This is a genomic window from Streptantibioticus parmotrematis, from assembly GCF_019890615.1.
GTDB classification, from domain to species: Bacteria; Actinomycetota; Actinomycetes; order Streptomycetales; family Streptomycetaceae; genus Streptantibioticus_D; species Streptantibioticus_D parmotrematis.
Genome location: NZ_JAINVZ010000012.1, coordinates 57,672 through 112,533 on the forward strand (window position 1 = coordinate 57,672; position 54,862 = coordinate 112,533).

The window sequence follows — 54,862 nt, forward strand, 5'->3', positions numbered from 1 at the left end:
CGCCTCACGCCAGGTCCCTACCCCTCCATGCCCAAACCCAGAAACGGAGACTCGCTATGTCCATCCTCAACAGGGCCGCAAAGGCCAGTGCCAACGCCCGCAACATCGCCTCTGACCTGCACAAGCAGGGGCGCGACCACTTCAACGACCCCACATGGCGGGAAGCCATGAAGGACGTCAACAGCGCCTTTGACGCCGCCTACGAAGCGGGCTACGACCACCAGGACATTGGTGACGCCGCCAGCCGGATCCGGTGAGCGTCGTGGCTGCTCGCCCGTCCACTCGCCGCGTGAGGAAGCCGAAGCCGGTCCCGTGCCCGGACTGCCAGGCCGGTCAGGTTCTGGAGCCCTTCCAGGTCGGCGGCCGCAAGAAGCGCACCAGCGACGACCGGCAGGGGGCCTTGTGCCTGACCTGCCTCGGTACCGGCGAAGCCCCGACCGACTGAAACCCGCTGGGACCGGGCGGCCGGAGAACACTTCCCGCCCGGCCCCGGCCGCTACCTCGAAGGAGGTGAAGACCGTGAGCCGCAAGATCCGCCCGGACGCTGTTCTTGTACAGGCCGTGATCGCTGGTGCGCTGTCCTTCGCCCACCTGCACGACATCGCTGAAGCGGCCGGACAGGACGGCTGGAAGGCCTGGGCCTACCCGATCAGCGTAGATCTGCTCCTGGTCGCCGCCTGGCACCGCATCCGCACCCTGCGCGCCGATCACCACGCCGCCCGGGCCGCCTGGTCCTGGTTCGGCACCGCGCTGATCGCCTCGCTCGGGGCGAACATCGCCACTGCCGGACTCCTCGACCTGCACGCCGTGCCGATCTGGCTCCGTATCCTCGTCGCCGGATGGCCCGCCCTCGCCTTCCTCGGCGGAACGCTCCTCGTTCACACTCCCGCCGACCCGGCGCCGCAGCCTTCACAGTCTGTGGACGAACGGGCCCTGCCGGAAGTCGAGTTGCGACGCGATGACGAACCCGAGCCCGCGCCCGAGCCTGTTGTGGTCCCGGCGCCTGAGCTTCCCGCCGCCGCTGCCGCACCGGTGACCGAAGGGCCGGTGGTTCCGCCCGCGCTGCTCGACCACGCCCGCAAGATCGCTGACGCCCACCGGGCTACGGCCGGTGAACCCCTCGACCGCGACGCCCTGCGAGCCCGCCTCGGCCTGCCCGCACCGATGGCCGACGCGATCGCCACGCACCTCCAACTCACCTGACCAGAAAGGAATGTTCGCCATGTCCGCCTACCGGCGCTTCCGCGATGTCCAGCGCATCGGCCCGGTCACCGTCGCCACCTTCTACGACGGCCGGGGCCGCGAGCGCCACACGGCCGCCTGCACCGCCCCGCGCTGCGACTTCTCCGCCGAGTACGCCAACCGCTCGGCCGCCGAACTCGCCGCCCGTACTCACCGCTGCTCGGCCTAGAAGGGGTTTCGTCATGAACGTTCCGCTCTGGCTCGCCCTGATCGTCGTGGGAGTCCTCGGGATCAAGCTCGTCCGCCCGCCGTGGTGGCTCGTGGCCGTGGTCCTGCTCGGCGGCTACCTCCTCGCCGACAGCTTCCTGTCCCCCGCGATCAACACCGCCCTCCACAAGTGATCATGAAACGAAGGGAGTTCCTGATGTTCACCCCGAAATACCCGGTCTCCGACACCCTCACCGCACTGCGCAACGCCACCCGCCCCAGCCAGGCCGCCCCGGTCTCGGCCGAGCACCACGACCCGGCCCCCGTCCCCCCGACGCGTCCGGCGATCAACCTCACGCCCGGCAGCACCCTCGCCCTGGTCGGTGGCGGCACGGCCGTGGTGTTGATCGTCGGTGCCGTGCTGGTCTCCATGCTCTTGGCGGTCGCGATCACCGGGGCTTCGGTCGCCGTGTGCGCGGTCGTCGTCCGTTCCCTCATGAACCACAACCACTGAAAGGACTTGTCATGGGCCTGTTCAACCGCAAGCCAACCAGCACCACCTCGGCCGACCCGGCCATGGCCGAACTCGGCCGCGAGTACGCCAACGCCCGCCGCCACGGCGACCGCAAGACCATGAACAAGATCCGCCGCGAGATCAACACCAGCGACAAGGACCTGTCGTCGTTCGCCGACGGCATCAACGCCTACGACGCGGTTCCGCCCGCCTACTCGCGCCGCAACCGCCGCTAGCGACACCCGGAGCGGCCTCGGTCGCCAAACTTCCGCCGCTCCGGGCGCCTTCCCACCCTCCAGATCCAACGGACCCGAAAGGCAAGTCCCATCATGCCCCAGCACACCCCTGCCCAAAATCGGCCCGTCTGCCAACACTGCGACGGCTTCGCCACCGTCACGATCACCACCGGCACCCGCAACCCGGACGGCTCCCGCCAGACTCTCACCGCCACCTGCGCCGCCTGCAACGGCCACGGCCACACCACCCCGGCCGCCACGCTCGCCCGGACGGGGCGGTGACCGCGATGAGCGATCTGACTCCCACCTCCGAGCGTCCCGGCCTGCACGTCAGTAAGCCGTCACCCTCCGCCCCCGCCACCGCATCTGCGGCCTGTCACTGCGGCGCCTCCGCGACCGCCACGGGCGACGCCCAGGTCAAAGCGCTCGTCGACGGCTACACCGCTCACCACGGGCCCGCCCACCAGCGGACGGGGCGCTGACCATGACCGACACCGCCACCATGGCGGGCCTGGACCCGGCCACCCTCGCCGACGTGCTGAGGGTCGCCGGGTCCCCGGGCTTCGACCGCATCCAAGACCAGATCCGCCGTACTGGCGGCTGCTCCGACCCGATCCACCTCCAGGGCGCCACCGTCACCCGGCACCGCGTCACCGGGCAGGTTCTCCACGCCTACTCGACCGACACCGAACCCGGTGGACGCCTGCGGATCGCGTGCGGCAACCGCCGTGCCTCCCGCTGCCCCGCCTGCGCCTGGACCTACGCGGGCGACACCTACCACCTCATCCGCGCCGGACTCGTCGGCGATCCTGACAAGGGCACCCCGCACACCATCCGCGACCACCCCCGTGTCTTCGCCACCCTCACCGCCCCCAGCTTCGGCCCCGTCCACAACCGGCCCGGAACCCGCCCCTGCCGCTGCGGCACCCACCACCCCGACGACGCAACCGAGTTGGGAACCCCACTCGACCCCACCACCTACGACTACGCGGGCGCGGTGCTGTGGAACAACCACGCCTCCGACCTGTGGCGCTACTTCACGATCTACCTCCGCCGCGAAATCGCCAAGCGCGCCGGCCTCACCCAGAAAGCCGCCCGCGAACAGTCCCGCCTAGCCTTCGGCAAGGTCGCCGAATACCAGAAGCGCGGCGCCGTGCACTTCCACGCAGTGATCCGCTTCGACGGACCCGAAGGACCCGACACCCCGCCCCCGCACTGGGCCACCGTCACACTGCTTACCGACGCTATCCACGCCGCCGCTGCCCGCGTTCAGGTCGATGTTCCGCCCGCTGGTGACCACCCCGCTCGCGTCCTCGGCTGGGGCACACAGCTCGACGTACGCCCCATCAAGGCCTTCGGAGACGGTGCCGAGATCACCGAACAGGCCGTGGCCTCCTACGTCGCCAAGTACGCCACCAAAGCCGCCGAAACCACCGGTACCGTAGACCGCCGCGTCGGCAACCGCGAAGCCCTCCTGCTACTCGGCGTGCCCGACCACCCCCGGCGCCTGATCGAGGCATGCCTCGACCTCCACGACGCCTACCCCGATCGCAAGCTCCGCGACTGGGCGCACATGCTCGGCTTCCGGGGCCATTTCTCCACCAAGTCTCGCGGCTATTCCACCACCCTCGGCGCCCTGCGCCAGGTCCGCGCCGACTACCGCGCCGCACAGCAACGCGAAGCCCTCGGCCTCCCCGACCCCGACGACGAGGCGACCACGCTCACCCTCACCCACTGGACTTACGCGGGCCACGGCCACACCCCCGGCGAATCCTGGCTCGCCGCCAACATCGCCCGGGAGCTCCAGGCCAACCGCGACACCGCACGCGAAGCCATGGCAGATCTACAGGACTGGGAGGAATCCGCAGCATGACCACGACCGTGATCCAACCGAAGTGGCACAGCACGGCGGACGTTGCGGCCATGCTCGGCTTCGGCCTGTCCAAGACCAAGATGCTGGTTCTCACCGGAGAGATCCGCTCGGTGAAGATCGGCCGCAACCGGCGCATCCTGCCGGAATGGGTGGACGACTACATCCAGCGTGTCACCTCCGCACCTGAGGGGGTGTCAGCATGAGCGGCAAGCGGGGCAACGGCGAAGGTTCGATCTACCCGTACAGGAACAGCTTCGCCGCGTACGTCTGGGTCGATACCCCAGAGGGCAAGCGCAAGCGGAAGTACGTGTACGGCAAGACCCGGGATGAGGTCCACGACAAGTGGATCAAGCTGCATGCCGAAGCCAAGAAGGGGCCGGTGGCCACTAGGCACCGCACTCTTGCGGTTTTCCTCGCGTACTGGCTCGGCGAGATCGTTAAGCCGAACTTGGCGCCACTGACGTACGTGTCGTACGAGGGTTCCGTGCGGCTCTACATCAACCCGCATCTCGGCTCCAAGCGGCTCGACAAGCTCACGGTTCGGGACGTGCGTGAATGGATCAACAAGCTCGCGGCCACGTGCCAGTGCTGCGCTCAAGGCAAAGATGCCAAGCGTCGGTCGGCGGCCCAACGCTGCTGCGCAGTCGGCGAGTGCTGCGAGGCTCACCCGTCTCGGCGCGTCGTCCAGGCGGCACGCGATGCCCTCCGGGCAGCTCTTACGCACGCGGTGACCGAAGAGGAGATCGGCAAGAACGTAGCCTCCTTGGTCAAGGTCCCCAAGCCTCGGCGGAAGAGGATCAAGCCTTGGTCAGTCGCCGAAGCGGGCCGGTTCCTGGCCGACTGCGCCGCTCGTGAAGATCACCTGTTCGCGGCCTGGATGCTCGTGCTCTGCCTCGGTCTGCGCCGGGGTGAGGTGCTGGGCCTGACCTGGAAGTCGGTCGATTTCGAGGCGGGCGAGATCTACGTGGACCACCAGATCCAGCGGGCCGGGCGCCAGATCTTGCACCGCGAGACCAAGACCGAGGAATCAGACGACTTCCTGCCGCTGCCCGCTCTGTGCGGGAAGGCGCTCAAGTTGCGTCGGGCGCAGCAGCTCGGGGACCGGAAGGCTGCCGGGGAGCTTTGGCAAGACACCGTTGGGCTGGTCTTCACCACGAAGTACGGAACACCGATCGAACCGGGCAACCTGACCCGCATGTTCGCCCTGAGGGCCCGCCGCGCTGGCGTCCGGGTCATCCCGCTGCGGAACACGCGGCACACGTGCAGTTCGCTCCTGGTCGCGCTCAAGGTGCACCCGAAGATCGCCCAACGCATCCTGAGGCACTCACAGATCGCCATGACGATGGAGGTCTACGCCGAGGCCAGTGAAGAGGAAGTGCGCGCCGCACTCGGCAAGCTGTCCGACGCCATGGGCGGTACCGGCTGACGCGGTTGCTGTACTTCGCTGCTATACAGCACGACAAAGCCCCCTCCGGAATGATCCCGAGGGGGCTTTGACCTGTGTGCACTCGGCAGGATTCGAACCTGCAACCTTCTGATCCGTAGTCAGATGCTCTATCCGTTGAGCTACGAGTGCTTGGCTTCTCGGCGGTTTTTCTTGCCGGTCGGCGTTGCGGGAACAACATTACATGAACGTCGCCGTGAGGCGAAATCCATTGGCTCCGACCCTTCTGACCTGCGGAAACGATGCATGGAGGGGTGCGGTGCACCGAAGGCGTGCGGGCGGCTTGTGGCGGGGGTCACTGCTTCCTGCCGGGAAACGCGAGAGCCCCCGTCCACCTGGACGGGGGCTCTTCTCGCTGCGGAGGCTCCGGGATTTGAACCCGGGATGGGCGGTTAACCCAAACCGCATTAGCAGTGCGGCGCCATAGACCAGACTAGGCGAAGCCTCCAGCACGCCCGCGCGTGCGGGGCGTGTGCAGATGATGGCACAGCCCACCGGGCTGTTACCAATCGCTGACCACCGTACAAGGCCGCCGACCCCTCCGGCAAAGCCATTGGCCGCACTGCGGCGCCCCCTGTCCCGGCCCGGTGCCCTCCCTCCGGTGATCCTCCGAACACCCTCTCGGCCGCGGGCGCCGCCCCGCCCTCGCCGAGACCCTGACACGCCCACGAACGGGTTACCTGCCGCGCGCTTACCCGCGCCGGGCGGTAGTGAGGGGGTGGCTCCCGTACGTCGCCCTTCCCGCGTTCGCCCCCGCCACCGGAGGTCTCCGTGAACGTCCGCTTCCTCACCCGCCGTCCCCGCCCCCGCGCCCGCCTCGGGCTCGCCCTCGCCGCCGGGCTCTCGCTCGCCGTCGTCGGGTCCGCGCCCGCCACCGCGTACGGGGTGATCGCCCCGCCGCGGTCCCACAAGGACGTCCTGACCGTCGCGTACGACGACGGCAACGGCGGCGTCAGCCACTACACCCTGCGCTGCCACCCCGCCGGCGGCAGCCACCGCAGGGCCACCGACGCCTGCCGCAGGCTCGACACGCTCGGCGGGCTCGTCGGGCCCACGCCGCGCGGGCAGATGTGTTCGATGCTCTACGGCGGCCCGCAGACCGCCCACGTCACCGGCGTCTGGCGCGGCATCCCGGTTGACCAGACGTACGACCGGGTCGACGGCTGCCAGACCAACCGCTGGCAGCGCATGGTGCCCGTACTGCCCGACACGCCGTTCGGCACGACGCCGGTCGGACCGCCCAAGGCCGCTCCCAAGGCCGCCCCCGAGACCGCTCCCCAGGCCGCCGCTCCCAAGGCCGCGACCCCGGTCACCGTCCGCACGCCCGTACGGTGACCGGGCGCGTCGTCACAGAACCTCTCCCCGGCACTCCGTCATCCGCCACCGGGCCCGGGAGTCCGCCCCGTACACTCCTGTAGGGACATGGCACTGTAGTGACATGCCACGGGGGGAACGGCAAGATGGGCCGGCGGCGGTAGCCGGACGCGACGGCTGACCCGCGCGCCGCCGGCCACAGTCTCAAAGCACGTGCGGTATCAGGGAGGACGCGTCTCGTGAGCAGCAGGCCATCCCGAGGCGCTGCTCGCCTCGCGGCAATACTCGATGCCCTCCCGGACGCGCTCCTGCTGGTCAACGCCAACGGCACGGTCGTCAACGCCAACGCGATAGCGCTGGAGACCTTCGAGGCGCCGGGCACCGCGCTCGTCGGGCGCGGACTGCTCGACCTGCTGCCCGCGTTCGACTCCAAGCGCATCCCGGGCTCGATGCGCCGCGCCGACCCCGAGGAGGGGCTGCGCACCAAGCCGACCCGGATGGTGGCGCGGCGCACCGACGGCACCGAGTTCCCGGTCGAGGTCACCAGCGCCAACCTGGAGGACGCCAGGACCCCGTACGCCGACAGCCACCACGCCCCGTACACCGGGGACGAACTGCTCATGCTGGTCGTACGGGACCTGACCGGCACGATGGACACCGAGGCCGAACTCGCCCGCCAGCAGCGGCAGACGGAGATGATCCTGCGCGCCGCCAGCGAGGGCGTGGTCGGCGTGGACACCGACGGCAAGGTCGTGCTGGTCAACCCGTCCGCCGCGCAGATCCTCGGCTTCCGCGCCAGCGACCTCGGCGGTCAGGAACTGCACCCGCTGATCCACCACTCGCGTGCCGACGGCTCCCCGCTGCCGTACGAGGAGACCCCGCTCGCCGACACCCTGCGTTCCGGGCGCAAGCACCGGGTGCGCGGGCAGGTGCTGTGGACCAAGGACGGCCGGGCGGTCCCGGTGGACCTGGTGACCGCGCCGGTGCGCGAGGGGGAGCAACTGGTCGGCGCGGTGATGTCGTTCACCGACCGCACCCGCGTCAACGCGCTCGCCGCCCGCCACGCCCAGCTGCGCGAGATGCTCGACTCCTCGCTGCGCGGGCCGCTGGACGAGCTGCGCGCCGAGCTGAGCGGGCTGGCCAACGACCCGGCCGGGCAGCTGTGGCCGGAGGCCAACCAGATCCTGCACCACCTGTCCGCCGGTTACGCGCGGATGACCTCGCTCATCGACAACGTGCTGGACTTCCAGCGCCTGGACACCGGCGCCGAGAAGCTGGAACGCGAACTCGTCGGTCTGGACGAGGTGGTGGCCGCCGGGGTCGAGGGCGCCATCGAACTGATCGGCCCGGGCCGGGCGCAGTACGCCGTGCACGCGCCGCCGGTCGAGGCCGTGGTCGACCCGGTCCGCCTCGCCCAGGCCATCTCCCATCTGATCGCCGACGTCGCGGGCGTGGACGCCTCGGGCCGCACGGCGGTCGTCAGCGGTGACTCCACGATCGTGGTCGCTGCGGCGCAACGCGGCGACGTCGTACGGATCGAGGTGCGCGGCCCGGCGTCCGGGGGCAGCGCGGTCCATCTGCCCATCACCCGCGGCATCGTGGAGCGGCACGGCGGCGTGCTCCAGACCCACGAGGTGCCGGGGCAGGGCGGCGGCAGCGCGTACGTGCTGGAGGTCCCGGCCGGGGACGCGGCCGGCGCGGGCGGTCGCAAGGCGTCCGGCTCCAGCGCGGCATCCGGTAAGCGGGCCGGTTCCGCGGACGACACCTCCGGGGGCCAGGGGTCGCGGCGCGACTCCGACAACGAGACCACCGTCATGCCGATGCCCTCGCAGCCCGCCCGGGGCACCCAGGGCAACGCCGGTGCGGCGCTTCCGGCCGGACGCACCCAGCCGCAGCCGCAGACGCAGCCGCAGCCGCAGTCCGAGGCGGCCGGGGCGGGCGCGCGCACCGCGCACGAGAACGCGGGCCGCACGCCGCGGCCGCGCCGTCCCGCCGACGAGAGCGACGGCGCGGGGGCACGGATCCCCGGCACGAACGGCACGAACGGCACGAACGGATCGGGCGAGGCGACCGCGCACGCACCGGGTTCCGCCCCGGCGCTGCCCGCTGCCGGGACGCGCGAGCAGCCGACCGGGCGGCGGCGCGCGCTGCGCAGGGCCGAGCCGGAGCAGGGACGCGAGGCGGCGCCGGACGGCACCGGCGGGCAGCCCACCGGCCGCCGGGCACGGCGTGCGCTGACGGACGGTCAGCAGCCGGAACTTCCCGCCCGTCCCGCCGCGCACGCCCTGCCGCCCGCCACGCGGCCGGAGGCCCAGGCGGTCGCCACGGCGGAGCCGGTCGCGACCGGCCCGCGGCAGCCGGGACCGCCCGAGCAGCAGCCCGTACTGCCGCACCAGCAGGCGGGCCCGCAGCCCGTTCCCGCCGAGCAGCCCGCTCCGCAGGGGCGGCGGGCGCGTCGCGCCGTCCCGTCCCAGCAGCAACCGCAGCAACCGCCACAGCAGCCGCAGGGCCAGGGCCAGTCGCCGCTTCCGCGGGAGCAGGCCGCGTTGCCGCCCGCGCCCGTCGCCCCCCAGCAGCCGACGGCGGCCGCGCCCGAACCGACCGGCCGCCGTGCCCGCCGCACCACCGCGACGACGAGCGAGGCGCAGGCTCCGGGCCAACAGGCACCGGCACCGGCCCCCGCCCCGGCGCAGACCCCCGCCCCGCAGCCTCCCGGCGCCATGCCGCCCGCCGTCGAGCACGGCACACTCGGGCAGCGTGGACAGCGCGGCGAGCGGGACGAGCGGGACGAACTCGGCGACCAGGGCAGCCCCGAGGCCGCCGGGCACGACGCCCACGACGCCCACGACGCCGACGCCATCAGCGTACGAACGCTGGGTCAGGGCACGCCGTTCGCGCAGCCCGGTCTCGCCTCCGCGTCGGTCCCGGCGGCATCCCAGCCCCGGCCCCAGTCGCCCGCCACGGGTTCCGGCCGGCGGCGCAAGCTGGCCAACCCCCAGCAGCACGAGACCGGTGCCCGCCAGCACCCGGGGGACACCGCGTCCCAGGGCGGTGGGACCGCGTCGGCCCAGGAGGCTCCGGCGGACCAGCCGCAGCCGCTGCCCGCGCAGGACGCACCGGCCCTCGGCAATCCCGCGTTCCAGGCGAGCGACAGCCAGGGCGAGGGGCAGGCGTTCGCCATAGGAGCACCGGCCGAGGGCGCCGAGGGCCCGGAGATGCTGGACGGTCCCGGCGGCGCGGTCGAGGTGACCGCCGCCCCGGCGACCGCCGCGCGCCCGGCGCCGCAGGACGAGGCGGAGGACGCCGTCGAGGGGCCGGCCGTGCCGCGGCGCCTGCTGGTCTGGCCGGAGCCGGACGTCTCCACCCGGCAGGCGCTCACCGACCGCGGGTACCGCCCGGTGACGGTGCGGTCGCGCGAGGAGGTCGACGCGCAGGTCGCCGAGTACCCGGCGGCGCTCTTCGTCGATCCGCTGACCGGGCCGATCACCCGTACCGCGTTGCAGTCGCTGCGGGCGGCGGCGGTGGCCGCCGAGGTGCCGGTCCTGGTGACCGCGGGGCTCGGCCAGGCCACCCGCGAGGCGGCGTACGGGGCCGATCCCGCGGTGCTGCTGAAGGCGCTGGCGCCGCGCGACAGCGACCAGCACCCGCCGCGCGTCCTGCTGGTCGAGAGCCACCAGGACATCGCGGCGGCGTTCACCGCGACGCTGGAGCGACGGGGCATGCAGGTCGCGCACGCGGCCGACGAGGAGGCCGCGGCGGCGCTGGCCGCCCGGTCCCGGCCGAACCTCGTGGTGATGGACCTGATGCTGATCAGGCGCCGCCGGGTGGGCATCGTGGACTGGCTGCGCGCCAACGGCCTGCTGACGCGTACACCGCTGGTGGTCTACACGTCGGTCGACATCGACGCGGCGGAGCTGCCGAGGCTCAGTTCGGGCGAGACGGTGCTGTTCCTCGCGGAACGCTCCACCAGCCCCGAGGTCCAGGGCCGCATCGTCGACCTGCTGAGCAAGATCGGCGCGGAGGCGTAGAACGGGCGGATGCCCGGCCGGTCGCGCGACCGGCCCGGGCGCGCCGAAAGCCCTGGGCGTCTACAACCGCGTGACGTCCAGGTCGCCTTCCGCGTACCGCTTGCGCAGCACCTTCTTGTCGAACTTGCCCACCGACGTCTTCGGCACCGACTCGATGACCGCCCAGCGCTCGGGGACCTGCCAGTGGGCGACGCGTTCGGCGAGGAACGCGCGCAGCTCGGTGTAGTCGGCGCTCGCGCCGGGCTTCAGGACCACGGTGGCCAGCGGCCGTTCGCCCCACTTGTCGTCGGGCACGGCGACGACCGCCGCCTCCGCCACCGCCGGGTGGGCCATGAGGTGGTTCTCCAGGTCGACCGACGAGATCCACTCGCCGCCCGACTTGATGACGTCCTTGGCGCGGTCGGTCAGCGTCAGGTAGCCGTCCGGCGTGATCGAGCCGACGTCGCCGGTGCGCAGCCAGCCGCCGTCGAACTTGTCCTCGGGCCGCAGCGGTTCCGCGTCCTTCCCGCCGAAGTACGCCGCCGCGATCCAGGGCCCGCGCACCTGAAGCTCACCGGTGGCCTCGCCGTCCCACGGCATGACCTCCCCGGCCGGTCCGACGAGCCGGGCCTCGACGGAGGCGGGGAAGCGGCCCTGCGTGACGCGGTACGTCCACGCCTCCTCGTCGGCCGCGTCCGCCGGGGGATGCGCGACGGTGCCGAGCGGTGACATCTCCGTCATGCCCCAGGCCTGCACGACGGTGACGCCGTGTTCCTCGTCGAACGCCCGCATCAGCGCGGGCGGGCAGGCGGAGCCGCCGATGACGACGCTGCGCAGGGACGAAACGTCCCGCTCGTGCTGGGCGAGTTCGGAGAGCAGGCCCTGCCAGATGGTGGGGACGGCGGCGGCGTGGGTGGGGCGTTCGGCCTCGATCATCTCGGCGATCGCGGCGGGCTGGAGGAAGCGGTCGGTCATCAGCAGGCTGACACCGCTCATCAGCGCGGCGTGCGGGATGCCCCACGCGTTGACGTGGAACATCGGCACGATCGGCAGCGACGTCTCGCGGTCGGTCAGGCCGAACGACTCGGCCATGTTGACCTGCATCGAGTGCAGGTAGACCGAGCGGTGGCTGAAGACCACGCCCTTGGGGTCGCCGGTGGTGCCGGAGGTGTAGCACATCGCGGCGGCCTGCCGTTCGTCCAGCTCCGGCCAGTCGTACGCGGTGGGCCGGCCGGCGAGCAGCATCTCGTAGTCGTGCACGGCCGGGCGGCAGCCGTCCAGCACGGAGGTGTCGCCGGGGCCGACGACCACGATGTGCTCGACGGTGCGCAGTTGCGGCAGCAGAGGCGCGAGCAGCGGCAGCAGGGTGCCGTTGACGAGGATCACCCGGTCCTGGGCGTGGTTGACGATCCAGGTGAGCTGGCCGGCGGGCAGCCGCAGGTTGAGGGTGTGCAGGACCGCGCCCATGCAGGGGATGGCGAAGTACGCCTCGAGGTGCTCGGCGTTGTTCCACATCAGGGTGCCGACCGGCTCGCCCTCGGCGACCGCCAGCTCCTCGCGCAGCGCGTGGGCGAGCCGCGCGGTCCTCGCGCCGACCTCGGCGAACGTGCGGCGGCGCGGGGCCCCCTCGCCGGTCCAGGTGGTGACCGTGGAGCGGCCGTGCACGGTGGAACCGTGGGCCAGGATCCGTGAGATCAGCAGCGGTACGTCCTGCATCGTGCTCAGCACCGGGGGCCTCCAAAGTCGCTGGCCTTACGCGAGGGTAACCCCGTGATTGTGCTGGCATACCGCCCGGTCTGTCACTAGCGCGCGGCGCGCGGCGCGCCCGGTCGCGGGAGGCGGACGCGGACGGCTCAGGCGGTCAGTCGGCTGCCGGCGGTCGGTTCAGGCGGCGATCGCGCCGGGCTCGTCGGCGGAGGTCAGGTCGTCACCCAGGTGCGGGTCGGTGCGCAGCTTGACCAGGGCGCGGGAGACCGCGCTCTTGACGGTGCCCACCGAGACGCCCATCAGCTCGGCGGTCTGCACCTCGGTCAGGTCCTCGTAGTACCGCAGGACGACCATCGCGCGCTGCCGGGCGGGCAGCCTGCGGATCGCGTTCCACAGGGCGTCGCGCTGGGCCTGCTGCTCGGCGGGGTCGGGCCCGGGGGCGACGTCCGGCTCCGGCAGCTCCTCGCAGGCGAACTCGTCCACCCGGCGTTTGCGCCACTGCGAGGTGCGGGTGTTGACCAGGGTGCGCCGTACGTAGCCGTCGAGCGCGCCGCGGTCGGCGATCCGGTCCCACGCCAGGTAGGTCTTGGCCAGCGCCGTCTGCAGCAGGTCCTCGGCGTCGCAGGGGTTGGCGGTCAGTGAACGGGCGGTGCGCAGCAGCACCGGTCCCCTCGCCCGGACGTAGGCGGTGAACTGCTGCTGCTGAGCGCTGGGGCACACAGGCGTGGTCATGTGCACAACCTATGAGCGCCGTACCCGCCCCGGGATCGCCCGCAGGTCCCGAAGCGGAGTCCCCCTCAAGTCGTACGAGCCGGGGTCCACCCACCTCCCGCAGGTGGACCCGGCTCAGGGTCGGGCCAGGGGAAAGGCCCCCCGGCGGCCCGCCCTCAGGGCACGATCGCGACGGGCGCGTCGATCAGGTCCTGGTCGACGTTGAGCGTGTACCCGCCGTACGTCTGCGAGGTGTTGCCGGTGTACTGGTGGATCCTGCGGTGCGGGCGCCAGTACCCGGCGGGCAGGGCGGGCTCCCCGTAGATGGTGGGTGCGACGTTCCAGTGCGCGAACCACATCACGTCCGGGACGTCCTGCGATCCCGCGGCCCGCGAGCCCTCGATCTGCTCGATGCCGGAGTCGGCGCTGCTGTAGAAGCCGGACAGGTAGCCGCGGTCGCGCAGGGTGTCGCTCCAGGCGGCGGTGAAGTCCAGCACCGGGTCGGTGCAGGACGCGGAGTCGGTGTCGTACGCCTCGACGTCCAGGTAGACCGGGCTCTCGGCGGCCATGCCCAGGGCGGTGGCGGCGCGCACCGCGTCCTCCGCCTGCTGGGTGCCCTCGATCCTGGCGTCGGCCGGGTCGATCGCGTACTGGCGCTTGCGGGCCGCGGTCACGCAGGGGGACTGCGAGCCGACGTAGATCGGGATGAGCTTCCAGCCCATCGCGCTGACCGACCTCACCCACGAGCGGGTCAGCCGGGGCTGGGCGCAGGAGCGGGCGTTGCCGCCGATGTAGACGCCGACGGCGCCGTAGGGGGAGGAGGAGCGCCAGGCGCGCATGGTGTCGAGGTCGGGGGCGGTGCAGGTGTCGAAGCCGTGGCCGCTGTAGACCTCGGCGCCGAACTCCCGGGGGTCGATGGTGATGGGCGGTCCGGCGTCCGCCGACTCGGCGGAGGCGGGGACCGCGCCGCCGCGGTATCCGCCGTACCCGTATCCGCCGGGCCCGCCGTAGCCGTGGAAGCCGCCCCAGTGTCTGGGGCCGGCGTGGCCCGGGCCGCGGAACCGGCCGCCGTAGAAGGATCCGGGGCCGTGGGGGCCGTCGTAGGAGACGGCGCGGGCCGCGGTGCCGCCGAACCAGCGGGCCCGGCGCGCCACGGCCGTGGCGGCCGGGCCGCCGGACAGCCACGGCGCGGGGCCGAAGCCGGTCCAGGCGGCCACCGGCGCACCGGAGTCCGGCGCGGCGTTGGTGTCGGTGCCGAGGTCCGGGGCGGTTCCGTGTGCCGGGATGGCGTTCGCGGCCGGGACGACGCCCGCGACCAGGCAGGCGACTCCCGCCAGTACGGCGAGCGCCAGTCGGATCATCCGGTTGTTATCGCGCATGCGGCGAGTGAAAGGTCCGGTACGCCGCATTCGACGGAGGCACGCCAGTCAACACGCCGGTTTCAGCCGTCTGCTCCGCCCATTCGGGTGCGGTAGCCAGTCATACGATCGTTCCGGCTCATGCTGGTTTGGTCTCTTTTGCCCTGTTCAATCTGTTCGGGGCGGTTCCGTCGACCTGTTCAGCCTGCCTGCCGGTGGCGGCGCCCCGGCCCTGGTAGACCTTGATCCACTCGATCCGTTCACGGGTGCGGCCCGCCGCTCGCCCCGCGTTGTCCACAGCCTGTGGACAAAGATCCACCCGTGGACAAACGGCCGGGCGGCGGCATCCGTGTGGATGCCGCCGCCCGGTGGGCAGCCCCCGCAGCCCGTGGTCCCCCCGTTTCCCCTCTGCCGGATCGCCGGGGGTCCCCGTTCCCCGTCGTCCCGGCGTCACCGCCGACTTCCCCTCCCCGGCGGTCCCTCCCCTTTTCGTGCGGTGCGCGCCGTTCAGCGCGCGGTCCCCCTCGGTGGGCGGGGTTCCCCGGCCCCGCCCACCGGTGCCGTCACCACAGGTGGGTGAAGTTGACCTTCACGTTGTTCTGGTCGATGTGGGTGAAGCCGGAGCCGTTCACGCTGGCGGTGTTGCTCTGGTTCGTGGCGCCGGCGCCCGTCGCGACCTGCTGGGTGCTGTTCACGCTCGCGATCGAGCCGTGGTCGGCGAAGGATCCGTTGTCCGCCACTGCCGTGCCGGTGAACAGTGCCGCCGCGAGGGGCAGCGCGGCCACGGCGGCGAGGACTCGGGCGGTTCGGATGCTGGTCATGTGCGTTCCTCCCAGGAACTGGAAGTCAGGGTGTACGCGGGGCGGTTGGCCTTCCGTCCCCGCTGGTTTCGCGGCGTCGCGGGATCAGACTTGCCCACGCCGTCCGGCGAAACCACCTTCCCCGGCCCATTTACCTCGCAAGCGTGACGATCTGTCGATAAACCCGTTTTCTCTTCCCTTTGCCCATGCCTGAGTCGCCGTCAGTCGCACCGGAGTGTGTCCAACAGCCTTGTGAACAGGGCTACTTGACCGGCCTGATGCTGTGCTCGACGGCCTGGATCGTGCCGGTGGAGACGGTGTGGGCACCACCGGTGTCGGTGTAGAGCACCCACACCACGGGCTGGTTGCGGGGGCCGGTCCACGCGACGGTGTACGCGGCACCGCTCGTCGCGCACTTCGCCGACTTCGGCGGGTCGGTGAGGGTCGCGGAGGACGCGTAGCCGTTGACACCGTAGGAATCGGCGAACGGCACCGACGCGTTGGAGGTCAGCGTGCCCTGCTTGCCCTGGGGCGCGCTCGGATCGGCGAAGCCGTAGTACGCCCACTGCCGGGCGTCGGTTCGCGCGAGGCCTTCGAGGTCGTGCGCGTTCTCGCGGGCGGACAGGCCCTTGGTGCCGGTCGCGGCGAGCGGGCTGCCGCCGCAGGTGTTCTCCCGGTACGCGGCGGTCGAGGTGATGCCGACCACCGGTTCGCCGTCGGCGTCGTCGGCGGTGTAGACCCAGGCGGAGTCCTTCACCGTCCAGTCGGGCGGCACGTCGAAGGCGACCTGGTGCTCCTCGCTGACCACCACGTGCCAGCCCGGGACGACCGGCTTGACGGCGAGCCCGCCGCTGTCGGGACCGGACGCCGCGCTCCGGCTCGGCGAAACCGACGCGGAGGCCGACGCCGTGGGCAGGGCGACCGGCTTGCGGCCGCCGCCCCGCGCGAGCCAGACGCCGCCCGCGACCGCCGCCAGCACGACCACCGCGGCGACCGCGGCGACAGCGCCGACGACCGGCTTCCGCCCGCGCCGGGCCGCGGCGTCGGGGGTGCCGGGCGCGGGGTCCCACGGCGCGGGGGCCTCGCCGAAACCGCCGTACGGCGGCCGGGGTGCGGGATCGCGCGGGGGCACGCCGGACTCGGGCGGTGGCTGTGAGGACATGGCCCGTGACCTTACGGTGCCGTACCCGCCGGGGTCCACGGCGTTCGGGCGGCCGGGGCACGGCCGCGATCAGGTCGTTATGACGCGCGAGTGGATACGGCCCGCTTTGCCGGGAGTTGAGATGCCCATGACCTCAACACGGCATACCGCAGCCCCTCGTCGCGCAGCGCTTGGTCTCACAGCGCTTCGTGGCGCTCCGCGCGGTCCAGGACGTCCACGAACCGCTGCCACTGCCGCGCGGACTCCTCACCGTCCGAGACGGTGAACTCCTCGGGCGACAGGAACGCGACGCGCTCACGGGTCTCAGGATCCAGGCTCTCCCATGCGGCCCTGGCCTGCTGTGACCGCTGAGCATTCGTTGCACTGCCAGTTTCCATTGTTCAGTTGCCTGCCATCCGCCGAGCCGCACATCGGACAGGTCACGTCTGCCTCCTGAGGGTGAATGATGACAGGGCATCGCGCCCGCCGGTAGGCCGATGGGGATATCCCGTTGATCTGTTCACGTGCGCCGGAGCGGTACGCGGGACCGTGCGCGCCGCCGCGCGCCGACCCGCGCGCCCGTCGCGCTCCGTGAGCGCCCTCCGGGCCGCTCCGGTTCCGCTCCGGGCCGCGCGGAAAGGCGCGGGGGAACGTACGCGGGAACGTGCCCGGGAAAACCTGGTGCGCAGCGGTCCCCGGGATGCCGTAGGATGGTGTTCACCGACGCGGGGTGGAGCAGCTCGGTAGCTCGCTGGGCTCATAACCCAGAGGTCGCAGGTTCAAATCCTGTCCCCGCTACGAAGATCAGGGGCCCGGCGCTTTCCAGCGCCGGGCCCCTGGCGTTTCCGCCCGCCACGAGACCCCGCTGCGGGCGGCACCCGCCATGAGCGCCGCCCGCCGTGCGGCCTTCCGCTACGAGGCCCCCGGCAGCCCCAGCACCTCGGCCAGCTCGCGCCAGCCCTCGCGCGGCAGCGCGGCGGGGTCGGCGTCGGCGGCCGGGATCACCTGGAGCGCGAGGTGGCCGGCGCCCGCGTCGAAGAACGCGTCGGTCCGCTCGCGTACGGCCTGCGGCCCGCCCCACGCGAACAGCGCGTCGACCAGGGCGTCGCTGCCGCCGTCCTCGAAGTCCCGCGCGGTGAAGCCCAGCCGCTCCAGGTTCGCGGTGTAGTTCGGCAGCGGGAGGTAGTACCCGAGGTGGGCGCGGGCGGCGGCCCTGGCGCGTACCGGATCGCCGTCCAGCACGACCTTCACCTCGGGCGCCAGCAGCGCGTCGGGGCCGAGCGCGGCCCGCGCCTTCGCGGTGTGCTCGGGGGTGACGAGGTACGGGTGCGCCCCGGCGGCGCGGTCGCTCGCCAGCTTCAGCATCTTCGGGCCCAGCGCGGCCAGCACCCGTTCGTTCGCGGGCACCCCGGCCGCGTCCAGCTCGTCGAGGTAGCGCACCATCGCCGAGTACGGCTTGCGGTACGCGTCGCCGGCCAGCGGCGCGTGGCTGACGCCCAGGCCGAGCAGGAAGCGCCCCGGGTACTTCGCGCTCAGCGCCGCGTGCGCGGCGGCGACCGAGCGGGCGTCGTGCTGCCAGATGCTGAGGATGCCGGTGGCCACGGTGAGCGTCGAGGTCACCTCGACCAACGCGGCGGCGTCCCCGACGGAGCTGCTGCCGCCCACCCACACCGCGTCGTAGCCGAGCCGTTCCAGGTCACGGACCCCCTCGGTGACCTCGGCGACCTTGGTGTCCGGCGTGTCGCCCTCGGTGCGCAGCACCGGGCTCCAGATCCCGTACCGGCCGATTCCCATCATGCTCCCCGTTCGTCGGTCTTCCGTTCCCGGGCAACCGGGTACCCCGAACCGTTATTCCTGCACAGAGTTCTCAGACAACTCACAGACTGGCGAAAGAATGCTCTTATCGGGACACCCGATGGTGTTCGTCATGCCTGCGATTCCCACCCCCGCGCCGGGCGGACGCACCGAGTTGCTCCGGCCCGACGGCTCTCCCGTCCGCGTCCTGGTCGTCGACGACGAGACGGCCCTGGCCGACCTGCTCTCCATGGCCCTGAAGTACGAGGGCTGGGAGGTGCGCACCGAGTCCGACGGTGCCGCCGCCCTGCGGGCCGCGCGTGATTTCAGGCCGGACGCCGTGGTGCTCGACATCATGCTGCCCGACGTCGACGGCCTGGAGGTGCTCTCCCGGCTGCGCCGCGACCTGTCGGACGTGCCGGTGCTCTTCCTGACCGCGAAGGACGCGGTGGAGGACCGCATAGCCGGGCTGACCGCGGGCGGTGACGACTACGTCACCAAGCCGTTCTCCCTGGAGGAGGTCGTGGCCCGGCTGCGCGGGCTGCTGCGCAGGTCCGGGGCGGCCGCGGTGCGCACCGAGTCGCTGCTGGTCGTCGGCGACCTCACGCTGGACGAGGACAGCCACGAGGTGAGCCGCGAGGGCAAGTCGATCCATCTGACGGCCACCGAGTTCGAACTCCTGCGGTACCTGATGCGCAACCCGCGCCGGGTGCTCAGCAAGGCGCAGATACTCGACCGCGTCTGGTCCTACGACTTCGGCGGCCAGGCCAACGTGGTCGAGCTGTACATCTCCTACCTGCGGCGCAAGATCGACGCGGGCCGCGCGCCGATGATCCACACCCGGCGCGGCGCCGGCTACCTGATCAAGCCCGCGGAAGTCGGCTGATCCGTGCCCGCCCCGCGCGGGCGCCGCTGGTCGCTGCGGGCCAGGCTGCTGGCGTCCTCCGTCGCGCTGATCGCCGTGGTCTGCGCGGTGGTCGGCGTCGTCACCACGGTCTCGCTGCGGCAGTACCTGTACGACCGGCTGGACGGCACGGTCCAGGACGTGGCGGCGCGGGCTGAGCATTCGCCGCCGCAGGCCATGCCGCCCGGCGCGCAGCCGCCCGGCGGCGGGCCGCTGGACTTCGTGGTGGGCGGAGGCCAGACCACCGGCACCGTCGGCGCGGTGTTCGACGCTCAGGGCCACGCGGTGCAGGGCGAGGTGAGCCGCCGCACGTCCGACCGGACCCACGCCATAGGCAGCGTGCCGCTGACCTCCGCCCAACTCGCCGCGTTCTCCGGCCTGAAGCAGGACGGGCACCCGCACACCCTGGACATCCCCGGCCTGGGCACGTACCGGGTCGACTACGTGGTCAGCCAGGACGGCCAGGCGCTCGCGGTCGGCCAGCCCGCGGCGGGCGTCGAGGCGACGGTGGACCGCCTGGTGATCGTCATCGTCCTGGTGACCGGTGCCGGGCTCGGCGCCGCGGGGCTCGCGGGCGCGGTGATGATCCGCTACGCCCTGCGTCCGCTGCGCCGGGTGGCGGGCACCGCGGCCCGGGTCTCCGAACTGCGCCTGGACCGGGGCGAGGTGGCGCCGCTGGAACGCGTCCCCGAAGCCGACACCGATTCGCGCACCGAGGTCGGCCAGGTCGGCGGGGCGCTCAACAGGCTGCTGGGGCACGTCGGTTCGGCGCTCGCGGCGCGGCAGGCGAGCGAGACGCGGGTGCGGCAGTTCGTCGCCGACGCCAGCCACGAACTGCGCACCCCGCTCGCCTCGATCCGCGGCTACGCGGAGCTGACCCGGCGCGGCACCGAGGAGATCGGCCCGTCCACCGGGCACGCGCTCGGCCGCATCGAGTCCGAGGCGGCCCGGATGACCACGCTGGTGGAGGACCTGCTGCTGCTCGCCCGGCTCGACGCGGGCCGCCCGCTCAGCCGCGAGCCGCTGGACGTCTCGCCGCTCGTGGTGGACGCGGTCAGCGACGCGCGCGCGGCCGGGCCGGAGCACCGCTGGCGGCTCGACCTGCCGGACGACCCGGTGGTGGTGCGCGGCGACGCCGCCCGGCTGCACCAGGTGCTGGCCAACCTGCTGGCCAACGCCCGTACCCACACCCTGCCCGGCACGACGGTCACCGCGCGCGTCGCCGCGTGGCCGGACGGCGTGCGGATCGAGGTCGAGGACACCGGCCCCGGCATCCCGCCCGACCTGCTGCGCGAGGTCTTCGAACGCTTCGCGCGCGGCGACGCCTCCCGCTCCCGTTCGGCGGGCGGCGGCAGCGGCCTGGGCCTGGCGATCGCGCGCGCGGTGGTGCAGGCGCACGGCGGCACCATCGAGGTGGCCAGCCAGCCGGATCGTACGGTCTTCCGCGTCACGCTGCCGCGTCCCGAGACGGCGGGCCCCCGGGACTCACAGGCGACACCCAGGCTCACCACACCCTCGTGACAGTCCCGGCGGGGAGCGTCGGTGGGCATGAGGACCCTGACGCTTCCGCCTTCCGGGGACCCGGCCGCGAGCGGCGGGCTGCCGGCCCGTGACGCCGTGCCGGTCGGCGACCCCCGCCGCACGACCGTGCTGGATGTCGTGATCCCCGTCTTCAACGAGGAGACCGACCTCGAACCCTGCGTGCGCCGCCTGCACGCCTACCTGGACTCCACGTTCCCGTACGGCTTCCGGATCACCGTCGCCGACAACGCGAGCACCGACCGCACGCCGCTGGTGGCGCTGGCGCTGGAGCGCGAGTTCCGGGAGGTCTCCGCCGTACGGCTGGACCGCAAGGGGCGCGGGCGGGCGCTGCGCGAGGTGTGGGCGGCGTCCGACGCGCCGGTGCTGGCGTACATGGACGTGGATCTGTCCACCGACCTCAAGGCGCTGCTGCCGCTGGTCGCCCCGCTGATCTCCGGCCACTCCGACCTGGCCATCGGATCGCGGCTGGCGGGCGGGTCGCGGGTGGTGCGCGGGCCCAGGCGGGAGCTGATCTCGCGGACCTACAACCTGATCCTGCGCGGCAGCCTGTCGGCCCACTTCTCCGACGCCCAGTGCGGTTTCAAGGCGATCCGCTCCGACGTGGCGCGGCTGCTGCTGCCGCTGGTCGAGGACACCGGCTGGTTCTTCGACACCGAGCTGCTGGTGCTGGCCGAGCGGGCGGGGCTGCGCATCCACGAGGTGCCCGTCGACTGGGTGGACGACCCCGACTCCAGCGTCGCCATCGTGCGCACCGCCACCGACGACCTCAAGGGCGTGTGGCGGGTCGGCCGGGCGCTGGCGAGCGGCGCGCTGCCGCTGGAGCGGCTTCGCAGGCCGTTCGGCGACGACCCGCGCGACCGCGTCGGGGGCGTGGCGCCGGGCATGGTGCGGCAGTTGGCGGGCTTCGCGGTGATCGGCGCGCTGTCCACGGTCGCCAACCTCGCGCTCTTCTGGCTCTTCCGGTTCGGCATGGGCGCCCAACTCGCCAACGCGCTGGCTCTGTTGCTGTGCACCCTCGCCAACACCGCGGCCAACCGCCGCTTCACCTTCGGGGTGCGCGGCAGGCGGCGGGCGATGCGGCAACAGGCGCAGGGCCTGGCGGTGTTCGGCGTCAGCCTGCTGATGACCTCGGGCTCGCTGGCCGCGCTGCGCGTCGCCGACGCCCACGCCTCGCACGGCGCCGAACTGGCCGTGCTGGTGGCCGCCAACCTCGCCGCCACCGTGGTGCGGTTCCTGCTGCTGCGGGTGTGGGTCTTCCCGGACCGCCGCGACGAGGAAGCGCAGGCCCCGACCCTGGAGCCCGTTCGATGACCGCCCTCACTCACCCCTTCGCCGCCCCCGCGCGGGCCGAGTCCGCAGGCGCGGCCGACCGGCCGCGGTGGGAGCGCCCCGCGTTCCTCGGGCTGCTGGCGGCGACCGCGCTGCTGTACCTGGTCGACCTCTCCTCCTCCGGCTGGGCCAACTCCTTCTACTCGGCCGCCGTCCAGGCGGGCAGCAGGAGCTGGAAGGCGTTCTTCTTCGGCTCCTCCGACGCCGCGAACTTCATCACCGTCGACAAGCCCCCGGCCTCGCTGTGGCCCATGGAGCTGTCGGTGCGGCTGTTCGGGCTCAACTCCTGGGCGATCCTGGTGCCGCAGGCGCTGATGGGCGTCGCCACCGTCGCCGTGCTGTACGCGGCGGTGCGACGGCGCTTCGGGGCCGCGGCCGGGCTGATCGCGGGCGGGGTGCTGGCGCTCACCCCGGTCGCGACGCTGATGTTCCGCTTCAACAACCCCGACGCGATGCTCGCGTTGCTGCTGGTCTGCGCGATCTACGCGACGCAGCGCGCGCTGGAGGCGGGACGCACCAAGTGGCTGGTGGCGGCGGGAGCGCTCATCGGTTTCGCGTTCCTGGTCAAGACGCTTCAGGCGTTCCTGGTGCTGCCCGCGCTGGCGCTGGTGTACGCGTTCCTCGCGCCGGTGCGGGTGCGCCGGAGGGTGTGGCAACTGGCGCTCGCCACCGCCGCGTTGGTGGTCGCGGGCGGCTGGTGGGTGGCGATCGTCCAGCTGACGCCCGCCGCCGACCGGCCGTACGTCGGCGGCTCGCAGCACAACAGCTTCCTCGAACTCACCTTCGGCTACAACGGGTTCGGCCGTCTCGACGGCTCCGAGACCGGAAGCGTCGGCGGTGGCGGCACCGGTGGCGGCGCGGGGCCGGGCGGTGGCAAGGGCTTCAGCATGTGGGGCTCGACCGGCATCACCCGGCTGTTCGGCTCCGACATGGGCGGCCAGATCTCGTGGTTGCTGCCCGCCGCGCTGATCCTGCTCGTCGCGGGTGTCGTGCTGACGTGGCGGGCGAAGCGCACCGACACCGAACGGCAGGCGTTCCTGCTGTGGGGCGGCGCGCTGCTCACCACGGCCGCGGTCTTCAGCTACATGGCCGGCATCTTCCACCCGTACTACAACATCGCGCTCGCCCCCTACATCGGCGCGGTCGTCGGCATGGGCGCGGTCACGCTGTGGCGGCGGCGCAGCTCGCCGTGGGCGGCGGGGACGCTGGCGCTGGCGGTCGCGGTGAGCGCGTGGTGGGCCTTCGAACTGCTGGGCCGCACCCCGGACTGGCTGCCGTGGCTGCGCTGGGCGGTGCTGCTGCTTGGCTTGGCGGCGGCGCTGGGGCTGGCGTTCACCGGGCGGATCGCGATGCGGGTGCTGACGGTGACGGCGGTGACGGGTGGTCTGGTGGCCGCGCTGGCGGGACCTGCGGCGTACGCGGTGGACACGGTGTCCACCGGCCACACGGGCTCCCTGCCGTCAGCCGGTCCCGCGCAGATGGGCGGCATGGGCTTCCCGGGCGGCGGCGCACGTGGCGCGCACGGTGGCAAGGGCGGCGCGGGCGGCTTCGGCGGCTTCCCGGGCGGCGGCGGTACGGGCAAGGCCCCCGGCGGCACGGGCACGGCGGTGCGGGGTGGCATGCCCGGCGGGTTCCCGGGCGGTGGCACCGGTGGCTTCCCGGGTGCGGGCGGCGGCCAGGGCGGGAAGGCCCCGTCCGGCGGCGGCGCGCTCAGCGGCAAGGGCGGCAAGGGCGGCAAGGGCCAGATGGGCGGCATGGGCGGCGCCATGGGCGGCCTGCTCGACGGCACCAAGGTCAGCTCGGCGGTCAAGTCGGCGCTGTCCAAGGACGCCTCCTCGTACACCTGGGTCGCGGCGACCGTCGGTTCGCAGAACCAGGCGAGCTACCAACTGGCCACCCAGGACCCGGTGATGGCGATCGGCGGCTTCAACGGTTCCGACCCGGCGCCGACGCTGGCCGAGTTCGAGAAGATGGTGAGCGAGCACAAGATCCACTACTTCATCGCGGGCGGCATGGGATCGGGCGGCACGGAGGGAGCCAAGTCCACCGGCGGCACGGGCGCCTTCGGCCAGGCGATGGGCGTCACCACCGACACCCCGTCGCAGATCACGGCCTGGGTGGAAGCCCACTACACCGCGAAGAAGGTCGGCGACACTACCCTGTACGACCTGACGGCACCCCGGGCCTCGTAAGGACCGAACGCAGTGTGACACCTGCGAAGGCCCCGCTCGCGCCTCCCGGGAAGGGCGGTGTGGGCGGGGCCTTCGTGGTGATCCGGCGGTCAGGCGACCCGGTGTTCCCACCGCAGAGGACTGTCACCGCGCCGGTGCGAGCGGGCGCCGGTGACGATCTGCTGTCCGCCGATCCAGTACGTGTGCGACCCTGGCGTGATGTGCAGCCGGACGGCACTGATGTCCGGCCGTCCGGATTTCTGCCACGCCGTCAGGGTCTCCTCCACGATGTCCCACAGGGCCACGGGCCCGCCTTGCCGCACCGTCCAGCCCGAGGCGTCGCCGTGCAGCTCGGCGAACGACTCCCGCTCGGTGTCGAACAGGTACGTCGTCGGCGCACCGCCGTCGACCGGTACGGTCTTGATCAACTGCACTCCGGGTAAAGCGAGTTGGACGAGGAAGGCGGGCGTCCACTCTTCCAGCGACTCCGGCGCGATCGGCGTCTGCCGTTCGCTGTCCGGGTACGCCGCGCGGGCCGACAGGTCGCCCGCCAGTGGCATGACCGCCTGAGAGCGGGCGGTCATGAAGGACGAGCGGCCGATGATCCGGCCTTCCGCGGTGCCGTCCGGCTGGACGGTGACCTTCGCCAAGCCGGTGCCTTACGTCCAGGTGCCGACGGTGGCCAGGATGCTCCCGCCGGGCTTGGTCTGCCGGACCCAGGTGTAGGGGATGCGGCGTACCGAGCAGGTCGCGATGACCCGTTCGTAGGGTGCCTGGTGCGGATGCCCGAGCAGGCCGTCACCGGTGGCCGTCCAGGCCGAGTAACCCACGGCCTCCAGTGCGGCGTCGGCGCGGGCTGCCACGCCAGGATCGACCTCCACGCTCGCCACGTTCTCGTCACCGAGGGCGTGGCACATCAGCGCGGTGGAGTAGCCGGTGCCGGTGCCGATTTCCAGCACTCGCACACCACGCTCGACATCGAGTGCCTCGATCATGCCGACCACGGTGGCGGGCAGCGTCGAGGACGAGGTGGGATACCCGGTGACCGGCCCGTGTGCCTGGTCGGCGGTGAGGTGCTCGTCGAGCTGGGTGACGAGGGACTGGTCGCTGTAGGCGAGCCGCGCCCAACCTTCCGGCCCCTCGCTCGCCGGCGTCGCCGGTCGCCACCGGCCGTCCTCGTCGGGCAGGAACACTCCGGGGCGCAGGAACTCCTCGCGGGGCACGTCCTCCACCGCGGCCCGCATGGCCGGGCTCGTCAGGTCGCCGCTCGCCGTCAGGCGGTCGGCCAGCGCGTGGCGGTACGCCGCGGTGTCGAGGGTCATGGTCCTCCCGTCGTCAGCAGGTCGGCGAAGGCCGCCGCCAGTTCCAGGCCCGTCTCTTTCTCCAGCCAACCCCACTGGCCGTTGGGATTCAGCTCAAGCCAGTGAAAATCGCCCTCGCGGTCGATGGCGAGGTCGAACGACCCGGACGCCAGGCCGAGCCGGTCGAGGTAGCCCAGCAGGGCCTTGACCAGCGCGTCCGGCAGGTCGACGACGCTGTAGGACAGGGCGTTGTAGTCCGCACGCCAGTCCAGCAGGTCGGAGTCGATCCGCACGGCGAACACCTGACGGCCGACCACGACCACCCGCAGATCGGCGACCTTGTCGACGCGTGCCTGGAACAGGTGGGGTACGACGGTCACGACTGCGACTGGCCGTCTTCGCCACCCGGGTCGCGCTCACCTACCCGCACGCGGTCCCCGCCGCCCAGCACCGCGTGGACTGCCTCCGCGGACGACACGGCGCCCGTCCCTGGGCGTGGCCCGCCGTCCCGTGAATCCCGGTCCCGTGAATCCCGCGAGTTCGTGCGGCGACGAGGCCTGACTTGCAGATCACGTACTCCAGTGGCGAGGCCCCGGCCGCGCGAGTCCTTGTTCGGTGACGGGACAGGCCGTCGGGAGAAAGGATGCCGTCATGTGCATCGGGGAGCTGATCAGGGAACTCCGTCAGGCCCGGGGTCTCTCGCAGAGCCGGTTGGCCGCCACCGTCAATGAACGCTTCGGGACGGCCCTTTCCCGGGAGTACGTGAGCAACTGGGAGTGTTCGAAACACAAGCCCGGCGCCTTCTACCTCAGGGCGCTGTCCGCTGTGCTCGATGCCCCATTAGCCGCTCTGGAAGAGGACGAAGTGAAGCGACGTACGTTCCTCACGGACGCCGCAGGAGCCGTCATCGCGCCTGTGGTCGCGTCCGATCTCCTGGCGTCGGGTTTCGCGGCCCGGCTGCGCGGAGGGCCTTCTCAGGATGCTTGGGAAGGCAAGCTGACCACTTACGGATCCGAGTACATGAGCCTCGGCGCGGCCGACATCCAGCGCCGCGTGTCCGCCGAACTGGTCGTCGTGCAGCAGCAGTTGGACACCCCGCACCTGTGGTCCGTGGCCGCCCGGCTCATGACCCTGTACGCCAAGACCTTTCCAGGCTCCGACGGGGCGAGGGCGGTCTCCTGGTACCGGATGGCCGCCCAGGCCGCGGACGAGTCCCACGACCGGGACACGCGAGTGTGGGTCCGGGGCCGGGCGGCGATCGCCCTGGGCTACGAGGGTGCGTCCTTGGGCGTGGCCGACGTTCTGGCGGATCAGGCGATGGCCATGGGGACGAAGCCGTCACTGGGGCTGCTCAACGCCATCATGGGGAAGGCCCATTCCGCGGCCCTGCGCGGGGACAGGGAAACGGCGTTGCGCCTCGACTCGGCGGGGCGCCGGGTATTCGACTCGGCGGCTTCCGAGGAACAGACGTCGGATTACGCCGTCCCGTGGTGGCGAATGAACGTATTCCGTTCTCTCTTGCTGGCCCGTCTGGGAGATGAGAGGGGGGCCATCAAGGCTCAGGAACAGGCCCGTTCGGAACTCCCGCCCTCTCTGCCGCGTTTCGCGACCCACCTGGAAATGCACCGCGGGCTCATGCTGGCCCGGGCCGGGGACAAGGCCGGCGGGGCCGCCTATGCCCGCGCTCAGCTCGACAAGCTGCCCCCCGAGAAGCACTCGCTCACCCTTCGCATGCTCATGAAGGAGATCTCGCATGCTCATGAAGGAGATCGAGGCGTGATCTGAGCACATGCTCGGCCGGTCTGTCACCCGGTACGACCTCCCGGCGCCCCGGTCCTCGTGAGCAGGGGGCGGACTTGGAGGTCGCGCAGGTAAGTCGCGCAGGTAAGGCGTGGGTTCACGGTCGGCGGTTGGGGCGTTCGTTCCAGCGGTTGGTCGCCCACGCTTGCCGGCTTTGCAGGTGACCCGCCGACCGCTCCCGGTCAGGACGAGGCGGTCGTCAGAGTCCGTAGCTCGGTGTCCGACAGTCGCAGGTCCTGCGCGGCGAAGAGCGCCGGCAGTTGCTCGACGGCGCGTGCGGAGGCGATCGGCGCGGTCACGGTCGGCTGCTGCCCGAGCCAGGCCAGCGCCACAGTGGCCATCTCCACCCCCCGCGCCGTCGCGATCTGCTCCAACGCGTCGAGCACCTTCACGCCGCGTTCCGTGTCCGCGTAACCACCGGCGAGTCCGGGGACATTGCGCACGTTCTCGACACTCTTCCCGGGACGGTACTTGCCGGTGAGGAAGCCGGAGGCCAGTGCGAAGTACGGAACGCAGGCCAGTCCTTCACGCTGCACGACCTCCCGCCGCGCACCCTCGTAGGTGTCGCGTGAGACGAGGTTGTACTGCGGTTGCAGAGCCACGTAGCGGGCCAGCCCTTCGCGATCGGAGAAGGCCAGCGACGCGGAGAGCCGTTCGGGGCTGATGTTGGAGGCCGCGATGGCACGCACCTTGCCGGCCTTCACGAGATCGTCGAGAGCCAGGATGATCTCGTCCACGGGGATGGACTCGTCCCGGTCGAAATGGGTGTAGTAGAGATCGATGTGGTCGGTGCGCAGTCGCCGCAGGGACTCCTCAACAGCGGCCTTGATGTTGGCGGGCGCGAGGCCCATGTACTCCGGGTGGTCACCGACCTTGGTGGCGACGACCACGTCGTCGCGATTGCGGCGGGCGGCGAGCCAGTCGCCGATGATGCTCTCGGACTGTCCCGGCTCGTTGCCGGCGAAGTAATTCATGTACGAGTCGGAGGTGTCGATGAAATTGCCGCCACCGGAAAGGTATGCGTCAAGCACCGCGAACGACTGGGTCTTGTCGGCGGTCCAGCCGAAGACGTTGCCTCCCAGGCAGAGCGGGGAAACGAGGAGGCCGGACGAGCCAAGGGCGCGAAGTTCAGTCACATCACGCCCAACGTGCGCTCGGTTGCCCGAAGTTCCTCCCTTGAAGGTGTCTCCCGTTTCTACGCGCCCACTTCAGGCGGGCGACCGTGAGGTACGGCGATGGGTCCCCGGGGAGCTGATGGGTCCCCGGGGAGCAAGCGTAGGCGACCCACCGCTGGAACGAACGCCCCGACCGCCGACCATGACCCCACGCCCTACCTGCGCGACCTCTTAAGCTCGAGGGCGGAACGTCGTCGTTGAGCGGAGGAGCGGGCGGGATCCGTACTGTCGGCGTGAGCAGCAGTCCGATGACCGTCGCACCGACCGGCTCGACCGCCCGGCCCCGAGGAGACACCGCCATGCCGACCGGCCCCCGCGCAGCCAAGCCGCAGGCCAGCTACTGGCTGAGCGATCGCGCGGGGGCCAAACGCCGCCGGGAGCCGGAGGCCGGTTCCGGCAACGGTGCCGGGCTCGACCTGGACCGCGTCGTGCGCGCCACCATCCGGCTGCTGGACGCCGAGGGCCTGGCCCGGTTCTCCATGCGGCGCCTGGCCGCCGCACTCGGGGTGACCCCGATGTCCGTCTACTGGTACGTCGACAACAAGGACGACCTGCTGGAGATCGCCCTCGACGAGATCAACGGCGAGATCCCGGTACCGCCGGACGACGCGACCACCACCGAACCGGAGGACTGGCGTGGGCAGTTGCGCGCCCTCGCCACCGGCTACCGCACCATGCTCGTCGCCCACCCCTGGGCGTCCCGGCTGATGGGCGAGTACCTCAACGCCGGGCCGAGGGCGACCGCGTTCGCCACCGCCGCGTACCGGGTGATCCGGCGCGCCGGGCTCCCGGAGGACCGGGCGCCCGGCGCGCTGGCCGCCGTCCACCAGTTCGCGTACGGCTTCGGCACCGTCGAGGGGCGGTGGGCCGAGCGCTGCCGTACCGCGGGCACCGACGAGGACGAGCTGCTGCGCGAGGTGTTCGACGCGACCCGCGACAAGCCGGAACTCGGCGGCCTGACGGGCCTGATCGCCCGCCACACCACCGGCCGCCGCGACGAACTGCGCGAGCGGGACTTCGCGTTCGCGCTGGACGTGCTCATCGCGGGCATCGACGCGCTGCGGGATTCCGCCGACGGCTGAGGTCCCTCAGGAGTCGGCGAGCCGCGCCGGGAAGCCGCCCGTCGCGACCGGGCCCCAGCGCTCCGGGGTGATCCGCAGCAGCGACTTGCCCTGCCGGAGCATGGCCGCCCGGTACTCGTCCCAGTCCGGGTGCTCGCCCGCGATCGCCCGGTAGTAGTCGACCAGCGGCTCGACCGACTCGGGCGGGTCGATCACCTCGGCCTGCCCGTCGACCTGCACCCACGGCCCGTTCCACTCGTCGGACAGCACGATCACCGTCACGCGCGGGTCGCGCCGGACGTTGTTGGCCTTCGCGCGGTCGGGGTACGTCGAGACGACCAGGCGGCCCGAGCCGTCGACGCCGCAGGTCACCGGTGAGCCCTGCGGGCGGCCGTCCGCACGGGTGGTGAGCACGATCGCGCGGTGCCGCTCGGCGAGGAACTCCAGCAACTGCTCACGGGTGACATGGTTGTTGGTGGCGATGTTGGGAGGCATGCCTGCCACCATACGAGCCGTGCCACGGGGAGCGAGGGCGGCGCGCGCCGCCCCCGTTCAGCCTGAGCGCGCGCCGCCGCCCCCGTTCAACGCGCCAGCGCGCCTTCCGCTCAACGCACCAGCGCCCGCCCCCCGTTCACGCCATCGGCAGCGAATCGCCCTGGACGGCCTGGATGTCCAGCTCGACCCGCAGCGTGGTGCCGATCGCCGCGATGCCCGCCTGGAGCACCTGGTTGTAGGTCATCGCGAAGTCCTCGCGCCGCAGCTCCGCCGTCGCGCGGAACGCCGCCCGCACTCCGCCCCACGGGTCGGGCCCGGTGCCCAGGTACGTCAGGTCCAGGTCGACCGGGCGGGTGTGCGAGCGCATGGTCAGCTCGCCGTGCACCGTCCAGCGGTCCGGGCCCGCCGGGGTGACCGGCCCGGTGCTGCGGTAGACGATCTGCGGGAACGTGTCCACGTCCAGGAAGTCCGGCGAGCGCAGGTGGTCGTCGCGCGTCTTGTTGCCGGTGTCGATGGTGGCCGTCTCGATCGCGGCGGTCACCGTCGACTCCTCGGCCCGCTCCGCGATCTCTATGCGACCGCTGAAGCCGGTGAAGTGCCCGCGCACGCTGGAGATCCCCAGGTGCTGGGCGACCGCGCCCACCGAGGAGTGCGCCGGGTCGACGGTCCACGGCCCCGGCGGCGGCAGTTCCACGCCACCGGACCTGGCCAGCACCAGGTTGCCCAGGTCCGCCCGCCCGGAGGCGCCGACGATCGCGGTGGACGCCGCGGGCTGATAGCCGACAGCCGTGACGATCACGGTGTACGCGCCGGGCGGCAGCGCGTCGCCGCGCACCGCGCCGTCGTCGTCCGCGGTCACCCGCAGCACCTGACTGCCCGTCATGTCGGTGACGGTCAGCACCGCGTGCCGCACCGCCCAGCCGTCCTTGGTCCGCACTCGGGCCCGCAGGCCGCCTTCACTGGTCATCCACCGCTCCCCATACGTTCGTCGGTCACGGGTTCCGGGCGGCGGCCTCGGCCGTCCCCTGCTCCGGCCACCGGCCGGAACCCGCGTCTCCCCCGATAACTGGCCCGCGCTTCTCCGCTGTACGCGCGGTCCAGTCGCTCTGGCAAGGCCCTCGGGCCCTGTGCACGGCGGTCAGGCTCTCCCAACGAGGCCCGGCCGCCCCGCGGTCACTCCTCCGGGTGGCCGAGCGCCAGGTCGAACCCGTCCGCGCCCCGGCCGTCCACCCGCAGCGGCGAGGCCGCCGGCGGGTACCCGGACGCGATCAGGGTGTACTCCCCGGCGTCCAGGTCGGTGAAGGCGTAGCGCCCGTCCTCACCGGTGGTGGCGGTGGCGACCACGTCGCCGCTCGCGTCCACCAGCGTGACCCGCGCGTCCGGCAGCGGCACCCGGTCCGCACCGGCGCGCACCGTGCCCTGGAGGCGGGAGCCGGAGGCGAGGTGGACCTCGATCCGGGTGACGCCCTGGGCGCCGACCTCGACCTGCTGGGCGACCGGGCGGTACCCGGAGCCGTTGACCGCCACCGTGAAGCTGCCCGCGGGCAGCTCGTCGAAGCCGAAGTCGCCCGCCGCGCCGGTCTTGCCGGTCGCCAGCACCTCGCCGCGCACGTCGGTGACGACCACCATCGCGCCCTCCACCGGCTGCCCGTCCGCCGCGGCGCGCACCGCGCCGGCCAGGCCGCTGCTGCCGGACAGCGTGATGTCGAAGCCCAGCGGCGTGTCACCGGCCACCACGGTCGAGGCCTGCGGACGGTGCCCGTCCGCCGCCGCTATCAGCACGTACGTGCCCGGCTCCGGCACCTGGAGCGAGTAGGAGCCGTCCGGCGCCGACTGCGCGCGGCCCAACTGCCGTCCCTGGAGCGAGATCAGCGTCAGGTGCGCCGATCCGACGCCCACGCCCTCGGGGCCGCGGACCGAGCCGTTGATGGTGCTGCCGTTCATGCAAACCTCCTGCGCCGGCGGGGTGGGGTCCGCCGGGTTGTACGCGGTGGCCGGCTGAGCCGGGGTTCCGGTGTGCTGCTGGAGTCCGTTGGCCGTCCGAAGCGGCACCTCCTTGATGAAGAGGACCAGCAGGAACGCGACGAAGGCGAACGGCGCCGCGTACAGGAAGACATCCGCGATGCCGTGCCCGTAGGAACTCTCGGTGATCGTACGGACCGGCGCGGGCAGCGTCTTGAGATCGGGCAGGTTCGCCTCGCCGCCGCCGGTGGACGGCAGGGGGATGCCCAGTGCCGCGAGGCCGTCGCGCATGTAGTGCGTGATGCGGTTGGACAGGGCCGCGCCCAGGGCGGCGACGCCGATCGCGCCGCCGAGGGTGCGGAAGAACGTCACCAGGGAGCTGGCCGAGCCCAGGTCCTTGGGCGCCACCTGGTTCTGCACGGCGAGCACGAGGTTCTGCATCATCAGGCCGATGCCGACGCCCAGCAGCGCGGTGTAGACCGCGACCTGCCAGTACGGGGTGTCGTACCGCATCAGCCCGAGCGTCGCCGCGCCGCCGGTGAGGATCACGCCACCGGCGACCAGGAACGCCTTCCAGCGCCCGGTGCGGGTGATGATCTGGCCGGAGAAGGTGGAGGCGACGAACAGACCGGCGACCATCGGGATGGTCATCACACCGGACATCGCCGCGGACTTGTCGCGGCCCAGCTGGAAGTACTGGGACAGGAAGTAGGTCCCGGCGAACATCGCGACGCCGACGAAGACGCTGGCCAGCGAGGTCAACGAGATGGTCGCGTTGCGGAACAGCCGCATCGGGATGATGGGTTCCGCGGCCTTCGACTCCACCAGCAGGAAGAGCAGCGCGAGCACGACCGAGCCGGGCACCATCACGCAGGTCTGCCAGGACATCCAGTCGTACTTGTCCCCGGCGAGCGTCACCCACACCATCAGCAGGCACACGGCGGCGGTCACGAGGAACGCGCCGGCCCAGTCGACCTTCACCTTCCGCCGGGTGACGGGCAGGTGGATGGTCTTCTGGAGCACCACCAGCGCGATCAGCGCGAACGGCACGACCACCAGGAAGCACCAGCGCCAGCCCAGCCAGCTGGTGTCGGTGATGACGCCGCCCACCAGCGGACCGCCGACCGTGGCGACCGCGAAGGTTGCGCCCAGGTAGCCGCTGTAGCGGCCGCGCTCGCGCGGGGCGATCATCGCGGCCATGATGACCTGCGACAACGCCGACAGGCCGCCGGCGCCGATGCCCTGGAGCACGCGGGCGGTGATGAGGGTGGCGGTGTTCTGCGACAGACCGGCGATGACCGAGGCGACGACGTAGAGCACCAGGGCGAGCTGGACCAGGAGCTTCTTGCTCACCAGGTCCGACATCTTGCCCCACAGCGGGGTGGTCGCGGTGACCGCGAGCAGCGCCGAGGTGATGATCCAGGTGTACGCCTCCTGGCCGCCGCCGATGTCCGAGAGGATCGTGGGCAGCGCGGTGGAGACGATCGTGGACGACAGGATCGCCACGAACAGCCCGAGCATCAGCCCGGACAGCGCCTCCATGATCTGCCGGTGCGACATCGCGGGCTGCTGCCCGTCGGGTCCCGGCGCGTGGTGGCCGGGGGAGCCCGGGGCGTGCTGGCCCGGGGACCCCGGGGCGTGCTGCCCGGGGCGCGCGGCGTGCGCGGGGGCGTGTCGGCGCACACCGGTCGGTGTGGTGGTGCTCATCGTCATCCTTCGTGGGGGCGGCCGCGCAGACCCGCTCGTGGCCCGCCGCCGTCGAAACTCGCGCGCAGTCGTGCCATGAGCGCGGCCAGCCGCCCCACCTCCTCGTCCGTCCAGTCCCCGAGGAACTCGGCGAACACCTCGGCGATGCGGTCCGACGCCTGGCGCAGGACGGCTTCACCGAGGGGGGTGAGGCGCAGCAGTCGCGATCTCCTGTCCTGTGGGTCGGGGTGCCGTTCGATCCAGCCGCGGGTGACCAGGTACGTGACGTGCCTGCTGGTGACCGACATGTCGACGTCCAGGCGGTCGGCCAGGTCGCTGGCGCGCATCTGGCCGTACCGGGCGAGCAGCGACAGCACGATGACCGCCGCCTGCGGGCACTCGGGGGGCAGGGCCCGTCCGACGCCGCGGCTGACGGCTCCCAGCGCACCGAGTTGCTGCACCAGCTCCGCGCACTGTTCCCGCGTCGCCATCAGCACCCCCGTGGTAGTTGCCTTAAGCAACCTTAACCACACTTAGTTGCAACAGGCAAATGAATCGGTGGGGGGAGTGGGTGAAGGGTTGATGGAGGCGGGGTCGGGGCGGGCCGGGGCGGGGCCGCCTCAACTCCCTTGCGCGGGAAGGGAAGCGGCCCCGCCGCACGGCCTCAGGCCGACGCGGCGTCCAGCGAGGCGACCTGCTCGGGGGTGAGTGTGAGGTCCGCCACAGCGGTCAGCGCGGGCAGCTGCGCGACCGTGCGCGCGCTGGCGATCGGCGCCACCACCGTGGGCCGGGTGGCCAGCCACGCCAGCGCCACCGTGGCGACCTCGGCGTCGTGCGCCGCGGCCACCTCGTCCAGCGCCGCCAGCACCCGCAGGTTGCGCTCGTCCTTCAGATAGGACTCCGCCTTCCCGGCCCGGGAGCTGTCCGACGCGGCCCCGGGCCGGTACTTGCCGGTCAGGAAGCCGGAGGCCAGCGCGTAGTACGGCAGGCAGCCGAGGCCGTGCTCCGCGGCCACCTCCATCAACGGGCCCTCGTACTCGCCGCGCTCCACCAGGTTGTAGTGCGGCTGGAGCGCGACGTAACGGGCCAGCCCCTCGCGTTCGGAGGCGGCCAGCGCCTCGGACAGCCGCTCGGCGCTGATGTTGGACGCCGCGATCTCGCGGACCTTGCCCTCCTTCACCAGGGCGTCCAGCGCCCCGAGGAACTCCTCCACCGGGACCGAGGGGTCGTCGCGGTGCGTGTAGTAGAGGTCGATGTGGTCGGTGCGCAGGCGGCGCAGCGACTGCTCGACGGCTCCCTTGATCTTCGTCGCGGACAGCCCGGGGAAGTCGGGATGCTGGCCGGCCTTGGTGGCGATGACCAGCCGGTCACGGTTGCCCCGGGAGGCCAGCCAGCGGCCGATGACCTCCTCCGACTCGCCGCCGGAGTTGCCCGGCACCCAGGCCGAGTACACGTCCGCGGTGTCGATGAAGTCGCCGCCCGCCGCCACGTAGGCGTCGAGCACCGCGAACGACTCCCGCTCGTCAGCGGTCCAGCCGAACACGTTGCCGCCCAGGCAGAGCGGGAAGACGTCGAGTTGCGAACTGCCGATACGTACCATGCCCTTGACCAGCACCCCCGGGGCGCCTGGTATTCCTCGGGGGCTCTTCGCTAGGGTCCTGCCTCATGGCTGACTACCAGACTCCCCCCGAGCAGAACCACGACCCGGCGGGCAGCACGCAGATGTTCCGCGCCTTCGTGGACGAGGGTGCGGCTCCGGCGCGGCAGCGGCCCGCCGCCGGCGCTCCGGCGACCACCTACGGTTCGTCGAACCGCGGCGGCTCGCGCACCGGCCTCATCGTGGCGGTCGTCGCCGCCATCGTGATCGTCGCGGCGATCGTCTACGCGATCGCGTAAGGCGGCTCGTTCCGTCGCGCGCGGTCGTACGCGCCCGCGCGGAAGGCCAGGCCGGGGGCGGGACGGCTCCTGGCCCGCTCGGGCGTGCGCGGGGCGCGCCGGGGGAGTTCAGGCGGGCGCGTGATGCGCGTCGGGCTCACCGACCGTGACAGCTCGCGCGTTCCGGACGCGTCGGACGACTGTCGCCGCCCGCCCGCATATCCGTTGTCATGCGGGCCGACCGGTGCCGCGCGTGACGCGGCCGCCGGGGCGGTGGGGGTGCGCGCCCGGCGGCCGGATGTCCGCGTTGCCTCTCCGCCCGTTACTCGGCGGTCAAACCCTCCCGCAGTTGCGCCAGCGTCCGCGTGAGCAGCCGGGAGACGTGCATCTGCGAGATGCCGACCTCCTCGCCGATCTGCGACTGCGTCATGTTGGCGAAGAACCGCAGCATGATGATCCGCCGCTCCCGGGGCGGGAGTTGGGCCAGCAGCGGCTTGAGCGACTCGCGGTACTCCACGCCCTCCAGCGCGGTGTCCTCGTAGCCCAGCCGGTCCGCGAGCGAGCCCTCGTGGGACTCGTCCTCCGGCGGCGGGGAGTCCAGGGAACTGGCGGTGTACGCGTTGCCCACCGCGAGGCCGTCCACCACGTCCTCCTCCGACACCCCGAGGGCGGCGGCGAGTTCGGAGACGGTGGGGGAACGGTCGAGGCGCTGCGACAGCTCGTCGCTGGTCTTGGTGAGCGCGAGCCGCAGTTCCTGGAGCCTGCGCGGCACCCGCACCGACCAGGAGGTGTCCCGGAAGAAGCGCTTGATCTCGCCGACCACCGTGGGCATCGCGAAGGTCGGGAACTCCACCCCGCGGTTGCAGTCGAACCGGTCGATCGCCTTGATCAGCCCGATCGTGCCGACCTGGACGATGTCCTCCATCGGCTCGTTGCGGCTGCGGAAGCGGGCGGCCGCGTAGCGCACCAGGGGGAGGTTGAGCTCGATGAGGGTGTCACGGACGTAGCCGCGCTCGGGGCTGTGGTCCGGCAGCTCGGCGAGCCGCAGGAACAGCGAACGCGACAGCGTGCGCGTGTTGATGGCCTCGCCGGTGTCCGCACCGGTGTCCACCGCGTGGCCGGCGCCGGCGTCCAGGCCGGTGCCGACGTCCAAGCCGTTGCCGACGTCCAGGCCGGTCCCGGTACCGCCGTCGGTGCTGTTGCCGGTGCCGGTGTCCACGCCGGTGTCCACACCGTTGCCGGTGTCGGCGGGCGCGTCGAACTGAAGCTCCTTCGGACTGCCCACTTCTACGGACATGCCACCCCCTCGAGGTCGCGGACGGGTCGCGCGTGACGTTCCTTCACCTGAATACCGTCAGGCCGGGCCGCCACAAACGCGGTATCCGCAGAATGTCACATGTCGGCAACACGCTGTAGCGCCAAGTCGACTTATTTGCACCGGAGATGGTGAACGGGTGTCGCTCCTGTGGGTTACGCCTCGATCTGGTTTGCGGATCTCAGGCGTGCGAAGCTGCGCGACAGCAACCGGGAGACGTGCATCTGCGACACCCCGAGTTCGGCACTGATCTGCGACTGCGTCAGATTGCCGAAGTACCGCAACAGGAGGATCCGGCGCTCGCGTTCGGGCAGTTGCACGAGCAGGTGGCGCACCAGCTCGCGGTGCTCCACGCCCGCGAGCTCCGGGTCCTCGTAGCCGAGGCGGTCCAGCAGCCCGGGCGCGCCGTCGCCCTCCTGGGCGGCCTCCAGCGAGGTCGCGTGGTAGGCCCGTCCCGCCTCCAGGCAGGCGAGCACCTCTTCCTCGGTGAGCTTCAGGCGCTCGGCGATCTCGCCGGTCGTCGGCGAACGGCCGTGCAGCACCGTCAGGTCCTCGATCGCCCCGCTGACCTGGACCCACAGCTCGTGCAGGCGGCGGGGGACGTGGACGGTGCGCACGTTGTCCCTGAAGTAACGTTTGATCTCGCCCACGACCGTCGGCATCGCGAAGGTCGGGAACTGCACCCCGCGCTGCGGATCGAACCGGTCGATGGCGTTGATCAGCCCGATCGTGCCGACCTGCACGACGTCTTCCATCGGCTCGTTGCGGCTGCGGAAGCGGGCGGCCGCGTAGCGCACCAGCGGCAGGTTGATCTCGATGAGCGCGGCGCGTACGCGGGCGTGCTCCGGCGTGCCCGGCTCCAGCCCCGACAACTCCTCGAACAGCACCTGCGTCAGCGCCCGCGCGTCGGCGGCCCGGCTGCGGCGCGCGGAGTCGGCGGGCGAGTCGGAGGCGCGCGGCGGGAAGGGGGTGGTCCTGGGCGGGGCGGAGCCACCGGACGCGGCGGGGGGGTGGGGCGCGTCCTCGGCGGTCGTGGCCGTCGCCGTCGTCGCCGTCGTGGCGGTCGTGGCCGGCGCGGCGTCCGTGTCCGCGGGCGGGGGCGTCGTGGACGGGGAGGGGGGCGTGGGGGGCGCGGAGGACTGCGCGGGCGCGGAAGGGAGCGCGAAACGGGCCGTCAACGACATACACCACCCCTCACCGATGGATCGGCTATCCGTCAAAAGCGGTCAAAGCGGTCATAGCATCACAAGACATGTGCACTGTGTGCAAGCACCGTAAAGCGCCGTGTTGACGGTCAGTTGACCAGAACGGAACCGGCACGGAACGCGTCGGGCCGCGAGGGGCGGGCGCGAAGCGCACGTGAGGCGCGCGACGGGCCCGTACGCGGGGCGTGCGCGTGCGGGCGGGGTGATGACCCTGGCGGGCGAACGCGGGAGGGGGCGGCGCGTGCCAACGGCCCCGTCCTGGGCAGGCCCGCTGTTCGGGCCTCGGTTCGCGGGCCGGCTGCGTCAGATCTCGTAGTCCGCGATCACCCACGTGGCGAACCCCTGCCACTGGGCGACGCCCGCCTGGTGGGCCGGGTGCTCCAGGTAGCGGACCAGCGCGTCGCGGTCGGCCACCGTGCAGTTGATGGCGTAGTCATAGGCGATCGGGCGGTCGGTGATGTTCCAGGCGCACTCCCAGGAGGCCAGCTCCGGGATCTGCCCGCTCAGCGCCTCGAAGGCCCGTACGCCCTCGACGACACGCTCGTCGTCGCGCGAGACGCCGTCGTTGAGCTTGAACAGGACGAGGTGACGGATCATCGCGTGCTCCCGGGAGACGTCAGGGGCGGGCTACTTCACCAGCTGGCTCATGAACTGCCCGATGCCTTTCGCGGCGCTGGATATGCCCTCGAAGCCTATCTGGACCAGCTGCGCCGCCCGTGCGGGGGAGGTGATGATCGTGTACAGGACGAAGACCACGACGATGTACATCACGATCTTCCTCGCCTGAGCCATGCCCGTCCGCCTCCCCGACCGTGTTCGAACTCCGGACCGCCCCCCGCGCTCCAGTGCGGTGAGTGAGTCTAACCACGGTGATGTCCGAGCCAAGGGATGGCGTTGCGTCGCGAAGGGGTGTGCACGCCGCGCGGGCTTCCCTACGACAAAACCGCCCGCGTCCTGAGGACGCGGGCGGTTCGATGGCGGTAGCGGTGGGATTTGAACCCACGGAGGAGTTGCCCCCTCACACGCTTTCGAGGCGTGCTCCTTAGGCCGCTCGGACACGCTACCGGGAGAGAGCTTAGCGGACGTCGGGCCCCGCACTGAAATCGGATACGGATCCGATACGGATCCGGTGCCCCGAGGCCCCTTCAGACCGCCCGCGGGCCGCGGAAGAACGCGGTCAGCTCGCGCGCGCACTCTGGTTCCAGGACGCCCGCGATCACCTCGGGGCGGTGGTTGAGGCGGCGGTCGCGGACGACGTCCCACAGGGAGCCGGCCGCGCCCGCCTTCTCGTCGCGGGCGCCGTAGACCACCCGGTCCAGCCGGGACAGCACGATCGCGCCCGCGCACATCGTGCACGGCTCCAGCGTGACGACGAGCGTGCAGCCGGTCAGCCGCCACTCGCCGACCGCGCGGGCCGCCTCGCGGATCGCCAGCATCTCGGCGTGCGCGGTCGGGTCGCCGGTCGCCTCGCGCTCGTTGTGGCCGCGCCCGACCACCGTGCCGTCGGGCGCCAGCACGACCGCGCCCACCGGCACGTCCCCGGTACGAGGGGCGAGCGCCGCCTCGTCCAGGGCGTGCCGCATGGCCGGCACCCACGGCTCGCGCAGCGGGTCGCCGGCCGGCCGGTCGTCGGGGCGGGACGGGTCAGGGTTCAGCGGACCGCCTCCAGCAGTTCGCCGCAGCCGAGGGCCTCCGCGATCTCGCCGAGCGCCTCACCGGGCACACCGTCCCCGCTGAGCGAGCGCAGGTCCTGCTCGCTCACCCCGAAGTCGGTCAGCAGCGTGGCCTCGCCGACCGGACCCGAGGGGATCGGCTCGATGTCCTGCGGAGCGTCGTCCTCCCCGGTCTCGCTCTCGCCGTCCTCGGTGCCGTCCAGGTCGAGGGCGTCGAGGTCCTCCAGTTCGTCGTCGGGGTCGCGCCCCAGCAGTTCGTCGGTGAGCAGGATCTCCCCGTACGAGCTGCGGGCCGCGGCGGAAGCGTCCGACACGTAGATGCGGGGGTCGTCCTCGCCGTCCACCCGGACGACGCCGAACCACGCGTCCTCCTGCTCGATCAGCACGAGCACCGTCTCTTCGTCGGTCGTCGCCTCGCGGGCCAGATCGGCCAGGTCGGCGAGGGTCTCCACATCGTCAAGCTCCGTGTCGCTCGCTTCCCACCCGTCCTCGGTGCGCGCGAGCAGTGCGGCGAAATACACCGTGACTCTCCCACTGGTCTTAGTGTTCCGGGACGGACGGGGATGCGCCCCGCCCACTCGGCATCGTGGCAGAAACCTAAGCTCTGCGGCGGCTCTTCCGCACTGCGTCGTGCCAGGCTGTGCACGTTTTTTCGGGTTTTTTGGGCTGGCGCACCGCCAGGAGTGCTACCGGTGCCGCCAACAGCGTTACGTACGGTGACGGGCGGAACGGTCCGGGAAGCGGACGGCCCGGCTCACGCGATCACCGCCGTCGCAGCGACCCCTCGCGGCGCGTGGCGAGGCTTCGGCCGGTCACCGAACGAGGTCGTGCGGGCGGGCCGTCGGCGATCCGCGGGTGGGCCGTCGGCGGCCGTGCGGGTGGGCCGGGGGCCTACGGGCCGGGCGCGGTCACCAGCGGAAGCAGTCCCGTCCTACCAGCGGAAGGTGCGCATCCGCATCTGCTCGCGCATCCGGGCGGCCCGGGCCCGCCGGGGCTGCACCCGCTCCCGCAGTTCCTTGGCCTCGTTCAGCTCGCGCAGGAAGAGGGCGCGCCTGCGGCGGCGCTCGGCGTCCCGTGCGGACTGGGTCGAGGACTCGTCGGACTGGGCTGGCCGCTCGGCCATGGCTACCACCTCTACGCACGGTTACGTTCGGCGTACGTTCACTCCTTCCCCCGCGCCGGCGGATGATGCGGGGCGGCCGGGCAGGGCCGTGGCGTGGCGGGGGCGGGCCGGGACCGGAGAACGGGCTCGGGACGGGGACCGGGAAACCTCCGTTAATGTCGGGGGCATGCGGATCCATGTCGTCGACCACCCGCTGGTGGCGCACAAACTCACGACGCTGCGCGACGAGCGCACCGACTCGCCCACCTTCCGGCGGCTCGCCGACGAGCTGGTCACCCTGCTCGCGTACGAGGCCACCCGCGACGTGCGCACCGAGCAGGTCGACATCACGACCCCGGTGCAGCGCACCACCGGCGTACGCCTGTCGCACCCGCGTCCGCTGGTCGTGCCGATCCTGCGGGCCGGTCTCGGCATGCTGGACGGCATGGTCAGGCTACTGCCGACCGCCGAGGTCGGCTTCCTGGGCATGGTCCGTGACGAGGACACGCTGAAGGCGTCCACGTACGCCACGCGCATGCCGGAGGACCTGTCCGGGCGGCAGGTCTACGTGCTCGACCCGATGCTGGCGACCGGCGGCACGCTGGTGGCCGCGATCAACACCCTGATCGAGCGCGGCGCCGACGACGTGACCGCGATCTGCCTGCTGGCGGCGCCGGAGGGCGTCGAGGTGATGGAACGCGAGCTGACCGGGGCACCGGTCACGGTCGTCACCGCGTCCGTCGACGAGCGGCTCAACGAGAACGGCTACATCGTCCCGGGCCTGGGCGACGCGGGCGACCGGATGTACGGGACCGCGGGCTAGCGGTTTCCCGAACGAACGAAGGCTGGGCCCGGCCGCCACGGTGATCGTGGTGACCGGGCCCGTCCGCGTTCAGGGGCGCGTTCAGGGGCGCGTTCAGGGGGAAGTGCGCGCCGTGCGCCCGTGCCGGGAGGTCAGCAGTCCTTCTTGCCGGAGGCGGAGGCCGCCGGGGCCGGGTGGCTGAGCGCGGCCAGGGCGGCGCCGGCGTTCTGCTGCGGGGTCAGCGAGCCGAAGCCCGAACCGATGATCAGATCGACGTTGGACGCCCCCGTGCGCGAGGGGTCCGTCTTCGTGCTGGAGCCCGACAGCTGCGTGCCCAGCACCTTGAGCGCCGACTGCGCCTGCGGGCCGCCGAGCAGTATGGCCGGGCCCGGCACCTTCTGGTTGTACTGCGCCGGGGCGTTGCCGACCTTGCCGATGACGAAGCCACGCTTCTTCAGCTCGTCGGCGGTCGACTTGGCGAGACCGGTGCGCGGTGTCGCGTTGTAGACGTTGACGGTGATGGTGGCCGGTTTGGGCAGCGGGACGTCCGCCGGGGCGCCGCCCGCGCGCGTGCTCACGTCGTGACCGCGCTTGGCGGAGCAGTGTCCGTCCTGGGCGGCGTCGTGCGAGGTGCCGCCGAAGACGTGGATGAGCTGCACCGTCCCCCAGCCGATCAGCCCGAGCACCACGACGGCGGAGACGACGGACAGCACGAGTCGTCGATGACCGCGGGGGCGCCGCATCCGCGGGTAGTGCTTGCCCGTGACGCGGTACTTCCCGCCCATGCCGGGGGGAGTGAGCATGCTCATAGCCGCAGCGTAGTGCGGTATCCGGCCAAGGCGTACTAGATGATCAACGAATGGCCTAGCGCCCGACCCGAAAGAGGCAACGAACACGCCGGTCGGCCCAGTTGGGGCAGGCGTGCGGGGGGCCGGGCGGGTAGGCGGCGGAGGCCGGGTGGGCAGGAGGCGGGGCCGGACGGGTGGACGGCGGGGCCGGGCGCCGCGCGGCTCAGTCCATCTCCAGTACGCGGGCGTGCAGCACCTGGCGCTGCTGGAGCGCGGCGCGGACCGCCCGGTGCAGGCCGTCCTCCAGGTAGAGGTCGCCCTGCCACTTCACGACGTGGGCGAACAGGTCTCCGTAGAACGTGGAGTCCTCGGCCAGCAGTGTCTCCAGGTCGAGCTGGCCCTTGGTGGTCACCAGCTGGTCGAGGCGTACCGGGCGCGGTGCGACGTCCGCCCATTCGCGGGTGCTCGTACGGCCGTGGTCGGGATACGGCCGACTGCTGCCGATGCGCTTGAAGATCACACGGAAAGCCTACCGGCCAAGCCTGTGCGGCCGCAGCCCAGCCGAAGGCCCCCGCCCACGATGGGGGACCCCTCGACACTCCTCTCAGCCCCCGTACGCGCCTGTAGAGCCCTTGACACCGTGGCGGAGGCCTTCGGCCGGGGCGTCGGATATGGCTGGAAATGGCAGGTGCGGGACTGGTTGTGGGAGGTGAGTGGGCGGAGGAAGCGGTGACCGGGGCCCGCGCCTGAGGGACCTCCGCGCCATGCGCGGGGGCGCGCCAAGATCCTCCGAAGCCCTGCCGAGGTCTCCCGGAACCTTCCTCGGAACCGGAACCGGAACCGGAACCGGAACCGGAACCGGAACCCGGAGCCCGCAGCCCTTCGAGCTCTCTGTCGCCTTCGTCACACTCACCATCCGGGCAGAGGTGGGTGGCCGGACGGCGGGGTGGTCCCGTCGAGAACGCTCCACGAGGCGCGCGAGGTCCCCGGAGCATGCGAAGACCCCCCACGTACCCGCCAGAGCCCACCTACCCTTGCTGCCTTCCGGCCCTGGGGGAGTTCAGCGAGATAGCGCCACGTGAGGGGCTGCGCCCAGCGTACCCGATCCCCGGCACCGGGATCGAGTTCGCAACCACCCCCCGCGGTCTTGTAATGTGTGCGGCGGAGGATTCGCCTAGTGGCCTAGGGCGCACGCTTGGAAAGCGTGTTGGGGGCAACCCCTCACGAGTTCGAATCTCGTATCCTCCGCACCCTGCCCGTCTGGGCAGACGAAGGTCCCGACCGGTTCGCCGATCGGGACCTTCGTCGTGTGGGCCTCAGTTCGAGGCCGTGGACACGATCGACACGTACTCGTCGGACGAACACGGCGTCACCGGCCGACCGTCGGTGCGTTCCAGGTCGTGAACCGGGACGCGGATTCGCTCAGACGTCGGTGCGCGCTGACGGATCCGGTGGCGCGGTCAGGCCGTGCGTCGAGTCGCGCGCAGGACGACGTCGTTGACGTGGTGGGTGCTGGCCGCGCCGGCGGGTCGTGGGCGGGTTTCGTGGGTTTCGACATGCCACGTGTCGGGGTCGAGCGCGGCGGCGATCTCGGCGATGCCGACGAAAGCCTCCGGGTCGTACATCCGGGTCTCGGTCGCCACGTCCACCGGGTCGCGCAGCGGGGTGAGGTCGTGGTGCACGATCAGGAGCGTGCCGCCGGGGGCGACCGCGGCGAGCAGGCTGCGCAGGCCGCGTTGGTCGGGCGTGCGCTTGAACGAGCCGTACTGCAGGGAGACCAGGTCGAAGGTCGCGGTGCCGAAGGGCTCGGGATCGTTGGCGTCGCCGCGTACGAGGTCGAGAGCGAGCCCGGCGCGTTCGGCCTCGGTGCGTACCCGGGCGAGCGCGTTGCCGGAGATGTCGGTCGCGGTCACCTTCCAGCCGCGCTCGGCCAGCCAGAGGGCGTCGGCGCCCTCGCCGGTTCCGACGTCGAGCGCCCGGCCCGGGGGCAGGGCGGTGACCTCGTGGACGAGCGTGCCGTTGGGCTTGCCGCTCCACGTTCGGTCGGGGCCCCCGTAGCGCTGGTCCCAGTCGGCTTCCTCGCCCGAGTGCCGGACGGCGGCGCGCAGGTCCTCCTCGGCGAGGCTGAAGGCGATCATGGCGCCGACCTGGCTGCCCTGGGCGGCCGACGGCAGCACCTGAAGGCTCGGGTCGGTGACGTTGCCGGCCGCGTAGATCCCCGGTACGGCGGTCTCGCCGCGCGGGTCGACCGCGAGGACGTCGCCGGCGCCGGTCGGGTGCGGGGTGGTGGTGAGCCCGACCCCGGCCAGCACGTCGGCGCGTGCCCGGAACCGCGAGCCGACCACGACGGCGTCGGCCTCCAGCACGCGGCCGTCGCCGAGTTCGACCCCGGACACCTCGCCGTCCGGCCCGGGGAGGACCCGGGCGACCTCGCTGCGCTCGACGATGACGCCGGAGGCGGCCAGGGCTTCCACGACCTCCTCGTCAAGGCCGGTCGGGTCGTGCAGCACGACGGTCAGCCGGTCCGTCAGGTGCCGGAACAGCGGGGTGGGGTGGAGTCCCAGGGGGTGCGTGACGATCTGCACCAGGCGTTGGGCGCGTACCTCGAAACCGTGGCAGAACGGACAGTGGATGACGCCGCGCCCCCATCCCCGCGCGACGCCGTCGATCGCGGGGAGCTCGTCGGACAGACCGGTCGCGGCGAGAACGCGGCGGGCCACCAGCACGTGCCCGCCGGTGAGATCCAGCCGGAACCGGCCGTCGTCGCGACGACGCACCCCCACGACGCGGCCGGAGAGCACCTCCCCGCCGTACGCGCGCACCTCCGCGCGCCCGATCTCCCTCAGCTCGCCGGGCGCGGCCCCCTCGCGCCCCAGGTAGCCGTGCATGTGCGCGGCCGGGGCGTTGCGGGGGGTGCCGTCGTCGACCACGACGACGCCGCGCCGCTGGCGGGAGAGTTGCAGGGCGGCGGCAAGACCGGCGGCCGAGCCGCCGATCACGGCGACGTCGCAGTGACGTTCCATGGTGGGGTGCTGGTGTGCGTGGCCGACGTGTCCGGTGGGCTCGGACGGGGCCGGAGGTCGGCTGGGTGCGGGGTGCTCGCTCATGGATCCGACGGTACTGCGCCGGGCGATATCGGCAAGGGGCCTTGCGCAATTCGCAAGACGTGTCCACCATGGACACATGAACGGAGTCGCCGACATCGAGGCCCTGGCGCGGTCGCGTCTGCGCAGCATGCGCACCACCCTGGGGTACTCCCTCGACGAGCTGGCCGAGCGCACCAACATCAGCCCGTCGACCATCAGCCGCGTCGAGACGGGCAAGCGCACACTGAGCCTCGACGTGCTGGTGCCGCTGGCCAACGCCCTCCAGGTGAGTCTCGACGTGCTCTTCGAGGTGCCCACCGACGACGACGTCGTCATCCGTCCGGTCGCGCACAGCAGCGGCACGCGGACGACATGGCCGCTGAGCCGTCCGGACGGGCGCACGGTCGCGATGAAGATGCGCCTCGAGCCGTCCGACGCGTCGCCCGGTCAACGGGTGCACCCGGGTCACGACTGGTTCCTCGTGCTGGAGGGCCGCGTGCGGCTGTGGCTGGGCGAGCGGCGGATCGACGTCGACGCGGGGGAGGCGGCGGAGTTCGCGACGATGGTCCCGCACGCGATCACGGCCCTGGACGGCCCGGCCGAGTTGCTCATGGTCTTCGACCGCGACGGACAGCGCGCGCACGTGCATCAGTGAGGGCATTGAGCGGGAAGCAGCACGATGGGCCACCCGGGGTCGCGGCGAGGGTGCCGGGGGTCGCGGTCGACGGAGGAAGATGGCCTCCATGGGGGACGAGAAGGACGCACTACGGGAACTGCTTCATCGCGCCGGCCTGGAGGTGGTCGGCCATGGGCGGGCCGCCGATGCGCGGCCCGCGGCGGCTGCCTGGCGGCCGGTGATCGCCGGGGGCGCGGACCCCGTGCTGGCCGTACCGGACGATCACCCCGAGCTCGTCGCGGAGTTGAATCGCCAGTGGCACCGGCTCGCCGTCGAGCACGACGTGATCAACGCCGAGGGTGAGTTCCTGATCAGCGTTGCCAACCAGGGCTGCTCCTGCTGCGCACGCGGTCACTGGACCAGGGTGCGGCTGGCGGATCGCTGGGATCTGGCCGGGCTGCTCGGTCCGAAGCCGGGCCAACCGGAGTTCGTGGCCATGTCCTTGGAGGGAGAGAGCGTCCTCGGCTCCACAACCGAGGAGTACGCGGTCTGGTTCGTCGTCGTCAACCCTTTCCCGCACTGGCTGGAAGCGTCGGCGCGGGCCCAGGCGGCGGAGAGCCCGCAGGAGCGTGAGACCGGCTGGGGAACCGTCCTGCGGTGCAAGACCGCCTCGCCCGGGTTGCGAAGAGCGTGGCGCGACGGGCTGGCCAGGAACCGAGCCGCGCCCGCGTCGGTGTTGCTTCGCCTCCTGGACGTCACCCCCGAGGAGCGCCTGCCGTTCTGGCTGATCTACCGCGAGCTCCCCGAGGAAGTCGTCGATGCCTGGGTCGCCCACCCGGAATGGCGCGTGCGCAAGGGGCTGGGAGAGCGACGGCTGCTCAACGCCGCGCAACGCGCCGAACTCTTCCAGGACTCCGACCCCGGCCACCGACGGCTCCTTCTCGCCTGCGCGGTGGACGAACGGTTGGCGCTTACCGACGCGACATACTCTCAGCTCGCCGCCGACCCCAGTCCGCGCGTGCGTGCCGAACTGGCCCTCCACCGCGACCTGCCGGTACGGCATCTCACCGAGTTGGCTGTCGACCCGGACCCCCGGGTACGCGAAGCGGCCGTCGCACGCGCGTGGGTTCACCTGGCCCCCGCTGCCCGGACCGCCCTCCTCGTTGACCCGGAGGCCGTTGTGCGGGCCGAAGCCGTCCTGGAGCAGCACCGCTCGTTCCCGCTCTCAGCGGCCGACTTCACGGTCCTTCCCAGCGACCGGCACCGTGAACGCGCCGCCTGCACCTGCGTACTCAGCCGAGAGCTGGCCCAGGGTCTGGTAGGCAGTCCCGACATCAAAATGCGCGGCGCGGTAGCGCGGAACCCGAACCTGGACGCCGTGTTCGTCGCTCTGCTCAGCCAGGACCCCGAGCCCCACATCCGCTACCTGGTCTCTGTCCGACCGGACCTCACGGAAGCGGAACGCTCCCGCATAGCCATTGAGTTTGATCCTCGTGCCCGCTGCCGCCCGCTGCCGTGGGTCCGCGAACGGGAGGACGACGCCGAGGCCATGCGCCGCTGCGCCACCTCTTCGCACGTGATGCTCCGCCGGAGTGCCGCCTGGTCGAAGAACCTGCCGGCCGATGTGGTCGACCTGCTGGCGCACGACGATGACTGGGTCGTCCGGTTGTTCCTGGCCGAGCACTGTGCTCAGGCCCCGGCTGAGCTACTGCTGGAGATGGTGCGCGGCTGGAACGGCTACTCCGCGGCGGAGATGGTCAGTCACCCCAACTTCCCCCGGCAGGGGACTGCGTGCTTCGCGGACGATCCCGCCCCCGCTGTCCGCATGCTCGCCCTCCTCGATCCCGAGTCGGGCCCCGAATTGGTGGAACGGTTCAGCCGGGATCCGGACTCAGGCGTTCGCTGTCAGGCCCTGCGCGACCGACGTCTCTCCACCGCATCGGTGATCCGACTGCTCGACGACCCCTATCAGAGCGTCAGGGACCAGGCAGCAGCCGACCCACGCCTGCCCACCCGCGTTCTGGCCCGCCTCCTGTACAGCACGGCGACCGCGGACCGCGCCGCCGCCAACCCGGCCGTTCCCGAATCCGTGATGCACCACCTCCTGGAGCGGTAGCCAGGCCGCGCTGTCAGTGTCTGTCCCCCGTCCGGGAGCGGGGCCCACGCCCTCGGACGACGCCGGCATTGAACTCGGCGTCGTTCCAGCGGAGTCCGAGGGCTTCGCTGTCGACGGAGGCCGGTAGGAGGGGGGATGACCTGGGGGCGGCGTCGCGGTGCCGGCGGTTCGTCGACGAGTTCGCGGACCAGGGCTCCGTCCGCCGGCCGGTCTCGCCTCCGACTACCTGGCGGCCTACCTGCGGAGTGCGGAGGCACGCGCGTGGCTGGACGCGCACTCCACGGGCAGCACGACGATGCGGACGATCTCGGCCGCGGCTCTGAGCGGTCTCCCGGTACCACTTCCCGAGCTGGGCACACAACACGCGCTGGCCACCGTGATGGCCCGGGTAGCCGACTACGAGAGGCAGTTGAACGGCGAGCTCACCCTGCTGGAACGGTTGCGTCAGGACGCGCCGACGGCACTCCTGGAGGGCGGTTCCCACGACATGCCACCGTTCCGGTGAGAACCGGAGTCCCGGGTGCCGCAGGGCAGCTCTGGGGGGCAACGTATCTCTTCACCGTCTCGCGGGAGAAGGCGACTCCGGTACGTTCATCTCCAGGCGATGACCTACGCGGCGCCGGTGTCCCGGTCCCACCGACCTGGCCGAACACATTTTTCACGGCTGCGACGGGTCGTACCGCCGGTGGCATCCAGGGCACGACCTGGTGGGTGGTGGATGCCGACCACCTGCTGGCAGGTGTCGACCCCGACGAGTGGCCGCCCTGGTCTCGTCGGACTGCGGTCAGGTGAAGCGGGAGCTCGGTACCGGGCCCATGGCTCGGACGCGGTCGCGGGGGCCCTGGAGCCAGGTGGCGGCCGCCGCGGTGGCGAAGGTCGTGAACGCGGGGTCCGGGTCGGGCGGAGTGGTGTCGTCACCGGGGTCGGGCTCGGGACTCGCCGCGACGATCTCCGCCGCCAACTCCGCCTCCGAGCGCGGGTCGGCCGGAAGCCGGTCCGCACCGGAGCCGTCGGGGCGGCCCTGGAGCTGCTCGCCCCACGGCGGAGTGACCGCCTGCGCCAGCAGGCCCACCGAGTCGGCGGTGACCGGCGGGGTGTCCGTCCAGCAACTGGCGTGCTCGTGGAGGACCTGGCCGGGGGCGCGGGCCGTGAGCGCCCGCAGCGCCTCGACGCCCGCGTCGGGTGCCTCCGGCTCCAGCAGCTCCTTCAGGTCGTAGGCCACGACGAGGGTCGCCTCGCGCTCCGGTTCGAAGGGCACCGCGGGCAGGCCCAGCAGCTCGGCCGCGGCCAGGCCGAGGATCCGGCTGCCCCGGTCGGGGAGCAGCGAGACGGTGGTGGGCCGCTGCCCGCTCGCCTCCAGGGCCAGGCGCAGCCGCTCGATTCCCGCGCGGCAGGCGGCGTAGGAGTCCTGCAGGTAGGCGTAGCGGCCGCGCATCCCCGCGTCGAAGCCGTATGGCGAGAGGTGGCCGAGCAGCGAACCACGCAGCACGTACTGCCAGCCGCGCAGGTCGTCGTGGTCCAGCGGTGCCGCGCCCGTGGCGCGGACCGCGGCGGCCCGGGCCATGACCCGGGCCAGGCGCGCGTGCACCGGCTGCCACATCTCCTCGGACGGGGCGGCAAGCTTGGCGAACTGCTGCTCCGCGAGGTCGAGTCGGCCGGAGGTGACCGCGTCGAAGACGAGCAGGTAGCGGTCCGGCCAGTCGTCCAGGTCGTCCTCGTGCGGAAGCAGCAGGTCCACGGCCTCGCCGTGCCGGTCCTGGTCCTCGTACGCGGACACGAGCTCGCGGCGCGGGCCGACGGCCTCCGGGTGGGTCCGCACGACCTCGCGCAGCGCCGGGATCGCGAGGTGGGCGACGCCCCGCTCGACGCACGCGTAGCCGAAGTCATAGAGGGCGCGCCCGTCCTGCGGGTCCCCGACGACCTTGGCCGCCGCCTCGCGCAGGTCGTCGAAGCCCGCCGCCTGCGCGGCCCGCCCGGTCACCCGGGCGATCTCACCGAGCGGAGCGCTCTCGGCGCAGTCCCGCAGCGTGCGCAGTGCGCCCGGCACGTCCCCGGCGTCCAACCGCGCCCAGGCCTCGGCCACTTCGGCGCTGTCGAAGACGGGCCCGGCGGGCTGGGCGGAGGGGGTACGGCGATTGCGTCGCGAGAACATGCGGCCGAGCGTCGCAGGCCCGTCCGGCCCCGGGCAAACGAATACCCCGCTCCTCCTGCGCCGTCCCCGTCGCGGACCCGCCGGTTCATCGCCGCCCGCCGGGGTTCAGGCACGCTCCGGCCCTGCTCCGGCGGGCCTTCCCGCACCGGGGGAGGGGGAGAGCGGTCTCGTGCGCGTTGCCAGGAAGGTGAGGGGTCCCCGTCGTCCGGGCGCCGTGGGCTTGCGATGCCTCGCAAGGGATGCCGGGCAGTCCTGGGGGCGCAACGTGGATCAGAGACCTCGAGACGTTGAACGGCCCGGCGTGCACCCACGCGCCGGGCCGTCCGGCGTGACGGGAATCCCACGGCATGGCGGGAATCTCACGGAAGCCGCCACGGGCCGACGGCTCACCGCCCTCCCGCCAGCAGGCTTCCCACTGCCGCGACGCCCCGCGCAACGGCTCGTTCGCTCACGTTGCCGAAACCCAGGACCAGTTGGGGTGGGGCCGAAGCGGGGGCGGATCGGTACGGGGTGACGCCGTAGAGGCCTACGGAACGGGTGCGGGCGGTGGTGCGGATGGCGTTCTCGTCGGCGTCGGCGGGCAAGTGGGCGACGGCGTGGAAGCCGGCCGCGAGGCCGGTCACCGGCACGTGCGGCGCGTGTTCGGTGAGCGCGGCGAGCAGGACCGTGCGGCGCGCGGCGTAGGTGGCGCGCATGCGGCGCAGGTGGCGGTCGAAGCGTCCGGACTCGATCAGCCTGGCCAGCGCGAGTTGGTCGAGGGTGGGCGTGCCGCGGTCGCTGCGGTGCTTCTGCTCGGTGATCGCCTCGGCCAGGTCGGGCGGGCACACGATCCAGCCGATGCGCAGGGCGGGGGCGAGGGACTTGCTGACGGTGCCGATCGAGATCACCCGGTCGGCGGCCAGGCCCTGGAGCGCGCCGACGGGCTCGCGGTCGTACCGGAACTCCGCGTCGTAGTCGTCCTCGATGACGACCGCGTCCCGTTCGCGGGCCCACGCGACGAGGGCCAGCCGGCGTTCGGGGGCGAGGGCGACCCCGGTCGGCCACTGGTGCGCGGGGGTGACGACGACCGCGCGGGCGCCCGTCGCGGCCAGCGCGCGTACGTCGACGCCCTGCCCGTCCACCGGCACGGGCACCGCGCGTACGCCCGCCGTGGCGGCCGCGGCGACGACGGTGGCGGGGGAGCCGGGGTCCTCGAAGGCCACGGTGTCCACCCCCGCGTCCGCGAGGGCGCGCAGGGCGAGGCCGAGGCCCTGGGCGTAGCCGTTGCAGACGACGATGTGCCGCGGGTCGGCCGCGGCGGCCCGGACCCTGCGCAGATATCCGGCCAGCACGTCGCGCAGGGCCGCGCTGCCGCGGGGGTCGCCGTAGTCGAACTCCGCGGTCGGCATGGACCGGGCCGCCTCACGCAGCGCCCACAGCCAGTCCTGCACCGGGAAGGAGCCGAGGTCCGGCACGCCGCAGCGGAAGTCGGCCACCAGGCGCGGCGTGGTCGTCCGCGGCTGGGGGACGCCCGGCGGGGCGGCGGCGCCGGTCGCCACGCGCGTGGCCGAGCCGGGGCGGGTGGTCAGGTATCCCTCGGCCTGGAGCTGGGCGTAGCACTCCTGGACCAGGCCGCGGGAGACCCCGAGGGTACGGGCCAGTTCCCGTGACGACGGCAGGCGTTCGCCGATCCGCAGGCGGCCGGTGCGGATCGCGTCCCTCAGCCCGTGCTGCACCTGCGCGTGCAACGGCCGGCCACTGGTGCGGTCGATGGCGAGCAGCAGCTCGGGCGGGGAACTGGACCACTCCTGGGGCATGGAACTGGAGCTTATCGGCGATCCGGTCGGGCTCTTAGCGTCCATCCGTGACCGCAACGCCTGTCTCGAATCCTCCGACGACCAGCGCCCGACCGCCTCTGCTGACGCGGCCGTTGCTGCTGCGCTTCGTGTCCATGCTGGGTGCCTCCGCGAGCTTCTACCTGCTGCTGTCCGTCGTACCGCTCTACGCCTCGACCGGCGGCCGGGGCGGAGGCGGAGGCAGGGGCGGGGGCGCGGCCGGACTGGCCACCGGGGCGCTGATGGTGGCGACGGTGGTGGGCGAACTCGCCACGCCCGTCCTGGTACGCCGTTGCGGCTACCGCGTCGTGCTGGCCGCCGGCCTGGCCCTGATGGGCGCCCCCGCGCTGGCGCTCGTGTTCTCCCGCGATCTCGGGTGGATCGTCGTGGTCTGCCTGCTGCGCGGACTCGGCTTCGCGTTCACCGTCGTCGCGGGCGGCGCGTTGACCGCCTCCCTCATCCCGGCCGGACGACGCGGCGAGGGGCTGGCCGTGGTCGGCATCGTCAGCGGGGTCCCCTCGCTGCTGGGGCTGCCGCTGGGTGTGTGGCTGGCCGCGCACGCGGGCTACGGGACCGTCTTCACCGCCGCAGCCGTGGCCGCGCTCGTCGCGATCCCCACCGTGCCCGGCCTGCCCGACCGGATCCGCGCCTCCGGGCGGCCCATCGGCGTCACCGAGGCGCTGCGCACGGCCGAACTGCTGCGTCCCGCCGTGGTCTTCGCGGTCACGGCGCTCGTGGCCGGGATCGTCGTCACCTTCCTGCCGCTCGCCGTCCCCGTCCCGGCCACGAGCCTGGTGGCCGCCGCGCTGTTCGTCCAGCCCGCGGCGGCCACCCTGGCACGCTGGCTCGCCGGGCGGCACGGGGACCGGCACGGCTCCGCGGGCCTGGTGCTGCCCGGGCTGCTGCTGTCCGCCGCCGGTACCGCGCTCATGGCGCTGACCCGCGACCCGGTGGCGGTGATCGCCGGGGTCGGCCTGTTCGGCATCGGCTTCGGCGTCGCCCAGAACGCCACGCTCACGCTGATGTACGCGCGGGTGCCCGCCGCCGGATACGGCACGGTCAGCGCGCTGTGGAACGTCGCCTACGACGCGGGCATGGGCCTCGGCGCGGTGGTGTTCGGCCGGCTCGCGGCCCGGACCGGCTACCCCTGGGCCTTCGGGCTGACCGCGGTGGTCATGCTCGGCGCTCTCGTGCCCGCCCTGACCGACCGCGCCGCCGCTGCCCGCGCCGCGAGCGCCGACCGCCCGCGTCCCTCCCGCCGCTGACCACGAAGCGGTACGCGAGGGGGCGGCCCCCCGAAGGGCGCCGCCCCCCGAAGGCGCCCCCGGAGAGGCGCCCTCGCCCGTTCTCAGGGCTGGATCTTCTCCAGGTCCTCCAGCAGGCTCGGGTGGACCGGTTTCCAGTCGAGGGTGGCGCGCGTGTGATCGCTGGACGCGGGCTGGTCGGTGGCGAAGACCGGGCCGAGGGCACCGAAGTTCTCCGTCGGAACCGACTCGACGGGCAGCCCGAGCCGCCGCCCGATGACCGTGACGATGTCGCGTACCGCGTCGCCCTCGTCGGAGACGGCGTGCCACGCGCTTCCGGCCGGGGCCTTCTCCAGGGCCAGCCGGAACAACACGGCGGCGTCGAGCGCGTGGACGGCCGGCCAGCGCTGCGTGCCGTCGCCGGGGTAGCCGGCGGTGCCGGTGCTACGGGCGATGTCGGTGAGCAGTCCGGCGAACCCGCCCTTGCCCTCGTTGTGGACCGTGCGCGGCAACCGTACGGCCGAGGTGCGCACGCCCTGCGCGGCGAGTTCGAGGGTGCGGGTCACGGAACGGCTGCGGCCCGCGACGGGGCCATCGGTCGGCAGCGGGTCGGCCTCGGTCGACGCGCGCCCCGGAATCCAGGGCGTGCCCGAGACGGTGACGAGCGGCCGGTCCGTGCCGACGAGGACCTCGCCGAGCGTCGCCAGCGCCGCGCTCTCCTCCGCGATGCCGCGCGCGAGCGCCTCGGGCGAGCTGAAGTCGTTGCTGAACGCGAGGTGGATGACGCCGTCGGCCTGTTCCGCGCCGGTGCGCAGGACCGCGACGTCGGCGAGGCCGCCGCGCAGGACGTCGGCGCCCGCGGCCCGGGCCTTCGCGGCGGAGGCGTCGGAACGGGCGAGGGCGGTGACCGCGTGCCCCGCGGTGAGCAGTTCGGCGACGACGGCCGAGCCGATCAGGCCCGTTCCGCCGGTGATGAAGACGCGCATGGCGAGCTCCAAGGAGTGATGCGACTGTTGTCCCATCACCGTACACCATGATGGGACACATGTCGCATCGTCTAGGCTGGGGTCATGCCGAGATGGAAGCCCGATGCCCGACAGCGCCTGGTCGTGGCGGCGCTCGGCCTGTTCGCCGAGCAGGGCTACGACGACACGACGGTCGCCCAAATCGCCGAACGGGCGGGGCTCACCCGCAGCACGTTCTTCCGCCACTTCGCGGACAAGCGGGAGATCCTCACGGCCGGGCAGGAAGCCCTGAGCCGCCTGCTGGCCGAGGGCATCGACGAGGCTCCGCCGGACGCGTCGCCGCTGACCGCCGTCGCGGCCGGTCTGGAACGCGCGTCGGGCGAGATGACGTCGTT

General features: G+C 72.4%; 53 protein-coding genes, 5 tRNA genes, 1 other RNA gene and 2 pseudogenes (1 of these 61 running past the window's edge). 29 read left to right on the forward strand and 32 right to left on the reverse strand.

Going from position 1 to position 54,862, the window contains the following annotated elements:
- Positions 1 to 56: 56 nt before the first annotated feature.
- From K7472_RS18435 to K7472_RS18490, 12 genes are all read left to right on the forward strand, one after another.
- Positions 57 to 257 carry a hypothetical protein gene (locus K7472_RS18435; protein ID WP_222979433.1) on the forward strand — a complete coding sequence of 67 codons (201 nt, stop codon included), beginning with the start codon at positions 57 to 59 and terminating at the stop codon, positions 255 to 257.
- A gap of 32 nt (positions 258 to 289) precedes the next feature.
- Positions 290 to 445 (forward strand): hypothetical protein, encoded by a 156-nt coding sequence (locus tag K7472_RS18440; RefSeq protein WP_252395842.1) that lies wholly within the window; start codon positions 290 to 292, stop codon positions 443 to 445.
- A 74-nt stretch (positions 446 to 519) separates the two neighbouring features.
- Positions 520 to 1,203 carry a DUF2637 domain-containing protein gene (locus K7472_RS18445; protein ID WP_222979438.1) on the forward strand — a complete coding sequence of 228 codons (684 nt, stop codon included), beginning with the start codon at positions 520 to 522 and terminating at the stop codon, positions 1,201 to 1,203.
- Positions 1,204 to 1,222: 19 nt separating this feature from the next.
- Positions 1,223 to 1,411: a mobile element transfer protein gene (locus tag K7472_RS18450; protein ID WP_222979440.1), complete on the forward strand. Its 189-nt coding sequence runs from the start codon at positions 1,223 to 1,225 to the stop codon at positions 1,409 to 1,411.
- A gap of 13 nt (positions 1,412 to 1,424) precedes the next feature.
- Positions 1,425 to 1,583, forward strand: coding sequence for a hypothetical protein (locus K7472_RS18455; RefSeq protein ID WP_222979442.1), 159 nt, complete (start codon positions 1,425 to 1,427; stop codon positions 1,581 to 1,583).
- Positions 1,584 to 1,606: 23 nt separating this feature from the next.
- The gene (locus tag K7472_RS18460; protein ID WP_222979444.1) at positions 1,607 to 1,903 is read left to right on the forward strand and encodes a hypothetical protein; all 297 of its coding nucleotides are present in this window, start codon (positions 1,607 to 1,609) and stop codon (positions 1,901 to 1,903) included.
- Positions 1,904 to 1,914: 11 nt separating this feature from the next.
- A complete protein-coding gene (locus tag K7472_RS18465) occupies positions 1,915 to 2,139 on the forward strand; it encodes a hypothetical protein (RefSeq protein ID WP_222979446.1) in 225 nt (74 codons plus the stop codon).
- A gap of 93 nt (positions 2,140 to 2,232) precedes the next feature.
- Positions 2,233 to 2,421, forward strand: coding sequence for a hypothetical protein (locus K7472_RS18470; protein WP_222979448.1), 189 nt, complete (start codon positions 2,233 to 2,235; stop codon positions 2,419 to 2,421).
- Positions 2,422 to 2,426: 5 nt separating this feature from the next.
- Positions 2,427 to 2,621, forward strand: a complete 195-nt coding sequence (locus tag K7472_RS18475) for a hypothetical protein (RefSeq protein ID WP_222979450.1) — start codon at positions 2,427 to 2,429, stop codon at positions 2,619 to 2,621.
- Between the two features lie 2 nt (positions 2,622 to 2,623).
- Positions 2,624 to 4,012 carry a replication initiator protein RepSA gene (repSA, locus tag K7472_RS18480; protein ID WP_222979452.1) on the forward strand — a complete coding sequence of 463 codons (1,389 nt, stop codon included), beginning with the start codon at positions 2,624 to 2,626 and terminating at the stop codon, positions 4,010 to 4,012.
- Entirely contained in the window at positions 4,009 to 4,215 is a 207-nt protein-coding gene (locus tag K7472_RS18485) for a helix-turn-helix domain-containing protein (protein WP_222979454.1), read from the forward strand. The genes repSA and K7472_RS18485 overlap by 4 nt, the downstream gene beginning before the upstream one ends.
- Positions 4,212 to 5,438: a site-specific integrase gene (locus K7472_RS18490; RefSeq protein WP_222979455.1), complete on the forward strand. Its 1,227-nt coding sequence runs from the start codon at positions 4,212 to 4,214 to the stop codon at positions 5,436 to 5,438. The genes K7472_RS18485 and K7472_RS18490 overlap by 4 nt, the downstream gene beginning before the upstream one ends.
- 77 nt (positions 5,439 to 5,515) lie before the next feature.
- On the opposite strand, the gene K7472_RS18495 is transcribed toward K7472_RS18490, so the two are convergent.
- Together K7472_RS18495 and K7472_RS18500 are read right to left on the reverse strand one after the other, a co-directional pair.
- Positions 5,516 to 5,588 (reverse strand) — tRNA-Arg (locus K7472_RS18495).
- A 226-nt stretch (positions 5,589 to 5,814) separates the two neighbouring features.
- Positions 5,815 to 5,904 (reverse strand) — tRNA-Ser (locus tag K7472_RS18500).
- 323 nt (positions 5,905 to 6,227) lie between these two features.
- Between K7472_RS18500 and K7472_RS18505 the strand changes: the two genes are divergently transcribed.
- Positions 6,228 to 6,791: an SSI family serine proteinase inhibitor gene (locus tag K7472_RS18505; RefSeq protein WP_222979457.1), complete on the forward strand. Its 564-nt coding sequence runs from the start codon at positions 6,228 to 6,230 to the stop codon at positions 6,789 to 6,791.
- Positions 6,792 to 7,009: 218 nt separating this feature from the next.
- A complete protein-coding gene (locus K7472_RS18510; RefSeq protein WP_222979459.1) occupies positions 7,010 to 10,798 on the forward strand; it encodes a PAS domain-containing protein in 3,789 nt (1,262 codons plus the stop codon).
- 60 nt (positions 10,799 to 10,858) lie between these two features.
- Here the strand turns inward: K7472_RS18510 and K7472_RS18515 are convergent, their stop codons facing one another.
- The 6 genes from K7472_RS18515 to K7472_RS18540 form a co-directional block, all read right to left on the reverse strand.
- Entirely contained in the window at positions 10,859 to 12,505 is a 1,647-nt protein-coding gene (locus K7472_RS18515) for a long-chain fatty acid--CoA ligase (protein WP_222979460.1), read from the reverse strand.
- A gap of 156 nt (positions 12,506 to 12,661) precedes the next feature.
- A complete protein-coding gene (locus K7472_RS18520) occupies positions 12,662 to 13,216 on the reverse strand; it encodes a SigE family RNA polymerase sigma factor (RefSeq protein ID WP_222979462.1) in 555 nt (184 codons plus the stop codon).
- Between the two features lie 155 nt (positions 13,217 to 13,371).
- On the reverse strand, positions 13,372 to 14,574 hold the full coding sequence (locus tag K7472_RS32740) for a DUF1906 domain-containing protein (RefSeq protein ID WP_252395843.1): 1,203 nt from the start codon (positions 14,572 to 14,574) through the stop codon (positions 13,372 to 13,374).
- Positions 14,575 to 15,116: 542 nt separating this feature from the next.
- Positions 15,117 to 15,374, reverse strand: coding sequence for a hypothetical protein (locus K7472_RS18530; protein ID WP_222979464.1), 258 nt, complete (start codon positions 15,372 to 15,374; stop codon positions 15,117 to 15,119).
- Between the two features lie 241 nt (positions 15,375 to 15,615).
- On the reverse strand, positions 15,616 to 16,515 hold the full coding sequence (locus K7472_RS18535) for a DUF8017 domain-containing protein (RefSeq protein ID WP_222979466.1): 900 nt from the start codon (positions 16,513 to 16,515) through the stop codon (positions 15,616 to 15,618).
- Between the two features lie 176 nt (positions 16,516 to 16,691).
- Positions 16,692 to 16,892, reverse strand: coding sequence for a hypothetical protein (locus K7472_RS18540; protein ID WP_109454635.1), 201 nt, complete (start codon positions 16,890 to 16,892; stop codon positions 16,692 to 16,694).
- Between the two features lie 326 nt (positions 16,893 to 17,218).
- Here K7472_RS18540 and K7472_RS18545 point away from each other — a divergent pair.
- Positions 17,219 to 17,292, forward strand: a tRNA-Met gene (locus K7472_RS18545).
- Between the two features lie 114 nt (positions 17,293 to 17,406).
- On the opposite strand, the gene K7472_RS18550 is transcribed toward K7472_RS18545, so the two are convergent.
- Positions 17,407 to 18,288 carry an LLM class F420-dependent oxidoreductase gene (locus tag K7472_RS18550; protein ID WP_222979470.1) on the reverse strand — a complete coding sequence of 294 codons (882 nt, stop codon included), beginning with the start codon at positions 18,286 to 18,288 and terminating at the stop codon, positions 17,407 to 17,409.
- A 133-nt stretch (positions 18,289 to 18,421) separates the two neighbouring features.
- Here K7472_RS18550 and K7472_RS18555 point away from each other — a divergent pair, with 133 nt between their 5' ends.
- The 4 genes from K7472_RS18555 to K7472_RS18570 are packed head-to-tail and all read left to right on the forward strand — an operon-like array spanning position 18,422 to position 24,255.
- On the forward strand, positions 18,422 to 19,174 hold the full coding sequence (locus K7472_RS18555; protein ID WP_289679098.1) for a response regulator transcription factor: 753 nt from the start codon (positions 18,422 to 18,424) through the stop codon (positions 19,172 to 19,174).
- A gap of 3 nt (positions 19,175 to 19,177) precedes the next feature.
- Positions 19,178 to 20,713, forward strand: coding sequence for a sensor histidine kinase (locus K7472_RS18560; RefSeq protein WP_222979471.1), 1,536 nt, complete (start codon positions 19,178 to 19,180; stop codon positions 20,711 to 20,713).
- Between the two features lie 27 nt (positions 20,714 to 20,740).
- Entirely contained in the window at positions 20,741 to 22,045 is a 1,305-nt protein-coding gene (locus tag K7472_RS18565; protein ID WP_222979472.1) for a bifunctional glycosyltransferase family 2/GtrA family protein, read from the forward strand.
- Positions 22,042 to 24,255 carry a glycosyltransferase family 39 protein gene (locus tag K7472_RS18570; protein WP_222979473.1) on the forward strand — a complete coding sequence of 738 codons (2,214 nt, stop codon included), beginning with the start codon at positions 22,042 to 22,044 and terminating at the stop codon, positions 24,253 to 24,255. The genes K7472_RS18565 and K7472_RS18570 overlap by 4 nt, the downstream gene beginning before the upstream one ends.
- An 89-nt stretch (positions 24,256 to 24,344) precedes the next feature.
- On the opposite strand, the pseudogene tgmC reads toward K7472_RS18570, so the two are convergent.
- Both tgmC and K7472_RS18580 read right to left on the reverse strand, forming a co-directional pair.
- Positions 24,345 to 25,556 (reverse strand): annotated as a pseudogene (tgmC, locus tag K7472_RS18575) (ATP-grasp peptide maturase system methyltransferase).
- Positions 25,553 to 25,915 (reverse strand): annotated as a pseudogene (locus K7472_RS18580) (MvdC/MvdD family ATP grasp protein); the annotation flags it as partial. The pseudogenes K7472_RS18580 and tgmC, both read right to left, overlap by 4 nt.
- A 271-nt stretch (positions 25,916 to 26,186) precedes the next feature.
- Between K7472_RS18580 and K7472_RS18585 the strand changes: the two are divergent.
- Complete coding sequence (locus tag K7472_RS18585; RefSeq protein ID WP_222979475.1) at positions 26,187 to 27,320, forward strand: helix-turn-helix domain-containing protein; 1,134 nt, start codon at positions 26,187 to 26,189, stop codon at positions 27,318 to 27,320.
- Positions 27,321 to 27,517: 197 nt separating this feature from the next.
- On the opposite strand, the gene K7472_RS18590 is transcribed toward K7472_RS18585, so the two are convergent.
- Positions 27,518 to 28,471: an aldo/keto reductase gene (locus tag K7472_RS18590; protein WP_222979477.1), complete on the reverse strand. Its 954-nt coding sequence runs from the start codon at positions 28,469 to 28,471 to the stop codon at positions 27,518 to 27,520.
- 338 nt (positions 28,472 to 28,809) lie between these two features.
- Between K7472_RS18590 and K7472_RS18595 the strand changes: the two genes are divergently transcribed.
- Positions 28,810 to 29,592 carry a TetR/AcrR family transcriptional regulator gene (locus tag K7472_RS18595; protein WP_222979478.1) on the forward strand — a complete coding sequence of 261 codons (783 nt, stop codon included), beginning with the start codon at positions 28,810 to 28,812 and terminating at the stop codon, positions 29,590 to 29,592.
- Between the two features lie 6 nt (positions 29,593 to 29,598).
- Here K7472_RS18595 and K7472_RS18600 read toward each other — a convergent pair whose 3' ends face one another.
- The 5 genes from K7472_RS18600 to K7472_RS18620 form a co-directional block, all read right to left on the reverse strand.
- On the reverse strand, positions 29,599 to 30,066 hold the full coding sequence (locus tag K7472_RS18600; protein ID WP_222979480.1) for a PPOX class F420-dependent oxidoreductase: 468 nt from the start codon (positions 30,064 to 30,066) through the stop codon (positions 29,599 to 29,601).
- 136 nt (positions 30,067 to 30,202) lie between these two features.
- Positions 30,203 to 31,033, reverse strand: coding sequence for a YceI family protein (locus tag K7472_RS18605; protein WP_222979482.1), 831 nt, complete (start codon positions 31,031 to 31,033; stop codon positions 30,203 to 30,205).
- A gap of 206 nt (positions 31,034 to 31,239) precedes the next feature.
- On the reverse strand, positions 31,240 to 33,588 hold the full coding sequence (locus K7472_RS18610) for an MFS transporter (RefSeq protein WP_252395871.1): 2,349 nt from the start codon (positions 33,586 to 33,588) through the stop codon (positions 31,240 to 31,242).
- A 149-nt stretch (positions 33,589 to 33,737) separates the two neighbouring features.
- Positions 33,738 to 34,205 carry a MarR family winged helix-turn-helix transcriptional regulator gene (locus tag K7472_RS18615; RefSeq protein ID WP_222979486.1) on the reverse strand — a complete coding sequence of 156 codons (468 nt, stop codon included), beginning with the start codon at positions 34,203 to 34,205 and terminating at the stop codon, positions 33,738 to 33,740.
- A 173-nt stretch (positions 34,206 to 34,378) separates the two neighbouring features.
- The gene (locus K7472_RS18620) at positions 34,379 to 35,314 is read right to left on the reverse strand and encodes an aldo/keto reductase (RefSeq protein ID WP_222979491.1); all 936 of its coding nucleotides are present in this window, start codon (positions 35,312 to 35,314) and stop codon (positions 34,379 to 34,381) included.
- Between the two features lie 65 nt (positions 35,315 to 35,379).
- Here K7472_RS18620 and K7472_RS18625 point away from each other — a divergent pair, with 65 nt between their 5' ends.
- A complete protein-coding gene (locus K7472_RS18625; protein ID WP_222979492.1) occupies positions 35,380 to 35,610 on the forward strand; it encodes a hypothetical protein in 231 nt (76 codons plus the stop codon).
- Positions 35,611 to 35,911: 301 nt separating this feature from the next.
- Here K7472_RS18625 and K7472_RS18630 read toward each other — a convergent pair whose 3' ends face one another.
- The 8 genes from K7472_RS18630 to K7472_RS18665 form a co-directional block, all read right to left on the reverse strand.
- Positions 35,912 to 36,886 (reverse strand): RNA polymerase sigma factor SigF, encoded by a 975-nt coding sequence (locus K7472_RS18630; protein WP_222979493.1) that lies wholly within the window; start codon positions 36,884 to 36,886, stop codon positions 35,912 to 35,914.
- A 173-nt stretch (positions 36,887 to 37,059) separates the two neighbouring features.
- Entirely contained in the window at positions 37,060 to 38,088 is a 1,029-nt protein-coding gene (locus K7472_RS18635) for an RNA polymerase sigma factor SigF (RefSeq protein ID WP_222979494.1), read from the reverse strand.
- Between the two features lie 324 nt (positions 38,089 to 38,412).
- A complete protein-coding gene (locus K7472_RS18640) occupies positions 38,413 to 38,706 on the reverse strand; it encodes a Dabb family protein (protein WP_222979495.1) in 294 nt (97 codons plus the stop codon).
- A 30-nt stretch (positions 38,707 to 38,736) separates the two neighbouring features.
- A complete protein-coding gene (locus K7472_RS18645) occupies positions 38,737 to 38,901 on the reverse strand; it encodes a hypothetical protein (protein ID WP_222979496.1) in 165 nt (54 codons plus the stop codon).
- A gap of 183 nt (positions 38,902 to 39,084) precedes the next feature.
- Positions 39,085 to 39,174: transfer RNA gene (locus K7472_RS18650), tRNA-Ser, on the reverse strand.
- A gap of 80 nt (positions 39,175 to 39,254) precedes the next feature.
- Positions 39,255 to 39,764, reverse strand: a complete 510-nt coding sequence (gene tadA / locus K7472_RS18655) for a tRNA adenosine(34) deaminase TadA (RefSeq protein ID WP_252395872.1) — start codon at positions 39,762 to 39,764, stop codon at positions 39,255 to 39,257.
- A complete protein-coding gene (locus K7472_RS18660) occupies positions 39,761 to 40,303 on the reverse strand; it encodes a tRNA adenosine deaminase-associated protein (RefSeq protein ID WP_222979500.1) in 543 nt (180 codons plus the stop codon). The genes tadA and K7472_RS18660 overlap by 4 nt, the downstream gene beginning before the upstream one ends.
- A 410-nt stretch (positions 40,304 to 40,713) precedes the next feature.
- Positions 40,714 to 40,905, reverse strand: a complete 192-nt coding sequence (locus K7472_RS18665) for a hypothetical protein (protein WP_222979502.1) — start codon at positions 40,903 to 40,905, stop codon at positions 40,714 to 40,716.
- A 166-nt stretch (positions 40,906 to 41,071) separates the two neighbouring features.
- On the opposite strand from K7472_RS18665, the gene upp reads away from it, so the two are divergent.
- The gene (upp, locus tag K7472_RS18670; protein ID WP_222979504.1) at positions 41,072 to 41,707 is read left to right on the forward strand and encodes a uracil phosphoribosyltransferase; all 636 of its coding nucleotides are present in this window, start codon (positions 41,072 to 41,074) and stop codon (positions 41,705 to 41,707) included.
- 131 nt (positions 41,708 to 41,838) lie between these two features.
- On the opposite strand, the gene K7472_RS18675 is transcribed toward upp, so the two are convergent.
- From K7472_RS18675 to ffs, 3 genes are all read right to left on the reverse strand, one after another.
- Complete coding sequence (locus tag K7472_RS18675; RefSeq protein WP_222979506.1) at positions 41,839 to 42,495, reverse strand: LytR C-terminal domain-containing protein; 657 nt, start codon at positions 42,493 to 42,495, stop codon at positions 41,839 to 41,841.
- A 202-nt stretch (positions 42,496 to 42,697) separates the two neighbouring features.
- Positions 42,698 to 42,994, reverse strand: a complete 297-nt coding sequence (locus K7472_RS18680; protein ID WP_109454617.1) for a type II toxin-antitoxin system VapB family antitoxin — start codon at positions 42,992 to 42,994, stop codon at positions 42,698 to 42,700.
- A 474-nt stretch (positions 42,995 to 43,468) separates the two neighbouring features.
- Positions 43,469 to 43,565, reverse strand: an RNA gene (gene ffs / locus K7472_RS18685) — signal recognition particle sRNA small type.
- A 72-nt stretch (positions 43,566 to 43,637) separates the two neighbouring features.
- Between ffs and K7472_RS18690 the strand changes: the two genes are divergently transcribed.
- A tRNA-Ser gene (locus K7472_RS18690) sits at positions 43,638 to 43,722 on the forward strand.
- A 212-nt stretch (positions 43,723 to 43,934) separates the two neighbouring features.
- Here the strand turns inward: K7472_RS18690 and K7472_RS18695 are convergent.
- Entirely contained in the window at positions 43,935 to 45,581 is a 1,647-nt protein-coding gene (locus K7472_RS18695) for a bifunctional NAD(P)/FAD-dependent oxidoreductase/class I SAM-dependent methyltransferase (RefSeq protein WP_252395844.1), read from the reverse strand.
- 76 nt (positions 45,582 to 45,657) lie between these two features.
- Here K7472_RS18695 and K7472_RS18700 point away from each other — a divergent pair, with 76 nt between their 5' ends.
- The 3 genes from K7472_RS18700 (at position 45,658) to K7472_RS18710 (ending at position 48,797) form a co-directional block, all read left to right on the forward strand.
- On the forward strand, positions 45,658 to 46,215 hold the full coding sequence (locus K7472_RS18700) for a helix-turn-helix domain-containing protein (protein WP_222979508.1): 558 nt from the start codon (positions 45,658 to 45,660) through the stop codon (positions 46,213 to 46,215).
- An 88-nt stretch (positions 46,216 to 46,303) separates the two neighbouring features.
- Positions 46,304 to 48,292 carry a PE-PGRS family protein gene (locus K7472_RS18705; protein WP_222979510.1) on the forward strand — a complete coding sequence of 663 codons (1,989 nt, stop codon included), beginning with the start codon at positions 46,304 to 46,306 and terminating at the stop codon, positions 48,290 to 48,292.
- A gap of 295 nt (positions 48,293 to 48,587) precedes the next feature.
- On the forward strand, positions 48,588 to 48,797 hold the full coding sequence (locus K7472_RS18710) for a restriction endonuclease subunit S domain-containing protein (RefSeq protein ID WP_222979518.1): 210 nt from the start codon (positions 48,588 to 48,590) through the stop codon (positions 48,795 to 48,797).
- A gap of 279 nt (positions 48,798 to 49,076) precedes the next feature.
- On the opposite strand, the gene K7472_RS18715 is transcribed toward K7472_RS18710, so the two are convergent.
- Both K7472_RS18715 and pdxR read right to left on the reverse strand, forming a co-directional pair.
- Positions 49,077 to 50,444, reverse strand: coding sequence for a tetratricopeptide repeat protein (locus K7472_RS18715; protein ID WP_222979520.1), 1,368 nt, complete (start codon positions 50,442 to 50,444; stop codon positions 49,077 to 49,079).
- A gap of 386 nt (positions 50,445 to 50,830) precedes the next feature.
- Positions 50,831 to 52,240, reverse strand: coding sequence for a MocR-like pyridoxine biosynthesis transcription factor PdxR (gene pdxR, locus K7472_RS18720; RefSeq protein WP_222979522.1), 1,410 nt, complete (start codon positions 52,238 to 52,240; stop codon positions 50,831 to 50,833).
- Between the two features lie 47 nt (positions 52,241 to 52,287).
- Here pdxR and K7472_RS18725 point away from each other — a divergent pair, with 47 nt between their 5' ends.
- Positions 52,288 to 53,523, forward strand: coding sequence for an MFS transporter (locus K7472_RS18725; RefSeq protein WP_308013974.1), 1,236 nt, complete (start codon positions 52,288 to 52,290; stop codon positions 53,521 to 53,523).
- Between the two features lie 83 nt (positions 53,524 to 53,606).
- Here the strand turns inward: K7472_RS18725 and K7472_RS18730 are convergent, their stop codons facing one another.
- Entirely contained in the window at positions 53,607 to 54,488 is an 882-nt protein-coding gene (locus K7472_RS18730) for an SDR family oxidoreductase (RefSeq protein WP_222979524.1), read from the reverse strand.
- Positions 54,489 to 54,572: 84 nt separating this feature from the next.
- Between K7472_RS18730 and K7472_RS18735 the strand changes: the two genes are divergently transcribed.
- Positions 54,573 to 54,862: the 5' end (the start) of a TetR/AcrR family transcriptional regulator gene (locus tag K7472_RS18735; RefSeq protein ID WP_222979526.1), read on the forward strand. It continues 292 nt past the right edge of the window; 290 of the gene's 582 nt are visible here — the first part of the coding sequence; its start codon is at positions 54,573 to 54,575; its stop codon lies off the right edge, out of view.

Excerpts from the sequence above, each read along its gene's own strand:
- K7472_RS18565 (WP_222979472.1), top strand. The coding sequence starts at position 20,741 with ATGAGGACCCTGACGCTTCCGCCTTCCGGGGACCCGGCCGCGAGCGGC.
- K7472_RS18585 (WP_222979475.1), top strand. The coding sequence starts at position 26,187 with ATGTGCATCGGGGAGCTGATCAGGGAACTCCGTCAGGCCCGGGGTCTC.
- K7472_RS18570 (WP_222979473.1), top strand. The coding sequence starts at position 22,042 with ATGACCGCCCTCACTCACCCCTTCGCCGCCCCCGCGCGGGCCGAGTCC.
- K7472_RS18625 (WP_222979492.1), top strand. The coding sequence starts at position 35,380 with ATGGCTGACTACCAGACTCCCCCCGAGCAGAACCACGACCCGGCGGGC.
- K7472_RS18530 (WP_222979464.1), bottom strand. The coding sequence starts at position 15,374 with ATGACCAGCATCCGAACCGCCCGAGTCCTCGCCGCCGTGGCCGCGCTG.
- K7472_RS18665 (WP_222979502.1), bottom strand. The coding sequence starts at position 40,905 with ATGGCCGAGCGGCCAGCCCAGTCCGACGAGTCCTCGACCCAGTCCGCA.
- K7472_RS18435 (WP_222979433.1), top strand. The coding sequence starts at position 57 with ATGTCCATCCTCAACAGGGCCGCAAAGGCCAGTGCCAACGCCCGCAAC.
- K7472_RS18705 (WP_222979510.1), top strand. The coding sequence starts at position 46,304 with ATGGGGGACGAGAAGGACGCACTACGGGAACTGCTTCATCGCGCCGGC.
- K7472_RS18470 (WP_222979448.1), top strand. The coding sequence starts at position 2,233 with ATGCCCCAGCACACCCCTGCCCAAAATCGGCCCGTCTGCCAACACTGC.
- K7472_RS18490 (WP_222979455.1), top strand. The coding sequence starts at position 4,212 with ATGAGCGGCAAGCGGGGCAACGGCGAAGGTTCGATCTACCCGTACAGG.
- K7472_RS18645 (WP_222979496.1), bottom strand. The coding sequence starts at position 38,901 with ATGGCTCAGGCGAGGAAGATCGTGATGTACATCGTCGTGGTCTTCGTC.
- K7472_RS18620 (WP_222979491.1), bottom strand. The coding sequence starts at position 35,314 with ATGGTACGTATCGGCAGTTCGCAACTCGACGTCTTCCCGCTCTGCCTG.
- K7472_RS18535 (WP_222979466.1), bottom strand. The coding sequence starts at position 16,515 with ATGTCCTCACAGCCACCGCCCGAGTCCGGCGTGCCCCCGCGCGATCCC.
- K7472_RS18520 (WP_222979462.1), bottom strand. The coding sequence starts at position 13,216 with ATGACCACGCCTGTGTGCCCCAGCGCTCAGCAGCAGCAGTTCACCGCC.
- K7472_RS18700 (WP_222979508.1), top strand. The coding sequence starts at position 45,658 with ATGAACGGAGTCGCCGACATCGAGGCCCTGGCGCGGTCGCGTCTGCGC.
- K7472_RS18600 (WP_222979480.1), bottom strand. The coding sequence starts at position 30,066 with ATGCCTCCCAACATCGCCACCAACAACCATGTCACCCGTGAGCAGTTG.
- K7472_RS18605 (WP_222979482.1), bottom strand. The coding sequence starts at position 31,033 with ATGACCAGTGAAGGCGGCCTGCGGGCCCGAGTGCGGACCAAGGACGGC.
- K7472_RS32740 (WP_252395843.1), bottom strand. The coding sequence starts at position 14,574 with ATGCGCGATAACAACCGGATGATCCGACTGGCGCTCGCCGTACTGGCG.
- K7472_RS18695 (WP_252395844.1), bottom strand. The coding sequence starts at position 45,581 with ATGAGCGAGCACCCCGCACCCAGCCGACCTCCGGCCCCGTCCGAGCCC.
- K7472_RS18710 (WP_222979518.1), top strand. The coding sequence starts at position 48,588 with ATGCGGACGATCTCGGCCGCGGCTCTGAGCGGTCTCCCGGTACCACTT.
- K7472_RS18640 (WP_222979495.1), bottom strand. The coding sequence starts at position 38,706 with ATGATCCGTCACCTCGTCCTGTTCAAGCTCAACGACGGCGTCTCGCGC.
- K7472_RS18595 (WP_222979478.1), top strand. The coding sequence starts at position 28,810 with ATGCCGACCGGCCCCCGCGCAGCCAAGCCGCAGGCCAGCTACTGGCTG.
- K7472_RS18465 (WP_222979446.1), top strand. The coding sequence starts at position 1,915 with ATGGGCCTGTTCAACCGCAAGCCAACCAGCACCACCTCGGCCGACCCG.
- K7472_RS18450 (WP_222979440.1), top strand. The coding sequence starts at position 1,223 with ATGTCCGCCTACCGGCGCTTCCGCGATGTCCAGCGCATCGGCCCGGTC.
- K7472_RS18730 (WP_222979524.1), bottom strand. The coding sequence starts at position 54,488 with ATGCGCGTCTTCATCACCGGCGGAACGGGCCTGATCGGCTCGGCCGTC.
- pdxR (WP_222979522.1), bottom strand. The coding sequence starts at position 52,240 with ATGCCCCAGGAGTGGTCCAGTTCCCCGCCCGAGCTGCTGCTCGCCATC.
- K7472_RS18455 (WP_222979442.1), top strand. The coding sequence starts at position 1,425 with ATGAACGTTCCGCTCTGGCTCGCCCTGATCGTCGTGGGAGTCCTCGGG.
- K7472_RS18555 (WP_289679098.1), top strand. The coding sequence starts at position 18,422 with ATGCCTGCGATTCCCACCCCCGCGCCGGGCGGACGCACCGAGTTGCTC.
- K7472_RS18460 (WP_222979444.1), top strand. The coding sequence starts at position 1,607 with ATGTTCACCCCGAAATACCCGGTCTCCGACACCCTCACCGCACTGCGC.
- K7472_RS18540 (WP_109454635.1), bottom strand. The coding sequence starts at position 16,892 with ATGGAAACTGGCAGTGCAACGAATGCTCAGCGGTCACAGCAGGCCAGG.
- upp (WP_222979504.1), top strand. The coding sequence starts at position 41,072 with ATGCGGATCCATGTCGTCGACCACCCGCTGGTGGCGCACAAACTCACG.
- K7472_RS18630 (WP_222979493.1), bottom strand. The coding sequence starts at position 36,886 with ATGTCCGTAGAAGTGGGCAGTCCGAAGGAGCTTCAGTTCGACGCGCCC.
- K7472_RS18615 (WP_222979486.1), bottom strand. The coding sequence starts at position 34,205 with ATGGCGACGCGGGAACAGTGCGCGGAGCTGGTGCAGCAACTCGGTGCG.
- K7472_RS18715 (WP_222979520.1), bottom strand. The coding sequence starts at position 50,444 with ATGTTCTCGCGACGCAATCGCCGTACCCCCTCCGCCCAGCCCGCCGGG.
- K7472_RS18675 (WP_222979506.1), bottom strand. The coding sequence starts at position 42,495 with ATGAGCATGCTCACTCCCCCCGGCATGGGCGGGAAGTACCGCGTCACG.
- K7472_RS18550 (WP_222979470.1), bottom strand. The coding sequence starts at position 18,288 with ATGGGAATCGGCCGGTACGGGATCTGGAGCCCGGTGCTGCGCACCGAG.
- K7472_RS18635 (WP_222979494.1), bottom strand. The coding sequence starts at position 38,088 with ATGTCGTTGACGGCCCGTTTCGCGCTCCCTTCCGCGCCCGCGCAGTCC.
- K7472_RS18610 (WP_252395871.1), bottom strand. The coding sequence starts at position 33,588 with ATGTCGCACCGGCAGATCATGGAGGCGCTGTCCGGGCTGATGCTCGGG.
- K7472_RS18475 (WP_222979450.1), top strand. The coding sequence starts at position 2,427 with ATGAGCGATCTGACTCCCACCTCCGAGCGTCCCGGCCTGCACGTCAGT.
- K7472_RS18485 (WP_222979454.1), top strand. The coding sequence starts at position 4,009 with ATGACCACGACCGTGATCCAACCGAAGTGGCACAGCACGGCGGACGTT.
- repSA (WP_222979452.1), top strand. The coding sequence starts at position 2,624 with ATGACCGACACCGCCACCATGGCGGGCCTGGACCCGGCCACCCTCGCC.